Raw genomic sequence first — 56,539 nt, 5'->3', positions numbered from 1 at the left:
GCTTCCCGCCCGAGCGCATCACGATGCACGGTAACAACAAGTCCGTGGCCGAGCTCACCAAGGCCCTGGAGGTCGGCGTCGGGCACATCGTCGTCGACTCCTACGAGGAGATCGCCCGCCTGGGCTTCCTGGCCGAGCAGCACGGCAAGCGGCCCCGCGTGATGATCCGGGTCACCACCGGCGTCGAGGCGCACACCCACGAGTTCATCGCGACCGCGCACGACGACCAGAAGTTCGGCCTGTCGCTCAACACCGGCGCGGCGGCCGAGGCGGTCCGCCGCATCCTGGCCCTGCCGCAGCTCGAACTGGTCGGCCTGCACTCGCACATCGGGTCGCAGATCGTCGACACCGCCGGCTTCGAGGTGGCCGCGCGGCGGCTGGCGACGCTGCTGGTGCAGATCAAGGAGGAGCACGGCGTGCTCCTGCCCGAGCTCGACCTCGGCGGCGGGTACGGCATCGCCTACACCCCCGACGACCAGGCGCCCGACGTCAAGGAGATCGCCGACAGCCTGCGCGAGATCGTGGCGAAGGTCTGCACCGACGCCGGGCTGCCGGTGCCGCGGCTGACCGTCGAGCCCGGCCGGGCCATCGTCGGCCCGGGCGGGATCACGCTCTACGAGGTCGGCACGGTCAAGGACGTCGAGGGCCTGCGCACCTACGTGAGCATCGACGGCGGCATGAGCGACAACGTGCGCACCGCGCTCTACGGCGCGGAGTACACCACCGCGCTGGTCTCGCGCGAGTCGCAGGCCGAGCCGATGCTCAGCCGCGTGGTCGGCAAGCACTGCGAGAGCGGCGACATCGTGGTCCGCGACCACTACCTGCCCGCCGACCTCGCGCCCGGCGACCTGATCGCCGTGGCCGCCACCGGCGCCTACTGCCGGTCGCTGGCCAGCAACTACAACTACCTGCCCCGGCCCGCGGTGGTCGCCGTCGCGAACGGCGAGTCCCGCGTGATCGTCCAGGGCGAGACCGAGGACGACCTGCTCAGGGGGCAGTTGTGAGTGGCAAACCTCTCAAAGTGGCCCTGCTCGGGTGCGGGGTCGTCGGGTCGCAGGTCATCCGGCTCATGCACGAGCAGGCCGCCGACCTGGCCGCCCGCGTCGGCGCGCCGCTGGAACTGGCCGGCGTGGCCGTGCGGCGGTCCGGGCGCAAGCGCGACGTCGACTTCGACCCGGCCCTGCTCACCACCGACGCCGAGAGCCTGGTCGCCCGCGACGACGTGGACATCGTCGTCGAGGTGATCGGCGGCATCGAGCCGGCCCGCTCGCTGCTGGTCAGCGCGCTGTCCAAGGGCAAGGCCGTGGTCACGGCCAACAAGGCGCTGCTGGCCGAGGACGGCGCGGCGCTGTTCGAGGCGGCCCGCGCCGGCAACGGCGACCTCTACTACGAGGCCAGCGTCGCCGGGGCCATCCCGCTGCTGCGCCCGCTGCGCGAGTCGCTGGCCGGCGACCACGTCCGCCGGGTGCTCGGCATCGTCAACGGCACGACCAACTACATCCTCGACAAGATGGACAGCACGGGCGCCTCCTTCACCGAGGCGCTGGAGGAGGCGCAGTCGCTCGGCTACGCCGAGGCCGACCCGACCGCCGACGTCGAGGGCTTCGACGCCGCCGCCAAGGCGGCCATCCTCGCCGGGCTGGCCTTCCACAGCCGCGTCACCGCCGCCGAGGTGCACCGCGAGGGCATCACCGAGATCACCGCGACCGACGTCGCCTCCGCCAAGGCGATGGGCTACGTCATCAAGCTGCTGGCCATCTGCGCCAAGTCCGACGACGGCCGCTCGATCGGGGTGCGCGTGCACCCGGCGATGATCCCCAGGACGCACCCGCTGGCCGGGGTCGGCGAGGCCTACAACGCGGTCTTCGTCGAGGCCGAGTCGGCCGGGCAGCTCATGTTCTACGGCAAGGGCGCCGGCGGCGCGCCGACCGCCTCCGCGGTGCTCGGCGACATCGTGGCCGTGGCGCGCAACCGCATCGCGGGCACGCGCGGGCCGGACGAGTCCACCTACGCCTCGCTGGCGGTGCACCCGATGGGCGAGACGGTCACGCGCGTGCACGTGGCGCTCGACGTGGCCGACAAGCCCGGCGTGCTCGCCCGGGTGGCCGAGGAGTTCGCGCGGCACGACGTCTCGATCCAGACGGTGCGTCAGGAGGGGCACGGCGACGACGCCCAGCTCGTCATCGTCAGCCACCGCGCCACCGACGCGGCGCTCACCGCGACCATGGACGGGCTGCGTGAGCTCGACATCGTGCGGGCGGTGGCCAGTGTGATGCGGGTCGAGGGCGACGACTGACCCTTTTGACCGATGGAAACGGCCCGTCCCGCAGGTAGGTGGGGACGGGCCGTTTCCGGTTTCGGGGGTCAGCTCCTGACAGTGAGGACGGTGCGGGCCAGGCCGCCGTTCTTGCAGTGCACGGTCACCGGGAAGGTGCCCGTGCGCGCCGTCTTCAGCGCCGGGGCCCAGGCCACGGTCGGGACTTCGGGGTGGGTGCGGGCCGGGACGAAGGCGTTCGAGGCGATGTGGGAGACCTGCGAGCCGCTGCACACCGCGGTCACCTTCACCTGGCCGCCCAGTCTGGCCGTGGTGGGGCTGAGGCCCACGCCGGCGTTGACGGCCCCTAGTGCGCCCCCAGGCGGAGTGGTCGGCGGCGTTGTGGGGGGAGTGGTGGGCGGGGTCGTCGGCGGGGTCGTCGGCGGGGTGGTCGGGGACTCGCCGCCGAAGACGACGTCGCTGCAGGAGTAGAAGGCCTCGGGGCTGTCACTGCGCTGCCAGATCGCGTAGATCAGGTGGCGGCCCTTCTTGGCCGGCAGCCGCCCCTCCAGCACGTACGAGCCGTTGGCCAGCGTCGGGTCGGTCTGGCTGAGGAACGGCTTGGCCTCCAGGTCCGACCACTTCAGCGGCTGGGCCGGGTCGTAGCCGTCCTTCGTGACGTACAGCTCGAAGGCGCCCCGGTGCGGGGCCGTGGCACGGAAGCGGAAGGTGTACGGCGAGCCGGCCGACAGGGTCGTCGCGGGCCAGTCCGCCCGCGCCTGGTCGAGGCCGCGGTACTTGTCCCGCCCGGCGCCGCACAGCCGCCCGTCGGGGATGATCTCGCGGTGCCGCCCGGCGGCGTTGGCGATGTTGACCTCGTTCCAGTCGTAGAACGGCTGGGTGCCGCCGAGCTGGACCGCCTTCTTGCAGGCGTCGGACTTCGGGCTCTCGGGGTTCTCGCTGTAGCAGACCATGGCCCGGCTGGGCGGGTTGTTCATGGTGCCGTGCGCGTTCGCCGTGCCGGGAACGAGGGCGAGCATGAGCAGCGTGGGGGCGGCCAGGGAGGTGGCGAGGGTGGCCTTGCGGTTGATCTGCATGGCACCACCTTGGGGGAGCCCGGTGGGCAGAAAAGCCCGCTTAAGTGGCCGTTAAGGCGGCCTTAGGCACCTTTTCAGGGGGTTCCTAAGGGGGCTTCTCAATGCTTGGCGCGGCGGGTGGGGCCCTCGGTGCGGAACCAGAGCTGGACCTGGGCGCCGCCCAGCGCTGAGCGGTCGAGCCGCAACGAGCCGCCGGTCGACTCGGCCAGCCGCCGCGCGATGTCCAGCCCCAGCCCGGTGGACCCGGCTCCGCTGGCCCCGCGCTCCAGGGCGGTCTGCGGGTCGGCGATGCCCGGCCCGGCGTCGGCGATGAGCAGCCCGACGGTGCCCTTGCCCTCGTGCAGGGTGACCGAGAAGGCGGTCCCCTCGGCCGTGTGCCGGAACACGTTGCCCAGCAACGCGTCGATCGTCGCGCTGAGCTCCCCGGCCGGCACCGGCACCCGCACCGGCAGCGAGCCCCCGATGAGCTGCCAGGGCCGCTGCTGGTCCTCGGCGAGCGCCGACCAGAAGGTGAGCCGCTCCCGCACGACCTCCGCCGCGTCGCAGAAGGCCGCCGCCCGCGACGGCCGCCGGGCGGCGGCGATGATCGAGTCCACCTCGCCCTCCAGCCGGGTCAGCGCCTCGCGGCTGGGTTCGGCGGGCGGGCCCAGCCGCTCCAGGCTGAGCCGGAGGGCGGCCAGCGGGGTGCGCAGCCGGTGGGACAGGTCGGCGGCCAGTTCCCGCTCGGCGGCCAGCAGCCGGCTCACCTGGCTGGCCATCGAGTTGAACGCGTTGGCCGCCGCGACCAGTTCAGGCGGCCCGTCGGGGTGGATGCGCTCGCCCAGGTCGCCCCGGCCGAGCGCGGTCGCCGCCCCGCCCAGCCGCCGGGCCGCCCGCACCACCCGCGCGCCCAGCCGGTCGCCGACCAGCACCGAGCCGAGGACGAGCACCACGGCCACCCCGGTCAGCACCGCCCACGAGCCGAGCACGTCCCGGTTGAGCTCCGCCGCGGGCACGAAGACCTCGACCACCGCCCGCCGCTCGCCGTCCAGCGCGACCGGCCGCAGCAGCACGTACGCCCCGTCGGGCAGTTCGAAGGTGCCCGCGGCGGCCTGCGCGCCGGCTCTGGCCACCTCGGCGGCCGGGGCCCGCGAGGTCCCGGTCACCCCCGCGCTGGTGTGGATCGCCAGCCGTTCCTGCCGGCCCGCCGCCGTCCGGGCCATCGCCAGCTCCAGGTCCTGGGCCCTGGTGGTCAGCGCCAGCACCGGCACCAGCGAGGAGGCCTGCCGTTCCGCGTCGGCCAGGGCCCTGCCGTGCGCGGTCTCCTTCACGATCAGCGCCAGGGGCACCAGGAAGGCCAGGGCCACCATCGAGGTGACCGCCACCATGAGGGCCGCCAGCGTCCGCCTCACCGCGCGGCCGAGAGCATCACGCCGACGCCGCGCACGGTGTGCAGGTACCGCGGGCTGGCCGCGCTCTCTCCCAGCTTGCGGCGCAACCACGACAGGTGCACGTCGATGGTCTGGTCGTCGCCGTAGGACTGCTGCCAGACCTCGCTCAGCAGCTCCCGCCGGGTGACCACCCGGTCGGCCCGGGCGGCCAGGTAGGCCAGCAGGTCGAACTCCCGGCGGGTCAGCGACAGCCGCACCCCGTCCAGGACGGCCTCGCGGCGGCCCAGGTCGACGCTCAGCCCTCCGGCCCGCACCACCTGCGGCGCCGGCGCCGAGCGGGCACGACGCAGCACGGCCTCCAGCCGGGCCGCGAGATGGTCGCCGGAGAACGGCTTGACCAGGTAGTCGTCCGCCCCGGCGGCCAGCAGCCGGACGATCTCCGTCTCGTCGTCGCGGGCGGTGGCCACGATCACCGGTACGTCGGAGACGCCGCGGACCATGCGCAACGCCTCGGACCCGTCCAGGTCGGGCAGGCCGAGGTCCAGGACGACCAGGTCGGGCGGGCGGCGGGAGATCTCGCGCAGCGCGTCCAGCGCGCATCCGGCGCTGCGTACGGCATGCCCCCGCCGGTCGAGCTCGTGGATCATCGCGGCTCGGACGAGCTCGTCGTCCTCGACCACGAGTACCGTCGCCATCGCGCCTCCCGACCTGGCCTGGGCCGCCATACTCGGCTTATGCGGCGAACCGTGAGATATGTTGCCATCTGGTTGGGGGCGACCGTGGTGGCGATCTCGGTTTCGTGGTTCGCGGTGCGTGGGGTGTTGCGCAGCGAGTTCGTGGCCGACGTGGTGGTCCGGCCGATGGCCGCGCACACTGAGACGGCCCGGAACACCGCGGCCCTGCCGTCGCCGGCGGCGGTGACGACGCCCGCGCCCCGTCCGGTCTCCCAGCCGCCCACGCCCACGCCTCGCCGTACCAAGTCTGGAAAGGACCTGAAGGTCCTCACGGTGAAGGGCGGCGAGGTGGTGTTCCGGCTCGACCGGAACGGCTGCGCGCTGGTGTCGGCGACGCCGAAGAGCGGCTACACCACCCGGGTCAGCCGCAACGACGGCTGGATCCGGGTGGACCTCGCCCAGGGCGCCCACGGCTCGGCCGCGTTCTGCATCGGCTCGGAGCGGCGCACCGACACCTGGGAGTACTAGGGCTCGTGCCGCCGCAGGGCCAGCCGGACCAGCGCGCCGTACACCACGGCCATGCCGGCGAGCACGCCCATGCAGGCCAGCCACGTGCCGGCGTCGTGGTCCCAGAGGCCGTCGCGCATCCGGGAGATGTCGATGCGCTGCAGGTCCACGGTGGCCGCCGCGGCGGCGTAGCCCCAGCGGGTGGGCACGAGCCAGGCGAGCTGCTCCAGCCCGGTCCGGCCGACGACCTCGATCAGCTTCCCGATGAAGACGAACTGCGCCATGATCAGCACGACCATGGCCATCATCGCCTGCTCGTTGGTGGACACCAGCGCGCTGACCAGGAGCCCGAGCACGCTGCAGGTGAAGGCGACCAGCGCCACCACGACGGTGAGCTCCAGCGGGCCCAGCAGCAGCGGATCGGGCGGCGGTTCGCGGCCGAGCAGGCTGAGCGCGACGAAGAGCGCGGCCTGCACGAGGTTGACCGAGCCGAGCACGGCCAGCTTCGACAGCAGGTAGGCCAGCGGGGACAGCCCGACGGCCCGCTCGCGCCGGTAGATCGGCGCCTCCTTGACGATCTCCCGGATCGCCCCGATGAGGCCCATCAGCGCCGCGCCGAAGATCAGGATGATCAGCAGCGTCCCGGCCTCCTCGGTCGGCCGGGGCGGCACGCCGAGCCCGTCCGAGCCCTGGACGACCCGGCTCATCAGCGCGAGCGCGATCGGCAGGCCGATCATGGACAGCGCGGCGAGCCGGTCCGAGCGGATCACCGACGCCATGCGCCGGGCGAGGATGGCGAACTGCCGCACCCGGCTCTGCTTCGGCGGCGGTGGCGGGGCCGGGAGCGCCCGCCCGTCGCCGCCGCCCGGCCGCGGTGCCCCGCAGTACCGGGCGAAGTACGGCGAGCGCCGGAAGTGCTCGGCCCAGACGTCGGGCTGCTCGGAGACCAGCCGGAAGACCTCGGCGTATTCGGTCACGCCGAAGAAGCCCAGCAGTTCGTCCGGCGGGCCGAAATAGCCGACCTTGCCGCCCCGGCACAGCACGAGCACGCGGTCGCAGCCGCTCAGATGCAGCACGCTGTGCGTGACCACGACCACCGTCCGGCCGTCGTCGGCCAGCGCGCGCAACGTGGTCATGACCTCCTTGTCGAGCGAGGGGTCCAGGCCGGAGGTGGGCTCGTCGAGGAAGAGCAGCGAAGGCTTGGTGAGCAGTTCCAGGGCGACGCTGGTGCGCTTGCGCTGGCCGCCCGAGAGCCGGTCGATGCGCAGCCCGCGCCGCTCGCCGAGGCCGAGCTGGCCGATCACCTCGTCGATGCGCCGCTCGCGCTCGGCCCTGGTGACGTCCTGGGGGAAGCGCAGGGCGGCGGCGTAGCTCAGGGCCCGGTCGACGGTGAGCTCCTTGTGCAGGATGTCGTCCTGCGGGACCAGGCCGATGCGGTGGCGCAGGTCGTCGTAGTGCGCGTACAGGTCGCGTCCCTCGTAGACCACGCGGCCGGTGGTCGCCGGGCGGAAACCGGTCAGCGCGCCGAGCAGCGTCGACTTGCCCGCCCCCGAGGGGCCGACCACCGCCATCAGGCTGCGGGCCTCCAGGTGCAGGCTGACCCGGTCGAGCAGTACCGCCTGGCCGGCCCGCACGGTCAGCTCCTCGGCCTGCAGCGAGACCGCGCCGGTGTCGGCGTGCACGGCGATCCGGTCGCCGAGGAAGCGGATCTGGTGGTGGCCCACCGAGACCAGGTCGCCGGGGTTGAGCCGGTGCTCGCCGACCCGGACGCCGTTGACGTAGGTGCCGTTGCGGCTGCGCAGGTCGCGCAGCAGCGTGCCCGAGCCGTCGCGGCGCAGCTCGGCGTGGTGGCGCGAGACGAGCAGGTCGTCCTCGAAGGGCAGGTTGTTGTCCGGTGAGCGGCCGATGGTCAGTGACGGGCCGAGCGGCAGGACGAGTTGCGGGGCGCCGAGCGCCTGGGGGTTGCGCGGGGAGGACGGGCGGCCCACCGCGGTGACCGGCAGGTCGGGCAGGCGGGGCGCCGGTGGGCGGGGCGGTCCCTGCGGGGTGACGCTGAACTGCGGGCCGTCCTCCGCGCCGCCGAGCCGTACCGTCAGCGGGCGGGTCAGCTCCACGTCGAACACGCGGCGGCGGTCCACGTAGGTGCCGTTGCGGCTGCCCAGGTCGCGTAAGACCCAGACGCCCTGGTGGAAGAAGATCTCCGCGTGCCGCCGTGACACCCGGGCGTCCACGATGGCGATGTCGGCCTCGCGGCCGATCACCAGGCGTTGCCCCGGCACCAGCACGCGCTCCCCGGCCGGGCTCCGCACGATCAGCCCAGACATGAACCTTCCCCGTTGACGTGAGCCATCAGAATGGCCCCGCCGCCCCCACCCCGTCCACCCCACCCCCTCCTCCCACAGGTGGCGGGCTCCCACGGCCGCTGAGGTGACCCGTCCCTGTCCCGATATGCCGGGCAGGACCAGGGCGGCGTAAAGTAGCGGGGTTCCGTGCTAGATCGAGGAGTCAGCCCGCTGTGACTGCGACGCCGCCGATGGGTTTCGTCCGAACCCCCGAACCGGCGCTGGGCAGGCTGGGCTGGGACGGCGACGGCTGGACCGCCGACGCGGACCACCCGCGCGCCCTGCGTGCCGTGGAGGTCGACTGGCCTGCCGCGCCGGTGCCGCTGGACGGCCTGCTGGAGCTGGCCGCCGACGGCGTCCCGCTCACCGCCGCCACCGCACCGGCCTGGGTCCCGCCCGCCTTCGCCGAGGTGCTCACCGACCGGACCTGGCTGTCCTGCGTCCCCGACGGCAGCCCCCGCTGCGTCGCCGACCTGCGCCGGGAGGAGCACAGCGTACGGCTCCGCCGCGCCGCCCTGCCGCCCCCCGGCGAGCCCGAGGTCAGCGTGGTGCTGTCCACCATGCGCCCGCACCTGCTCGGCTTCGCCCTGGCGCAGATCGCCCGCCAGCGGCACGTCCGCGTCGAGATCATCCTCGGGCTGCACGGCGTGGCCTTCGAGTCGGTACGGCAGGCGGTCGAGGAGTGCCCGCTGCCGGTGACCTGGATCGAGGCCGGCACCGACACCGCCTTCGGGGAGGTGCTCAACCTCCTGGCGGCCAGGGCGTCGGGGGAGTACCTCGCCAAGTGGGACGACGACGACTGGTACGGCCCCGAGCACCTGGCCGACCTGGTGCGAGCCGAGCGCCACCGGGGCGCGGACGTCGTCGGCACGACGGGGGAGTTCTTCTACCTGGAGCCGTTGCGCGCCACCATCCGCCGCACCCGCTTCGCCAGCGGGGCGAACTACCCCAGCGAGGTGTGGACCGACCACGTCGCCGGGGGCACCATCTTCGTCTCCCGCACCACATTCCACGACATAGGCGGGTTCGCGGCGCTGCCCCGGGCGGTGGACAAGCGCTTCCTCGACGACGCCCGCGACGCCGGCGCCCGCATCTACCGCACCCACGGCCTCGGCTACATGCTGCGCCGTGCCGGTGGCGCCGAGCACACCTGGCAACTGCCCCTGGCCCACTTCCTGCGCGTCCAGGCCAACCAGTGGCGCGGCCTGCGCCCGAGCGCGCTCATGGAGCTCCCCCATGCCCACTGACCCCACCCCTTCCGAGCCCACGGGCCTCCCCGGCGAACCCGCCCCGACCTCCTCGGGCCTTTCAGCCGGTTCCGCCCCCGGTCCCCACGGCCACCTCACCGGCGCGCGCCTTCCCCGGGTCAAAGGGAACGACTACCGCGACCTGCGCCCGCTCACCGGCGACTGGACCCCGACCCTCACCGTCAGCGTGGTCATCCCGGCCTACAACGGCCAGGACAAGCTCGACCTGGTCCTGGCCGCCCTGGCCGGCCAGACCTACCCCGCCGAGCTCACCGAGATCATCGTCGTCGACAACGGCAGCTCACCCCCGCTCACCGCCCCACCCCCGGTCCGGCTCATCCACTGCCCGGCCCCCGGACGCCCCGCCGCCCGCAACGCCGGCCTGGCCGCGGCCACCGGAGACGTCATCCACTGGCTCGACTCCGACGTCCTGCTCACCCCGGGCGCGCTCGACGCGCACATGCGCTGGCACCACGCCGCCCCGTACCTGTCGGTGACCGGCTACATCCGCTTCACCACCGCTCCCGTGCCCGCCGTACTGCCCGCCGACCTGGAAGCCGCCTTCGAGCCCGCCGAACCGCACGGCTGGCTCGTGGAACTCGTCGAGCGCACGCACGGCCTCACCGACCCCGCCCAGCGCCACTTCAGCCTGCACATCGGCGGCGCCACCTCGGTCAGCGCCGCCCTCCTCGCCGCCGCCGGCCCCATGGACGAGGACGTCGCCCTCGGCCAGGACACCGAGCTCGGCTACCGGCTGGCCCAGGCCGGCGCGGTCTTCGTCCCCGAGCCGTCCGCCCGTGCCTACCACCTCGGCCCGACCATGCGGATGCGCGACAAGCAGCCCATCGACCGGGTCAGCCACGCCTTCGTCGCCGACCGCATCCCCGTCTACCGCTGGCTGCGCTCCCACCCGGCGCGGCAGTGGAAGGTGCCCCTCGTCACCGCCGTCGTCCCGGCCGGGGGGTACGACGAGACGCGGGCCACCGTGGACGCCCTCCTCGCCGGGACCGTCCCTGACGTCTCCGTCGTCCTGACCGGCGACTGGCCCGCGGCCATCGGCGACCGCCGTGCCCCTCTCCGTGACCCCAACCTCGACCTGACCCTCCTCCGCGGCCACTACACCCACGAGGCGCGCGTACGGCTGGCAGTGGACCCCTCGGCCCCGCCGTACGAGCAGGGGACCGCGGTGGACCCGGCTGTGCCGTACGCGCGGGGTGCTCTGGTGGATCCGGCGGTGCCGTACGTGTTGCGGGTGCCTGCCGGGTGGGTTCCGGGGGCGGACACGCTGGCTCGCCTCCTCGACCTCATGCGCGAGGAGGACCACGGCCTGGTCAACGTCCTGCTCGCCGAGGACCCCGCCGGCCTGACCGTCGCCCGCCTGGAGAAGCGGGCCGCCTTCGCCCGCGCCGCCCTCGTGGTCACCCCGGGCGAGGACCTCGACGACGCCGTGGACGACGTCTCAGGCGTGCGCTGGGTGGACGGCGAGACCTTCGGCTTCGGCTCCGAACCACGCACGATCACCGGCCGCCGGAGCGCCTTCAGGGCCCGTCAGGAGGCCGAACGGGAGCGTGCCCGCCTCCACGCCGAGACCGTACGGCAGGCCGCCGAGATCGAACGCCTGCGCGCCCAGGTCGCCCGCTGGCGTGACGAGGCGGGCCGCTGGCGCAAGTCCTCCGTCGAGCTCCGCCGCGAGATCGGCACCCTCCGCCGCCAGCTCGGCACCCTCCGCCGCCGCAGCTGGCAACAGGTCGCCGCCACCCTCAAACGCGCCGTCAAGAACCGCCTCCCGTAGGGGGCCGCCGGGGTACCGGGGACACGAGAACCCCGCCTCCCACCAATGCGGCGAGCAGCCGTGCGGCGGGTGGTGATCCTGTGCGGCGGGAGGGGCCGTCGGCGACCCACCCCGGAGGGAGGGAACCCGAGGGTCAGTCCTGCCGCAGAGCCGACCGGAGGCGGCCGAGGAGCCCCGAGGCGGACTGACCACGCCCGACGGAAGCCTGAGCCCGCGGTGAGGCCGCAGAGGCAGTGGGCGCCTCGCCGGTCGCGGACGCGGACCCGCCCGCCCCTGGCTCGGGCCGAGTCCCGCCAGCGCCAGGCTTGGCCTGAGATCCGCCGATCCCAGGCTCGGGCTCACGGGTGGCGGGAGAAGCAGCCGCCTTGGGCGGGGGCCAGAAGCGGGCCGGGGTGGCGTGGCGGACGCCGTGGGTGACCTCGACAGCGGCCTCGCCGAGGTACCGGGCCCGCCCAAGGGCGGAGGTGCGCTCCAACCGGGCGCTCCCACCGCCGGGAAGGTCGACGACAAGCACCCCCACCAAATCCTCCTGCACACTCTCGACCATCCGCTCCAACGTGACCCGATGCAGCGGCACCCCCACCGGCCCCCGATACCGGAACGGAATGGGCGCAGGCGACGCGGACGCCTCGTCGATGAGCCGGACGCGCTGGTCATGCCGGTAAAGGTCGCGAAGGTGGCGAAGGTCGAAGGACGGGTCCTCCAGCACCGACCGCCGCCCTTCCGCCAGCCCCGACCAGGGCGCGACCAGCGTGACGACGGCGTCGTGCAGCTTCCCGTCGAGCGCCGCCCCCACCGCCTGCCGTACCGTCTCGGTGTCCGCGCCGGTCACGTCGTAGACCACCTCGACGTACGGCACCAGCCAGCTCCGCCCGGGTTCCTTGCGCAGGTCGCGCCGGAGCGGGATGCGGTGCGCGAGGTACGGCTCGACGGCTCGTACGGCCCGCTCCCGGTCGAGGTGCTGGGCGGGCAGCCCGAGGTGGACCGCCTCGGCGAGCGGGTCGGGGATGAAGACGACGCCGTGCATGGCCAGCCGGTAGGCGAACTCGGTGTCCTCCCCGCGCAAGACGGTCGGGTCGAGTCCGCCGACGGCGTGGAAGGTCTCGCGGCGCAGGCAGAAGGTCGGCCCCGTGCACACGTGGTAGGGGTTGCGGCTCTTGCGCAGCCCGTCGGTCTTGGCGATGGTCGCCTCGGTCGAGCTGGGCACCGCCCGCTCCAGGTCGAACAGCTCGCCCAGGCGGCGCGCGGCCCGCACCCGCGCGGCGGTGAGCGGCGGGGGGTCGACGAAGCGCTTCATCCCGATCGTCACGAGGTAGTCCGCGCAGCCGTGCCAGCGGGCGAGCGCCTCGATGTGCTCGGGCGCGGCGACCATGTCGGCGTCGAGCCGCTGGATGAGGTCGCCGTCGGCCTGCAGGGCGCCCGCGTTGACCGCGTTCGAGATGCCCCACCCGGTGCCGGGGACGACGATCCGGGTGTTGAGCGGCCGGATCTCCGGCAGGGTCAGCGGCGGCTCGCTGCCGTCGTCGACGACGAGTACCTCCAGCAGGTGCGCGGGGTAGGTCTGCGCCGCCAGCGCGGCCAGGACCAGGTCGAGATGGCGGGCGTTCCGTGCCGGTACGACCACGCTCACGGATTCTTGCGGTGCCCAGGTGCCGAGCTCGGGCGGCGTCAGCGGTGAGTAGTCGTTCTGACGCAGCACGGGACGCGCGTTCATGATGATTGACCCCCTGGGGCTGACCTTATCGGGGATTGCTGGGGATTTGGTGCGGAGTGCGAGTGTCCCAGGGAGTGGGCAGATGTCCAGGGAATGGACCGGTCGCGTGCGCACGACGCCGGTGGCCCTAAACTCGGCGACAAACACCGCAGGTAGTTTCGCGGGTGGCCGGTCGCGGCGAAGTCCGGTGACCACCGGCGGGCCCGCGAGCGGAGCGAGCCAACAGGCTAGGGAGACGATCATGACCAGGGCGTGGCGTGGACTCATCGAGGAGTATCGAGACCGGCTGCCGGTCACCACGACGACTCCCGTGGTCACGCTCCTGGAGGGCGGCACCCCGCTGGTGCCCGCCCATCGCGTCTCCGCCCTGACCGGGTGCGAGGTCTACCTCAAGGTCGAGGGCGCCAACCCGACCGGCAGCTTCAAGGACCGTGGCATGACCATGGCCATCAGCAAGGCGGTCGAGGACGGGGCGAAGGCGGTCATCTGCGCCTCGACCGGCAACACCAGCGCCTCCGCCGCCGCCTACGCGGTGCGCGCCGGCCTCACCTGCGCGGTGCTCGTCCCGCGCGGCAAGATCGCGATGGGCAAGCTGGCCCAGGCGCTCGTGCACGGCGCCACCCTGCTGCAGGTCGAGGGCTCCTTCGACGACTGCCTGGAGATGACGCGCAAGCTATCGGAGAACTACCCGATCGCGCTGGTCAACTCGGTCAACCCGTTCCGGCTCCAGGGCCAGAAGACCGCCGCCTTCGAGATCGTCGACGCGCTCGGCGACGCACCCGACATCCACTGCATCCCGGTGGGCAACGCGGGCAACATCTCCGCCTACTGGATGGGCTACCAGGAGTACGCCGCCGACGACGTCGCCACCAAGACGCCGCGCATGTTCGGCTTCCAGGCCTCCGGCTCGGCGCCCATCGTCAACGGCGCGCCGGTCACCCACCCGCACACGATCGCGACCGCGATCCGCATCGGCAACCCGGCCTCGTGGCAGCTCGCCGAGGCCGCGCGTGACGAGTCCGGCGGGCTCATCGACTCGGTGACCGACCGGCAGATCGCCGCCGCCTACAAGCTGCTGGCCCAGGAGGAGGGCGTCTTCGTCGAGCTCGCCTCCGCCGCCAGTGTGGCCGGCCTGCTCCAGGCGCACGCGGCCGGTCTGGTCGAGCCCGGCCAGAAGATCGTGTGTACGGTCACCGGCAACGGCCTGAAGGACCCCGACTGGGCCATCTCCGGCGCTCCGGCCCCGGTGACCATCCCGATCGACGTCCACGCCGCCGCCTCGTCGCTCGGGCTCGTCTAACCCCGCTCTAGGAGAACGATGACCACCGCCAACCGGGTCGTGGTGCGCGTCCCCGCGACCTCCGCCAACCTCGGCCCGGGGTTCGACGCCCTCGGTCTCGCTCTGGCCCTGCACGACGAGGTGACGGCCGAGTTCGCGCCGCGCACCGAGGTCGTCGTCGAGGGGGAGGGCGCGGGGGAGGTGGACCTCGGCGAGGGCCACCTGATCGTCGCCACGATGCGCAGAACCTTCGGCCGGATGGGTTTCCCGCAGCCGGCCGGGATCCGGCTGACCTGCCGGAACGTCATCCCGCACGCGCGCGGGCTGGGCTCGTCGTCGGCGGCCATCGCGGCCGGCATCCTCGCCGCCCGCGCCCTGGCCCGCCTGCCGTACGGCACGGCGGCCGAGGACGGAACGGCACCCGCAGACGGCGCAGCCACCGCAGCCGGCGCGCCCGGCGCGGATGGCGGTGAGTTCGGCGTTGAGCGAACAGGCCACGATCTGTCCGACGACGAGGTGTTCGCGCTGGCCACCGAGATCGAGGGCCATCCCGACAACGTCGCCCCCTGCCTGGCCGGGGGCCTGACCGTCGCCTGGACCGACCAGGACGGATCGCCGCGTAAAGTGAAGCTGGCGCCGGATGCGGGGATCCGTCCGGTCGTCCTCATCCCGTCCTTCCGTCTGTCGACGGAGACGGCGCGGGGACTCCTGCCGAAGGAAGTGCCCCACAAGGACGCCGCCTTCAACTCCGGCAGGGCCGCGCTGCTGATCGCGGCGCTGACCCAGCGTCCGGAGAACGCGTTGCTGCTGGCCGCGACCGAGGACCGGCTGCACCAGGATTACCGCGCGCCTGCCATGCGGCAGACCGCGGACCTGGTACAACAGCTAAGGGCTCGGGGCGTGCCCGCGGTGGTTTCGGGCGCGGGTCCCACGATTCTTGCTTTCGCCACGGCGGAGACGCAGGATTTGATCGCGCCAGAAGTGGGTAATGACTGGCACATCCAGCATTTGGACGTCGACCCGTATGGTGCGAGCGTTCAGTTCCCCGAGACACGCTGATGCCTCTTAGACCTTCAGGGAATAGCCGTGCGCGCTGGTGATGTTAGGCTGATAGCCGCACCAGATGCCCCCATGGTGGGTGCGTGCTTGTCAGCCACACATCGTTGCATCATGCTTCACGTCGCGAGGCGTGAGCAGCGCGGCTGTCTCCCCGGAATCCGTCGCCTCCGGTTGGCCCACACCCGGTTGGCTCGACGCGAGGCGAAGACGACGGGGTCTGCGCGGTTCAATCCATCTGGCGACAGCAATCTGGGGGGTTTCCTCCACCCGTCACCGTCCTGTGACGGCCTGGACAAGCCTCTCCCCAAGCAGTGGCGGCCTCTGGCCGACGATCACAGATGTGCACCCCGACCCGGTCTGTCCTGCCGGATCGACAGCACCTCCGGGACGACCGGCGACACCAGCCGGCGCCCGACCCCTGGGAAGGACCTTTAGTTGAGCGACACCACCGAACTCCTCTCCGACGCAAGCGCGTCCGGCGACACCCCCACCCGCGCCGCGGCCAAGCCCCGTGCGCGTCGCTCCGGCACCGGCCTGTCCGCCAAGGTGCTGCCCGAGCTGCAGAAAATGGCTGCGGAGCTCGGCATCAGCGGCACTGGGCGGATGCGGAAGAGCCAGCTCATCGCCGCAATCCAGGAGAAGACGGGTGAAGGGGCCCCGGCCGCCGTTGAGGCCGCGCCGGTAGCCGAGGCGCCGGCGGTCTCCGCCGAGCGGCCCGCCCGTAGCCGCAGGGAACGTTCCCGCACCAAGACCGAGGTGGCCGAGGCGCCCGCGGCTGCCGCGGCCCCGGTGGCCGTCGCCGCCGAGCCCGTCGTGACCGCCGCGCCCGAGCCCGTGGTCGCCGCCGCCGAGCCCGTCGTGGAGCAGCAGCAGGCTGACTTCCAGGGCGACGCCCGCGGTGAGCGCGAGAGCCGTCGTGAGCGCCGCAACCGCCGCGAGCGCGGCGAGCGTGGCGACCGCGACCAGCAGCGTGGCGACGCGCCGCGTGGCGAGCAGCCGCGCGGTGACCAGCAGCGGGGCGAGCAGCGCAGCGACAGCCGCACCGACCGTGACCGTGGCGCCGACCGTGACCGCGTCAGCGACCGCGGTGACCGCACCGACCGTGCGGACCGCGGTGACCGCAACGACCGCGGTGACCGTGGCGAGCGCGGCGGCGACCGTGACCGCGACCGCCAGCAGTCGGCCGACCAGCGCGGCGGTGACCGCGACCGGCAGCCTCAGGGCGGTTTCGACGACGACGAGCGCGGCCGTGGCCGTCGCGGCCGTTTCCGCGAGCGCAACCGGGGCCGGGGCCGTGACCGCTTCGACAGCAACGAGCCGATCGTGGGCGAGGACGACGTCCTCATCCCGATCGCCGGCATCCTCGACATCCTCGACAACTACGCGTTCGTCCGGACCAGCGGCTATCTGCCCGGTTCCAACGACGTGTACGTCTCGCTCGCGCAGATCCGCCGCAACGGCCTGCGCAAGGGCGACGTCGTCACCGGTGCCGTGCGCCAGCCGCGCGACGGTGAGCGCCGCGAGAAGTTCAACGCCCTGGTCCGCCTCGACACCGTCAACGGCATGGACCCGGAGCAGGCGCGCAACCGCCCCGACTTCAACAAGCTCACGCCGCTCTACCCGCAGGAGCGCCTGCGGCTGGAGACCGAGCCGAACATCCTGACCACCAGGATCATCGACATGGTCTCGCCGATCGGCAAGGGCCAGCGTGGTCTGATCGTCTCGCCGCCCAAGGCCGGTAAGACGATGGTGCTGCAGTCGATCGCCAACGCGATCACCCGCAACAACCCCGAGTGCCACCTCATGGTCGTCCTGGTGGACGAGCGCCCTGAGGAAGTCACCGACATGCAGCGCTCGGTCAAGGGCGAGGTCATCCACTCGACCTTCGACCGTCCGGCCGAGGACCACACCACCGTCGCCGAGCTGGCCATCGAGCGCGCCAAGCGGCTCGTCGAGCTCGGTCACGACGTGGTCGTGCTGCTCGACTCGATCACCCGTCTGGGCCGCGCCTACAACCTGGCCGCGCCCGCCTCGGGCCGCATCCTGTCCGGTGGTGTCGACTCGACCGCGCTCTACCCGCCGAAGCGGTTCTTCGGCGCCGCGCGCAACATCGAGAACGGCGGCTCGCTGACCATCCTCGCCACCGCGCTGGTGGAGACCGGGTCCAAGATGGACGAGGTCATCTTCGAGGAGTTCAAGGGCACCGGCAACATGGAGCTCAAGCTCAACCGGTCGCTCGCCGACAAGCGCATCTTCCCGGCTGTCGACGTGGACGCGTCCGGCACCCGTAAGGAAGAGATCCTCATGGCGAAGGACGAGCTCCAGATCGTCTGGAAGCTCCGCCGCGTCCTGCACGCGCTGGACATGCAGCAGGCTCTTGAGCTTCTCCTGGAGAAGATGAAGGAGACCAAGTCCAACGCCGAGTTCCTGATGCAGGTGCAGAAGACCACGGTCAGCAACGACCGCGACTAGGTCTGATCGGCTGGAGAAGCGGCGAGGTGGTTCCCACCTCGCCGCTTTTTCGTGGTCCGGAACCGGTACGGCTAGCCGCCGCTCAGGTGGGTGAGGCGCAGGCGGCAGGCCAGGTGCAGGGCGAAGCGGGTCTCGTGGTCGTCGAGGTCCGCGCCCAGCGTCTCGGTGATCTTCCTGATCCGGTAGGAGACCGCGTTGAAGTGCAGGTTGAGACGCTTGCCGGCCAGCCGGGGGGAGCGCTGGACGTCGAGGTAGGCGGCGAGGGTGGTGACCGCCTGGAGGCTACGGTCCTTGCCGAGCGCGTCGAGCGGGCGCAGCAGCTCGTCGACGACGCGGCGGCTGAGCGTGGAGGCGGCGGCCTCGGCCAGGACGCGGCGGATGCCGGTGGCGTCGAACTGCTCGACCAGGGTGCCGCGCGCGGCGGCCGAGGCGGCGGCGGAGCGGGCTTCGAGGGCGGAGGTGCGCAGGCCGTCGAGGGCGGTCTGCGGGGTGCCGATGCCGCAGCGGAGCGCCCGGCCGGGGTGGCGGTCGGCGAGGGCGGTGACCAGGTCGTGGGCGGCCAGGCGCATCCGGTGGGTGGTGTCGGCGCCGCCCGCGGTGGAGCTGCACAGGATCAGCAGGGCTTCCTCGATGCGGGCGACGTTCCAGCGGCCTTCGGGGGTGCGGGGGCGTTGCAGGACGTCGAGGACGACCGAGTCGAGCAGGCGGCGGTGTTCGGCCAGGGAGCCGGCGATGCCGTCCTCGACGTCGACCCAGACGGCGACGTGCCGGCCGTCGACCGGCAGGCCCAGGACCCGGGCGCGGTCGGCCAGGCGGCTGGCCTGGGTGCGGTCGGCGACGACCAGTTCGGTGAGCAGGTCGGAGCGGAGCTGGCCGGGGGCGATCTCGTGGGCCAGCGCCGCGGCGCGCATCCGGGCCGCGGCGGCGGCGACCGCGGGCAGGGCCAGGCGGGCGGCCTCGTCGTCGGCGGCCAGGTCCTCGTAGGGCTCGGACAGGCGGGTGGCGGTGACCACGCCGATCAGCCGCCCGTCCAGCCACACCGGCTCCCCACCGAACCCCGCCCCGCCGAACCCCGCCCCGCCGGCCCCATCGGAGTCGCCGGTCCCGCCCGCGCCGTCCCGCCTTGCCGTACCAACGCCGCTCTCGTCGGCCCGCCTCCCCGTGGCAGGAGCCGAGTGCCTCGCCGTGGCAGGAGCCGAATCCGGATAGGCCGGGTCGTTCCGGGCCGCCGCGCCGGCGTCGGCGGGGTCGAGGAGGCGGAGGTGCAGGCCGAGGGCGGCGCCGGCGTCGTTGAGGAGCCGGGCGAGGTCGCCGGAGGGCTCGGCCTCCCGGACGGCGGCGAGGGCGGAACGGGCCCGCGACAGGGCCTCGGCGGCGCCGCTGCGGATGATGCGGTCGATGGCGAGCACGACCTCGGCGACGTCCCGCTCCTCCACGACGCCGAGGACCGGCAGGTCGGCGCGGTCGGCCAGGCGCTGGGTGGTGATGGGCAGCCCGGTGCAGCCGATCAGCACGAGCGCGGTGAGATCGCGCTGGGCCGCATGCCGTACCGCCACATCCAGCTCGTACGGCACAGCCCGCGCGGCCACCCGGGCGGGCACGACGACGAGGGTCCCGGCCGGCGCCTGCCGCATGGCGGCGAGGGAGTCCAGCGAGGTCACCGCCCCGAGGGCTCGCGCGGCCAGCGGCCCGGCGAGCAGCCGGAGCGGCGGATGGGCCCCGGCGAGCAGGTCAGCGATACGCGCCATGGACGGAGCTTATCCGCGCATCACATAAAGTACGCAAAATTCGTTTTCCGCGCCCTATAGCGACAAAGCCGCAGGCAGGAAGGCTGTCGTCATGCACGACGGGAAGACAATCACGCCGGCGGACATCCCGCCCCTCACCCGAGGCTGCGCGATCCTGGGCACCGGCGGCGGCGGAGTGGTGACGGTCGCCGCGCTGTCGGCCGAGCGGGCGCTGCGCCAGTACGGGGACGTGGACCTGGTGACCCTGGCCGACCTGCCCGCGGACGGCCTCGTGTTGCCGCTGGGGTCGATCGGCGCGCCGACGGTCTCGCACGAGATGTTGCCCAGCGGCGACGAGGGCCTGATCATCCGCGAGACGGTCGAGCAGACGCTCGGCAAGCCGGTGGTCGCGGTGATGGCCTCGGAGATCGGCGGCGGCAACGGCGTGGAGCCGGTGGCGCTGGCCGCGCGCCTGGGCCTGCCACTGCTGGACGCCGACGGCATGGGCCGCGCCTTCCCCGAGGTGCAGATGGTCTCGATGTACGTCGCCGGCCGCGACCCGGGCCTGGTGGTCCTGGCCGACGTGCAGGGCAACGTCGCGGCGCTGCGCCCGGCGAGCGGCACCTGGTCGGAGACCCTGGCCCGCGCGGTCTGCGTGGCGATGGGCAGCACGGCCCTGATGGCCGACTACATCCTGCCGGTCGGCGAGATGCGCGGCGCGGCCATCGAGGGCACGGTGAGCAGGGCGATCGCCATCGGCCGCGCGGTGATCGGCGCGGAGGACCCGGTCGGCTCGCTGACCGCCGAGCTCGGCGCCTCGAACCTGATCACCGGCAAGGTCGTCGACATCGAGCGGCGCACCGGCGGCGGCTTCGTCCGCGGCAGCGTCGTGATCGACGGGGTGGGCGACTGCAAGGGCCGCCTGCTGCGGGTGGAGATCCAGAACGAGAACCTGGTCGCGCTGGAGGACGGCGAGGTCCGCGCCAGCGTGCCCGACCTGATCACCATCGTGGACAGCCAGACCGCCGAGGCCATCTCGACCGAGTCCCTGCGCTACGGCCAGCGGGTGAGCGTCCTGGCCTGGCCGTGCGCGCCGCTGTGGCGCACCTCCGCGGGCCTGCGTACGGCCGGCCCCGCCGCCTTCGGTTACGACATCGACTACGTCCCGGTGGAGGAAGCCAATGCGTGACCTGCGAATCGGCGTGGACGTCGGCGGCACCAACACCGACGCGGTGGTGCTCGACGCGGCCAACCGGATCGTCGCCGCCACCAAGCAGGCGACCAGCGCCGACGTCACCGCCGGCATGCGCAACGCGATCACCGCGGTGCTGGAGCAACTCGGCGACGAGCGGCAGCGGGTCGGCCGCGTGATGCTCGGCACCACGCACGCCACCAACGCCATCCTGGAGCGGCGCCGGCTCGGCCGGGTGGCCGCGGTCCGGCTGGGCGCGCCCTCGTCGAAGTCGGTGCCGCCGATGGAGTCGTGGCCGGCCGACCTGCGCGAGTACGTGCTGGCCGGCGCGGCCGTGCTGGGCGGCGGCAACTACGTCGACGGCCGCGAGATCGCCCCGCTCGACGAGGAGGGCCTGCGCCGCTTCCTGGCGACGATCGCCGGGCACGCCGACGCGGTGGCCGTCACCTCGGTCTTCAGCCCGGCCTCCAACGAGCAGGAGCTGCGCGCGGCCGAGATCGTGGCCGAGGAACTCGGCGCGCAGGTGCCGGTCAGCGTCAGCCATGAGATCGGCGCGCTCGGCCTGCTGGAGCGGGAGAACGCCGCGGTGCTCAACGCCGCGCTCTACCAGGTCGCCGCGCACGTGCACGACGCCCTCCAGGAGGTGCTCGACCAGCACGGCCTTGACGTGACGCGCTACTTCGCGCAGAACGACGGCACGCTGATGACGGTCGACTACGCCGCCCGCTACCCGGTGCTGACCATCGGCTCCGGGCCGGCCAACTCCATCCGCGGCGCGGCCTACCTGTCGGGGCTGAGCGACGCGATCGTGGCCGACGTCGGCGGCACCTCCACCGACCTCGGCGTGCTGGTCAACGGCTTCCCCCGGGTCTCCTCGGCGGGCGTGGAGATCGGCGGGGTGCGCACCAACTTCCGCATGCCGGACATCCTCGCGCTGGCCCTGGGCGGCGGCACGGTCATCGGCGCGGACGGCGTGCCGGGCACGACCTCGGTCGGCTACCGCATCGGCACGGAGGCGCTGGTGTTCGGCGGCTCGACCGCCACGATGACCGACGCGTGCGTGGCCGCGGGCCGGGCCGCGATCGGCACCGTCCGGCCGCCGGCCGAGCTGGCCGGGGTGCTCCGCCGTACCGACGAGCAGGTGGCCGACGCGGTCGACCGGATGTCGCTCGGCAAGAGCGACCTGCCGCTGGTCGTCGTGGGCGGCGGCGCCTTCCTGGTGCCGGACGGGCTGCCCGGCGTCAGCGAGGTGGTCCGGCCCTCGCACGGCGGCGTCGCCAACGCGGTCGGCGCGGCTATCGCACTGGTCAGCGGCTCGATCGAGACCATCGTCCCGGCGGGCGCCGGGCGTCGTGAGGCCATCGACACGGCTGTCGAGACCGCGCGCGGGCGAGCCGTACAGGCGGGGGCCGACCCGGCGGCGGTCGAGGTCGTCGAGGTGACCGAGATCCCGCTCAGCTACCTACCGGAGCCCGCGCTCCGGGTCCAGATCAAGGCGGCCGGGCCGCTCGGAAAGATCTAAGGAGGATCCATGCGCAGGACAACCCGCATCGTCAGCGCCATGGCCGCGCTCGCGCTGGCCGTCACCGCCTGCGGAGGCGGCCAGGTGCGCGGCGCCGCGAAGCCGGACGGCTCGTCGCCGCCGGGGGCGGCCTCGCCGTCCGGGCCGTTCGTCTACAGCCACAACCTGGACATCGTGACCGACTGGAACCCGGCCACCTCGTCCTCCAACGAGATCATCGCGCTCCAGAACATCTACGAGACGCTGACCAAGTACAACCCGGCCACGCAGAAGGCCGAGCCGCGCCTGGCCACCTCGTGGACGGCCGCCGAGGACGGTAAGACCTGGACCTTCACCCTGCGTCCGGGCGTGAAGTTCCACAGCGGCAAGCCGCTCGACGCCGCCGCGGTCAAGGCCGCGATCGAGCACACCGTGCAGAAGAAGGGCTACGCGGCCTACATCTGGAGCGCGGTGGACAAGATCGAGACGCCGGACGCCTCGACGGTGAAGTTCACCCTGAAGTACCCGACCCCGCTCGACGTGGTCGCCTCGGCCGGGTACGGCGCCTACATCTACGACCCCACGGTCGACTTCGAGGCGGGCAAGGCCGACGGCGGCTCCGGCCCGTACACCATCGACACCTGGCAGAAGGGCCGCGAGACCGAGCTGACCCTGAAGGCCTTCGACGGCTACTGGGGCGGCTGGGACGGCCCGCACTACAAGCAGATGCAGTTCCGGGTCGTGCCCGAGGAGACCACCACCTGGCAGCTCCTGCAGCGCGGCGAGATCAACTTCGCCAACCGCCTCGGCCCGCAGTTGTTCGCGCAGGCCAAGGGCGCGGGCCTGCAGACGTCGGAGACCCCGTCCTTCCAGAACCTCCTGGTGCTGTTCAACACCGAGACGGTCGACGTGAAGGTGCGAAAGGCGCTGCAGAAGGCGATCGACTACGACGGCCTGGTCGCCGCCACCAAGGGCGCGGCGGTCGCCGCCAGCGGTCTGGTGCCGGAGGGGCTGCTCGGGCATGCTGCCGGGATGACCCCGAAGCAAGATCTCGCCGGCGCCGAGACGCTGCTCAAGGAGGCCGGTTTCGGCCCCGGCGGCAAGCCGCTGGAGCTGTCGATGACCTACGCCCAGGGCGACGAGGACCAGCAGCTCCTCGGCACCCTGCTGGCCACCGCGCTGAAGAAGCTCAACGTGGAGCTCACCCTGACCCCGCTCAACTGGAACACCCAGTGGGAGCAGGGCAAGAAGGGCAAGCAGGACGTCTTCGTCATGTACTGGTACCCCGACTACGCCGACGCCTACTCGTGGTTCGCCAACGTCTTCCGCAGCGCCGACCCGGTCAGCTTCAACCTGTCCTACCTGGCCGACAAGGAGCTCGACGCGCAGATCGACGCGCTGCCCGAGCTGGCCGCGACCGACCGGGCCAAGGCCGAGGCGGCCTACGCCGACCTGCAGAAGAAGATCATCGACGAGCAGGCCGCCGTGGCCGTGCCGTTCGTGCAGCGCTACCGCCGGGCCTTCAGCGGCGGCGTCGAGGGCTACGTGGACAACCCGGCCTACCCGAACGTCGTCTTCGCCTACGACCTGAAGCCGGGGAAGTAAACCGTGCTGAGGTACCTGATCCGCCGGCTCGGCCAGGCTCTCCTGGTCGTGGCCGGCGTGGTCGTGCTCACCTTCGCGATCATGCGGTTGCTGCCCGGCGACCCCGCGGTCGCCTACGCCGGGCCCAAGGCGACCGCGGCCGAGCTGGCGGAGGTGCGGGCCAGGTTCGGGCTCGACGCGCCGCTGCCGGTGCAGTTGTGGGAGTACGTGCGCGACCTGCTGAGCGGGGACCTCGGCACCAGCCTGCACACCCGGCAGCCGGTCCTGGACGACCTGATGCTCGCCTTCCCGGCCTCGCTGGAGCTGGTCGGGGCGGCCCTGCTGGTGGCGATCGTGCTGGGGATCCCGCTGGGGATCGTCGCCGCCCGGTACAAGATGAGATTCCTGGACTTCTCGGTGCGGATCGGCGGGATGCTCGCCGTCTCCGTCCCGGTCTTCTGGCTCGCGCTCACCGCGCAGACCGTCTTCGCCAGCAACCTCGGCTGGTTCCCGGTGGCCGGCGAGTACGACGCCTCGCTCGACACCACCAGCCCGCTGACCGTCTACACCAACATCACGATCGTCGACTCGCTGATCACCGGCAACTGGCCGATGTTCACCGACACCCTGCACCACCTCGTGCTGCCCGCGCTGGTCGTGGCCGCCTACCCGATGGGCGTGATCGCGCAGCTCACCCGGGCCGCGCTGATCGAGGAGTCCGGGCTCGACCACGCCCGGATGGCCCGCGCGCTCGGCTTCGGCGAGAGCGCGGTGCTCACCCGCTTCTCGCTGCGCCCGGTGCTCAACCCGGTGCTGGCGCTGGTCGCGCTGGTCTTCGCCTACGCGATCGTCAACGGCTTCCTGGTCGAGGCGGTCTTCAACTGGCCCGGCCTGGGCCGCTACGCCGCCGACTCCATCCGCGCCCTGGACACCCCGGCCATCGCCGGGGTCACGCTCCTGGTGGCCCTGCTCTACGTGCTGGCCAACCTGGTCGTGGACCTGGTGCAGGGCGTCGTCGACCCGAGGGCGAGGGTGCGATGAGACGGCTCGACCCCCTGGCGCGCGTGGGCGCGGTCGTCCTGGCCCTGATCGTGCTGGCCGCGATCTTCGCCCCGCTGCTCTCGCCGTACCCCGAGGACGCCCTGGACCCGCTCAACAGCCTGCTGCCGCCCAGCGGCGAGCACTGGTTCGGCACCGACCAGGTCGGCCGGGACATCTTCACCCGCATCCTGTACGGCGCGCGGACCTCCCTCGGCATCGTCGCCGCGGTGCTGGGCCTGTCGGCGCTGGTCGGCGTGACGCTCGGCGTCATCGCCGGGTACGCGGGCGGCTGGACCCGGGACGTGATCATGCGCGTCACCGACGTCTTCCTCGCCTTCCCCGCGCTGCTGCTGGCCCTGGCCACCGCGGTGGTGCTGCGGCCGAGCGTGACCACGGTGATCGTCGCCATCGCGGCCACCTGGTGGCCGTGGTACGCCCGGCTCACCGCCTCGGTGGCGGCCTCGGTCGCCAAGCGCGGCTACGTGGACGCCGCGCAGTGCCTGGGCGTGAGCCCGCCGGCGATCGTGGTGCGGCACGTCCTGCCCAACTCGCTCACCCCGGTGCTGGTGCAGCTCTCCAACGACGGCGGCGGCATCATCCTCACCGCCGCGGCGCTGTCCTACCTCGGGCTGGGCGCGCAGGAGCCGACCGCCGAGTGGGGCCTGATGATCGAGCAGGGCCAGTCGCTGCTCACCACCGACTGGTGGGTCGTCACCTTCCCCGGCCTGGCCATCATGCTCACCGCCTTCGCCTTCAACGTGCTCGGCGAGGGACTGCGGGCCGCGCTCGACCCCAGGAGGCTGCCGCGATGATCAAGATCACCGACCTGGAGGTCCGCATCGGCGACCGCGTCATCGCGCAGGTGCCGTCGCTGGAGGTACGGCCCGGCGAGTGCGTGGCCATCGTGGGGGAGAGCGGCTCGGGCAAGACCACCACGCTCATGGCCGTGCTCGACCTGCTGGAGGGCGCCACCGTCACCGGCTCGATCGACGCCTTCGGCACCGACGTGGTGAGGCACGGCGCCAAGGACCTGCGCGGGTCGCGGATCGCGCTGGTCATGCAGAGCCCGCAGGGCGCGTTCAACCCGACGATGCGCCTGGGCGTCCTGCTGCGCAAGGCCCTGGCCAAGCACGGCGTCAAGGGCGGCGAGGCCGACCGCCGGGCCCGCGAGGCCGTGCGCGACGTGCTGCTCGACGAGTCGATCCTGCGCCGCTACCCGCACGAGGTCTCCGGTGGTCAGGCCCAGCGCTTCGCCATCGCCGTCGCGCTCGCTCTCGGCGCGGAGGTCATCCTCGCCGACGAGCCGACCAGCGCGCTCGACGTCACCGTCCAGGCCGAGGTGGTCGCGGTGCTGCGCCGCCTGCACGACGAGCGCGGCCTGGCCGTCCTGCTCGTCTCGCACGACCTGGCGCTGGTCTCGGCCATCGCCGACCACGTCACCGTCATGAAGGACGGCCGCGTCGTGGAGAGCGGGCCCGCCGCCGAGCTCTTCGCCAACCCCACGTCCGCCTACACGCGCGAGCTCATCGCCGCCGTGCCGACGCTCCCGGAGGCAGACCATGCTGAAGGCTGACAACGTGACCCTCGGGTACGGCGGGCGTCCCGTCGTGCACGACGTCAGCGTCGAGGTGACCGAGGGCGGCGTCGGGCTGATCGGGGAGAGCGGGTCCGGCAAGACGACCGTCGCCCGCGCTCTGCTCGGGCTGATCAAGCCGATGTCCGGGGCCATAACGTACGGCACGCGCGACCTCAACGCCCTGGGCCGGGCCGACCGGGCCGCCTTCCGCGGCCAGGTCCAGCCGGTCTTCCAAGACGGCAGCGAGGCCCTCGACCCGCGCATGCGGATCGGCTCCTCGATCGCCGAGGCGCTCGACGCCCACCACCGGCTCGACCGGGCCGCCCGCGACGCCCGCATCACCGAGCTCCTGGAGTCGGTCGGCCTCGACCCGGCCCTCGCCGAGCGCCGCCCGCACCAGCTCTCCGGCGGGCAGCGGCAGCGGGCCGTCATCGCCCGCGCGCTGGCCGTCGAGCCGGACATCCTCGTGCTCGACGAGCCGACCAGCGCGCTCGACGTCACCGTCCAGGCGCGGGTGCTGGACCTGCTGGCCTCGCTGGCGAGCTCGCGGGGGCTGACCTACTTCCTCATCACGCACAACCTGGCCGTGGTGGATCGGCTCTGCCGTACCTCCCAGGTGCTCTTCGCCGGGCGGGTCGTGGAGGCCGGGCCGACGCGCACGCTGCTCACCCGGCCCGCGCACCCGTACACCGCGGCCCTGCGCGACGCGGTGCCGAAGATCGGCGGCGCGCCGCCCAAGGCGGTCGGCAAGGTCGAGGCCGCGCCCGCCACCGAGGGCTGCGCCTTCCAGCGCCGCTGCCCGCTGGCCACCGACGTCTGCCGGACCGTGCGGCCGGTCGCCCGCGAGGTCGCCGGACGCAACGTGGCCTGCCACCGGGCCGAAGAGGTCGTCGGCGGCCAGATCTCCGGCGCACAGGGGGGATAACCCGAAGCCGGACAATACGGATGGCTCCATTCACCGGGCGCGCTCCGGCGGGCAGGCTGGTGGGGTGGCGACTTCAGTGATCCGGTTCGTGGGCGGCCCGTGGGGCCCGGTGGGGCTGGCGCGTGACCCGATGACCTGGCGGGCGGCGCCGTACCTGCTGCTCAGCCCCCTGCTCGGGCTCGGCTGGTTCGTGGTGCTGGCGTTCCTGCTGCCGACCTCGCTGATCCTGATGATCTTCTGGGTGGGCGTGCTGCTGCTCGTCGCGACCATGTTCCTGTGGCGCGGCGGGGCGATGCTGGAGCGGCGGCTGCTGCGGCTGACCCTCGGGGTGCGCATCGCCGACCCCTACCGGCCGCAGCCCGAGCGCGGCCTGATCCGCTGGCTGGTCACCGACCCGGCCACCTGGAAGGACCTCGGCTACCTGCTCCTGCTCATCCCGCTGAGCTTCGTGGAGTTCGTGGCCTCGCTCCTGCTCTGGCTGACCACCTTCGCGCTGCTCGGCGCGCCGCTCTTCCTCCTGCTGGGCACGCCGGTGCAACTGGCCGGGTTCGAGCTCGACTCGCTGCCGCTCAGCCTCGTGGCCGTCCTGCTCGGGCTGGTCATGTTCGCCCTCACCCTGTACGGCGTGCGCGGCATGGCCTGGCTGCACGGCCTGCTCGCGGTCGCCCTGCTCGGCGGCAACGAGGCCGAACGCCTGCGCGCCAGCCGCGCCCGCGGGGTCGACGCCGCCGAGGCCGAACGCCGCCGCATCGAGCGCGACCTGCACGACGGCGCCCAGCAGCGGCTCCTGGCCGTCGCGGTCGACCTCGGCCGGGCCCGCGCCAAGCTCGACACCGACCCCGACGCCGCGCGCGAGCTCATCGTCCAGGCCCACGACGGCACCAAGGCGGCCATCGCCGAACTGCGCAACCTGGCCCGTGGCATCCACCCGGCGATCCTCACCGAACGCGGCCTCGACGCCGCCCTGTCCGCCCTCGCCGCCCGCGCCCCCGTCCCGGTCGACGTCGGCGTCGAGCTGCGCGCCCGGCCGCCGGCCGCGGTCGAGAGCATCGCCTACTTCACCGTCGCCGAGGCCCTGGCCAACCTCGCCAAGCACGCCGCCGCGACCGAGGCCTCGGTCCGGGTGCACGGGGACGGTTCCGCGGTGTTCGTGGAGGTCTGGGACAACGGGCTCGGCGGGGCGACCGTGCACCCCGGCGGCGGCCTGGCCGGGCTGGCCGACCGCGCGGCGACCATCGACGGCCTGCTCGTCCTGCACAGCCCCGTCGGGGGACCCACCCTGGTCAGAGCCGAGCTGCCCTGCGAGTATTGATCACCATGCGAGTGGTGATCGCCGAGGACTCCGTGCTGCTGCGCGAGGGCGTCTCCCGGCTGCTGGCCGACGGCGGCATCGAGACCGTGGCCCTGGTCGGCGACGCCGACGCCCTGCTGGAGGCGGTCTCGGCGCTCGCGCCCGACCTGGCGATCGTGGACGTCCGCATGCCGCCAGGCCACACCGACGAGGGCATCCGCGCGGCCCTGCGCATCCGCGCCTCCCGGCCGGGCTTCCCCATCGTGGTGCTGTCGCAGTACGTCGAGGAGCAGTACGCAGGCGAGCTGATCGGGCCGGGGGTGGGGTACCTGCTCAAGGAGCGCGTCTCCGACGTCGCCGAGTTCCTCGACGCGGTCCGCCAGGTCGCGGGCGGGGGGACGGTCATCGACCCCGAGGTGGTGCTGCAGTTGCTCAGCCGGCAGCGGCGAGGAGCTCCGCTCGACTCGCTCTCGCCCCGGGAGCGGGAGGTGCTGGCTCTGATGGCCGAGGGGCGGTCCAACACGGCGATCGCCGCGCGGCTGGTGATTTCGGAGGGGGCGGTGGAGAAGCACATTTCCGGAATTTTCGGGAAGTTGAACCTCGGCCCCGCCCCCGACGACCACCGCCGGGTCCTCGCCGTCCTCGCCTACCTCGGCGGAACGGCGAGCGCCCGCTAACCGGTTACTTCACGTCCACGAGACTCGAGTTCGCGTAGGACTTCTTCGTCTTGCTGGTGCCCGGCACCACGACGCGCCAGTAGCCGTCGTACTTCTGCTTCACGTTCTTCGCCCACACACCGGTCGAGGTCGCCTTGGCGAAGCCGTAGAAGGTGAAGGACTTCTTGCCCTTCTTCTTGAAGTACAGCTCCAGGACCTTGCCGGAGTACCCCTTGGAACCGCGGTAGGCCTTGCCGTAGATCTTGAACGCCTTGCCGAGCTTGGCCTTCTTCGGCGCCTTGATGGTCACCTTGGAAGAGGCCTTGGGCGCGACGCCGTCCTCGGGGGCGAGGATGGTGAACGACATCCCGGTGGCCTCGATGGCCTCCTTGCCGCGGGTCCCCTTGATGACCAGGTACCAGCTGCCGGGCGAGGTGTCGTCCGCGAGGTAGGCGGTGTAACGGTAGTTCCCGTCACCCTCCTTGGTGAGGGGGACGTTGATCCACATCGACCCGTCGTGCGGCCGCAGCTCCGCACTCACCCCGGTGGCGTTCTTCACGCTGGCGGTGATGCGAACCGGGACGTCCTGACCGCGCTTGAGCTGGATGGTGGAGGGAGAGACACTGCCGGAAGCGACTTCCTGCTTGCCGGAGACGTCGAACTCCTGGCAGTTGCCCGCCGTGTTGCCGCCCGAGGTCCGGGTGACGGTGACCTTGACGGTCCACTTCCCGGCCTTGTCCTTGTCCGTCTCCTTGATGACGAACTGACCCTTGAGGTCGACGCTCTCCGGCACAGCCGCGACCGCGAGCTTCTCGGTGGTCTCCGGGATGCCGTCGGCGGTCTGCGGCACGGGCAGGTCGCCAGGGGCCCCGGTGAGGGCGATGGACTGGGACGCGGTCGTCTCACCGGTGCGGAAGATCTCGGCGGTGGCGGAGGTGACCACCGGCTTGACAACCCACTTGCGGTCCTTGAGCGCCGGCGCGGGGCTGGCGTCCTTGGTGGTGTCGACGACGGGGTACTCGGTGGCCTTCGGTCCGTAGGGGTCCTTCACCGCGACCGAGAGGTCTACCTTGAGGTCGTCCTTCAGTGGGATGTAGGAGTCGCCAAGCGTGATCTTGGTGACATCCGTGGCCGTGAGGGTACAGGCCGCGAGGGACTGTGCCGATGCTGCCGAGGAAGCCACGAAGGTGCTGGAGAGCACCGCCGCGCCGGTTACGGTCGCGAAGAGCAACCGCATCCTTCTCTTCATTTGATGGGGTTCCTTTTGCTCGGTCAACATGAGGGGAAAAGTTACGGTTTGGGCACCGGAGCCTAGTGTGACGGAAGTGACTCGTCCACATCCCAAGCTCAACGCCTCCTGGGAATGCCACGTGGCCTGGGAAGGTTGAACGATCTGGCACACTGGTAGCTGAACCGAAGCGGTACCGGTTCCCGCCCGCGCGCACCCCCGTGTGCGACAGCGCGCAAGCCGTACGGAATCTCCAAGGCGACCCGGCGACCGCAACTCGAAAGGACAGCAATGAAGCGCGACATCCACCCGGATTACCACGTCACGCAGGTGAGCTGCGCCTGCGGCAGCACCTTCACGACGCGCAGCACCGCCAAGAACGGCGTGATCCACGCTGACGTGTGCTCCGCCTGCCACCCGTTCTACACGGGCAAGCAGAAGATCCTCGACACCGGTGGCCGCGTGGCCAAGTTCGAGAAGCGGTTCGGCAGCAAGAAGGCTTAGCTTCCGCGACGCCGGCCCGGTGGCACGTTGGTGCCGTCGGGTCGGCGTTGTTGGTGATTGGGGCTCAAGCCGCCCAACCGCACCGAACGAGGAGGATGCACGGTGAATCTGGACGAGTTGCTCAAGGAGTATTCCGAGCTGGAGACGCAGCTCGCCGATCCCGCCGTGCACGCTGACCAGAACAAGGCGCGCACGCTGGGCAAGCGGTACGCGCAGCTCACCCCGGTGGTGGGCACCTACCGCGAGCTGGAGTCGGTACGCGACGACCTGTCCGCGGCCAAGGAGCTGGCCGGCGAGGACGCCACGTTCGCCGAGGAGGCCGCCGAGCTGGAAGGCCGCATCCCCAAGCTGGAGGAGCGCCTCAAGCACCTGCTGATCCCGCGCGATCCCAATGATGACAAGGACATCATCATGGAGATCAAGGCGGGCGAAGGCGGTGAGGAGTCGGCGCTGTTCGCCGGCGACCTGCTGCGGATGTACCTCCGCTACGCCGAGCGGCTCGGCTGGAAGGTCGAGATCATCGACGCGCAGCACTCCGACCTGGGCGGCTACAAGGACGTCACGGTCGGCATCAAGGCCAAGGGCGACGAGGGCGTGTGGTCGCGCCTGAAGTTCGAGGGCGGCGTCCACCGCGTGCAGCGCGTGCCCGCGACCGAGTCGCAGGGCCGCATCCACACCAGCGCCGCGGGCGTGCTCGTCTATCCGGAGGCCGAGGAGGTCGACATCCAGATCGACGCCAACGACCTGCGGATCGACGTCTACCGCAGCTCCGGCCCCGGCGGCCAGTCGGTCAACACCACCGACTCGGCGGTCCGCATCACCCACCTGCCCACGGGCGTGGTGGTCTCGTGCCAGAACGAGAAGAGCCAGCTCCAGAACAAGGAGTCCGCGCTGCGCATCCTGCGCGCCCGGCTCCAGGCGCTCGCCGAGGAGGAGGCCAACGCCGCCGCCCAGGCCGAGCGCAAGTCGCAGGTGCGCACCGTCGACCGCAGCGAGCGCATCCGCACCTACAACTTCCCGGAAAACCGCATCTCCGACCACCGCGTCGGCTTCAAGGCGTATAACCTCGACCAGGTGCTCGACGGCGAACTCAACGCCGTCACCCAAGCCCTCATCGACGCCGAGATGGCGGAGAAGCTCGCTGCCCACACATGACATTCCTCCTGGACGAGATCGCACACGCCACGGCCCGGCTGGCCGAGGCGGGGGTCCCTTCGCCGCGCACCGACGCCGAGGAGATCGCCGCGTTCGTCCATGGCGTGCGCAGAAGCGAACTGCACACGGTCCGCGACTCCGAGTTCGACGCCCTCTTCTGGGAGGGCATCGCCCGGCGTGAGGCGCGCGAGCCGCTGCAGCACATCACGGGCAAGGCCTACTTCCGCTACCTCGAGCTGAACGTCGGCCCGGGCGTCTTCGTGCCCCGGCCCGAGACCGAGGTGATGGCCGGCTGGGCGATCGAGCGGCTGCGCGAGATGGACGTCGCCGCGCCCCTCGTCGTCGACCTCGGCACCGGCTCGGGCGCCATCGCGCTGTCCATCGCGCAGGAGGTCGCCCTCGCCGAGGTCCACGCGGTCGAGGTCGACCCCGAGGCGTACGGCTGGGCCAAGCGCAACATCACCGAGCACGGCCAGGGCCGCGTGCACCTGCACCCCGAGGACCTCGCCGGCGCCCTGCCCGAGCTCAACGGCAAGGTCGACCTGGTGATCTCCAACCCGCCCTACATCCCGCCCGGCGCCATCCCGCGCGACCCCGAGGTGCGCGACTACGACCCGAGGCGGGCGCTGTTCGGCAGCGGCGAGGACGGCCTGGGCGAGGTCCGGGCGGTCGAACGTACGGCACGCCGCCTGCTCCGCCCAGGCGGCTGGGTGGCGGTGGAGCACGCCGACGAGCAAGGGCAGGCGGTCTACCTGCTCTTCCCCGAGGAACACGGCTGGCGCGACGCCCGGCTGCGCCAGGATCTGACGCGTAGAGACCGGTTCGTCACGGCCAGACTCGGCCAGGATTAGGGTGAAGCGACATGGCGGTTTTTGACTGTTCCGATCCCGACCAGCGCGCTGCGGGCCTCATCGAGGCGGCGGCAGCCGTACGCCTGGGTGATCTGGTCGTGATGCCGACCGACACCGTGTACGGCATCGGCTGCGACGCCTTCATCCACGCCTCGGTGCAGAAGCTCCTCGACGCCAAGGGCCGGGGCCGCGACATGCCGCCGCCCGTCCTGGTGGGCACCGTACGCGCCGCCACCGCGCTCGTGGAGGACATGGGCCCCTACGGCCAGGACCTCATCGACGCCTTCTGGCCCGGGCCGCTCACCATCGTCTGCAAGGCCAACCGGGCCCTGTCCTGGGACCTCGGCGACACCAAGGGCACCGTCGCCATCCGCATGCCGCTGCACGCGGTCGCGCTCGACCTGCTCAAGGAGACCGGCCCGATGGCCGTCTCCAGCGCCAACCGCTCCGGCGCCCCCGCCGCCACCACCGCGGCCAACGCCGTGGAGCAACTGGGCGAGTCCGTCTCCGTCTACCTCGACGGCGGGCCCTGCTCCGACGACGTGCCCTCGACCATCGTCGACCTCACCTCGGCCATCCCCCGGCTGCTGCGCAAGGGCGCCATCCCGGTGGAGAAGCTGCGCGGCATCGTGGGCTACGTCGCCACCGACGCGTAGGCATACCGGCTGAGCATCGCTCGGGCGTCCGGGCCACGGGACACCTACCGTGAGATCGTGGCCAAGTTCGACGGTATGGATCCCAAGCTGGTCCGTGAGTTGCTGGCAGAGGTACGGCAGGCGGCCGTGCAGATGCGTCAGATCGAGGGCCGGGTCGCGCAGGTGATGGGCGCGGCCGGGCTCGCGACCCAGACGACGCACCGGCCCGCGCAGGTGGCCGAGGCGTGTGACGGGATGGTCCGTGACGTCACGGCGCGGCTGACCTTGCTGGAGAAGCGCGAGGACGCCGGTACCACCACGCCCCCCACCGGCACCCAACAGGACACCAGCGGCAAACCGGACTCCGGTGCCAAGCCTGAGACCGAGGACAAGCCGGACGCCGAGGACAAGCCTGAGGTCGGGGACAAGCCGGAGGCTGGGGACAAGCCTGCGCCGTCCGAGTCCGCCACCACGACACCGGCCACCCCGGAGACCAAGCCCGCTCAGGACGGGAACTCGACCACCCCGCCGCCCAAGGCGATGACCGGGTCCGAGTCCGTCAGCGGTGCCGGCGAGGAGCTCAAGAAGGCCGCCCCGGTCAGCGGGACCACCACGCCTTCCGATGCGGGCAAGCCGCAGATCGTCGAGGTGGACGGCGTCAAGGTCGTGCAGATCCCGCTCGACTCCACCCCCACGGCCAAGGAGATCGCCGACCTGCTCGACAAGGCCGGTCAGGTCGAGCCCGCCGACCAGCCCGGCAAGACCGACGACGGGGACGTCGTCTCGGTGGAGGCCACGCGGCCGTCCGACGCGAAGTTGGCTGAGCTTGGGCAGAACATCTCGGAGATTCCGCCGATGGAGATGCCTGGTGTGGAGGTGCCGAAGGGGGAGTGGGGCAAGGGTGAGTGGGTTCCGGAGAGCGTGAAGCCGGATGGCTCGGCGGGGGCGGTGAATCCCGGTGGACCTGCCACGCAGGCGGCCACCTCGGGCGGACCGGTGGGGACGCAGGCTGCTTCGGCTGGGGATGTGCAGCAGTGGGCCAGTGATGGCAGTGATGTGGTGTCGGTGGAGGCCACGCGGCCTTCCGATGCGAAGTTGGCTGAGCTTGGGCAGAACATCTCGGAGATTCCGCCGATGGAGATGCCTGGTGTGGAGGTGCCGAAGGGGGAGTGGGGCAAGGGTGAGTGGGTTCCGGAGAGCGTGAAGCCGGATGGGCCGGCGGGGTCGGTGGACCCGGGTGGACCTGCCACGCAGGCGGCGACCTCGGGTGGCCCGGCGGAGACGACGGGCGGGCCGTCGGCGACCTCGGGTGGGCCGGTGGAGACGACGGGTGAGCCGTCGGCCACTTCGGGTGGGCCGGTGGGGACGCAGGCTGCTTCGGCTGGGGATGTGCAGCAGTGGGTCAGTGATGGCAGTGACGTGGTGTCGGTGGAGGCCACACGGCCGTCGGACGCGAAGCTGGCTGAGCTTGCGGAGAACATCTCGGAGATCCCGCCGATGGAGATGCCCAGCGTGGAGGTGCCCAAGGGGGAGTGGGGGAAGGGCGAGTGGGCCCCGGAGGAGATCGGGCCCGATGGGCCAGCCGGATCCGTCAAGCCAGGAGGACCTGCGTAAATGTACGCCGACCCGCCCGCACCGCAGCCCCGCCAGCCGGGTGAGCGCCCGCCGAGCACGGGGAGCGCAGGGCCGCTGGACGGTCAGCCGACGGCCTGGGAGTTCAACCCCGACTACCAGCGGCTGGTGACGGTCTGGCAGACCGTGCTGCCGGTGCTGGAGACGCTGACCGGTTCGCTGGACAAGGCCTATCAGATGGCCAAGAGCCCGCAGACGTGGGACGCCCCCGTGGGGACCAGGTATGTGGAGGACCTGGGGGAGTGGCGGACGCGGCTGCGGCTGTATCGGCAGGCGGTGCTGACGGCGATCAGTGACCAGGCGGCGGACACCCCGCGGTGGATCCCGGCCGCGTCGAGCGCCCCGCACGCTTTCTCCTGACCTTTTGGCGTGGCACGTCCTCCGCTAGGTCCCCTCACGTGGCGAAGGGGTACGGCGACGCCGTACTCCGCCCCGAGCCGGTGGAAGGGCGTGGCGGAGCGGGGGAAGCGGGCATAGTGTGGTCAAGTGGGAGAGACGCCCTATTACGGCCCAGACTTCCGCGCCCTGCAGCAGCAGGACCCCGAGGTCGCCCAAGTGCTGCTCGACGAGCTGGCCCGGGTGCGGGGCGGGCTCCAGCTGGTGGCCAGCGAGAACTTCGCCAGCCCCGCCGTCCTGGCCGCGCTGGGCTCGACGCTGACCAACAAGTACGCCGAGGGCTACCCGGGCCGCCGCTACTACGGCGGCTGCGAGGTGGTGGACCGCGCCGAGTACCTGGCCATCGAACGCGCCAGGACGCTGTTCGGCGCCGAGCACGCCAACGTCCAGCCGCATTCGGGCGCGGGCGCCAACCTGGCCGCCTACGCCGCGTTGCTCAGGCCGGGCGACACGATGCTCGCGATGGATCCGGCGCACGGCGGCCACCTCACCCACGGGTCCAAGGTCAACTTCTCCGGCCGCTGGTTCGACGTGGTCTCCTACGGTGTCCGCCGCGACAACGAGCTGATCGACTACGACGAGGTGCGCGACCTGGCCCTGCGCCACGAGCCCAAGGTGATCGTGTGCGGCGCGACCGCCTACCCGCGGCTGATCGACTTCGCCGCCTTCCGCGGCATCGCCGACGAGGTGGGCGCGTGGTTGCTGGCCGACGTCGCGCACACGGTGGGGCTGATGGCCGGAGGCGCGATCCCGTCCGCCGTGCCGTACGCGGATGTGGTCACCTTCACCACGCACAAGGCGCTGCGCGGGCCGCGCGGCGGCGGCATCCTCTGTACGGCGGAGCTGGCCCGCAGGATCGACCGGGCGGTCTTCCCTTTCGTCCAGGACGGCCCGCAGATGCACACGATCGCCGCGAAGGCCGTGGCGTTCGGCGAGGCGGCCCGCCCGGAGTTCGCCGATTACGCCGCGCGGGTGGTGGCGAACGCGCGGGCGCTGTGCGACTCGATGGCCGAGGCGGGCATGCGGCCGGTCGCCGGGGGTACGGACACCCATCTGGCACTGGCCGACCTGCGAGGAGTGGGGGTGACGGGGGCGGAAGCCGAGCGCCGATGCGCCGAGGCCGGAATCACCCTGAACAGAAATGCCATTCCATACGATCCCGAACCGCCGGCGATCACGTCGGGTGTGCGGGTGGGAACGCCCTGTGTGACGACGCAGGGTATGGGCACTGAGGAGATGAGGGAGGTGGGAACTCTGGTGGCGGAGGCGGTCCGGAATCGGGAAAGCACGTATGTCACACGGCTCCGGGTTTCCAGTATCGTAGCCATCCACCGGCCATATCCCAGCGATTTGTAAGCTGAGTCTGTGTCTTTTTCCGGTCATGAGTGGCCGGAGGATCGTGGAAACTGGGTCCGTGCGCGAATACCTCTTCATGGCACTGGTTGCGGCTGTGGTGACCTACTTGCTGGTCCCACTGGTCCGCCGGTTCGCCATTCGCATCGGCGCCATGCCAGAGGTGCGTGACCGCGACGTCCACACCACTCCGACGCCCCGGCTGGGCGGTCTGGCGATGTACGGCGGTCTGGTCGCCGGCCTGCTGGTAACCGGACAACTTGAACATACTGGGGCAAAACTCGCAGAATCTCAAACCGTGCTCGCGCTGGTCGTGGCCGGAGGGATCATCACCCTCACCGGCTTCCTGGACGACTGGTGGGGCATGGACCCGTTCATCAAGCTGGGCGGGCAGATCGCCGCGGCGGGCACGCTGGTCTACTTCGGGGTCCGGCTCAACTTCGTGCCGCTGCCGAAGGACTGGGGCGGCTCGCTCGGCCTCGACTACACGCTGAGCGCGACCCTCACCATCCTGGTCGTGGTCGTCGTGATCAACGCGGTCAACTTCGTCGACGGGCTCGACGGCCTGGCGGCCGGCATCGTCTGCATCGCGGCCGTCGCCACCTGGGCCTACTCGGTCCAGCTCGACCAGGCGATCGAGGACAACCGGATCAACGTGACGGCGGCCATCATGGCCATCCTCATCGGCGTCTGCCTCGGCTTCCTGCCGCACAACTTCCACCCGGCCAAGATCTTCATGGGCGACACCGGGGCCATGCTGCTCGGCCTGGTGCTCGCCTCCTCGCTCATCACCGTCACCTCCGCGGCCGACCCCGAGCTGATCAAGGGCGTCAACAAGTTCGGCGCCCTGGTCCCGCTGCTGGTGCCGCTGGCCGTCCTGGTGCTGCCGCTGATCGACCTGATCACCGCGGTGGTCCGGCGTACCTCGCGCGGCCTGTCGCCGTTCGCCCCCGACCGGGGGCACCTGCACCACCTGCTGATGGACATCGGTCACTCGCACCGCCGCACGGTGCTGATCATGTACGCCTGGACCTTCCTGTTCGCCTTCGGGTTGATGGGCATGTCGACCGTGGGCGTGCCGGTCCTGCTCTTCCCCGTGGTGATCCTGCTCGCCCTGGGCGTCCTGGTGCTGATGGCCGCGCCGCGCTGGCGGGGCCGCGGCGCCCATCACGCGCCCCGGCGCAGACGTCGCGTTTCCGACGACGACGACGATGGACCACCGACCGGACCCATGCCTCCCATCACCGCGGAGGCGTCGAGCTTCAGCCGCTGAGGTCGGCGGACGGTCCGCCTACCGGTAAAAGGGTCGTCCGCAATCACCGGTTTCGGCAGGGCCGTTCGGGGCCCGCCGTCCACACGAAAGGACAGGTAAAGGCGGGCATCGGGGAGCTTGTGATATCTTTCACGAGCAGGAGGAAGCACCGCCTGAAACCTGGGCGAGTATTGACAACTCAGCTACGGAGCACCGATGCAGACCAACGACGTCCGGCTTCTCAAAGCCGCCGCGATCCCCGCAGTCGCGGTGGGCGCGCTCGTCGTCGCCGTCTGCGCGGTGGTCAGCGGAGTGCCCGGCCTGCTCGGCGCGCTCATCGGCACCGCGCTCGTGCTGGTCTTCTTCTCCATCAGCGTCTTCGCCCTCGGCTACGCCTCCCGCATCTCGCCCACCTTCATGATGGCCGCCGCGATGGGGACCTATCTCGTCAAGGCGCTCGCCCTGATCCTGGCGCTGTCCTCGCTCGAAGGCGTGACCGCGTGGAGCCCCAAGGCCTTCACCTGGGCGGTCATCGTCTGCACCGTGATGTGGACGCTCGCGGAGGCCCGGGCGGTCGTGAAGCTGAAGATGCTCTACGTCGACCCTGAGGGCAAAGTCCCCGGACACTACGGGGACAAAAAGTGACCAGGCCCCGGGTGGAGAGCCGAAGCGGCTGGCCCGATATGACTAGTCAGAAGCAACCCTGCTATTGTCGCGTGCGCGATGTGCTTGCCGGCGGACGGCCTGTGGAGTTTCCGTGAAGCGGTTCCCGCCCCATCGCAGCACACATCTGCCTGCTCCTCCCGGTGACTCGCCAACCAGCGGCGAAGCCGAAGACAAGATCTTGATTCATCTCGACGAAGGGAACGCCGAGTGACCGCCGCGCTGACGCCTCTCGCCTCAGAGGAGTTCCAAGCCCCGGGGCTCGGCCTGTTCGACTGGCCGCCGCTCGTCGAGGGGGTGGCCTGGTTCAACAAGCCGGCCCTTCTGGCGCTGATCACCATGCTGCTCGCCATCGTCCTGGCCTACGCCGCTTTCTCCCGGCCCAAGCTGGTGCCCAAGGGCGTCCAGAACCTGGGCGAGATGGCCTACGAGTTCGCCCGGGAGCAGATCGCCCGGCCGTTCCTCGGCAAGGACAGCGACCGGTGGATGCCGCTGATCTTCAGCCTGTTCATCTTCGTGCTGATCGCCAACCTGTTCGGCTCTGTGATCTTCATCCAGTTCCCGTTCATGTCGATCATCGGCTACCCGGCGATCCTGGCCATCGGCGTCTTCCTGCTGGTCACCTACCTGGGCATCAAGCACCAGGGCCCGGTCGGCTACTTCAAGAACATGATGTTCCCGCCCGGCCTGCCCAAGTGGATCTACGTCCTGGTCGCGCCGATCGAGTTCATCTCGACCTTCATCCTCCGGCACGTCACCCACGCGTTGCGACTCTTCGCCACGATGATGGCCGGCCACCTCATCCTCGCGCTCTTCTCCGAGGTCGGCTGGCACTTCCTGTTCGTCAACCTGACCCCGGCCGGCGCCATCGTCGGCGTGCTCGGCGTGGCGATGACCATCGTCATGACCGCGTTCGAGCTCTTCATCCAGGCGCTGCAGGCTTACGTGTTCGCGCTGCTGACGGCGATGTTCATCAGCACGTCGCTGCACGCCGAGCACTGATCCGACCAACGCCACACAAGCTCCGGTGAATGAGTCTCACCGGTCGACAGAAAAGGAACCAAGGGAAATGACTGGAAGCCTTGCCGCCATCGGTTACGGTCTCGCCGCGATCGGCCCCGGCATCGGCGTGGGCATCATCTTCGGTAACGGTGTGCAGGCCATCGCCCGCAACCCCGAGGCCTACCCGATCATCCGCACCAACATGATGCTCGGCTTCGTCTTCACCGAGGCGCTGGCCCTCATCGGCATCGCCCTCGGCTTCGTCTGGGCGGGCTGACCTAGCATTCTGACGAAAGGGCAGCACCAATGAGTCTGTATCTCGCGGCGGACGGGGCCAACAACCCCCTCATTCCGCACACCTCCGAGATGGTCGTCGGTGGCTTCGCGTTCCTGTTCGTCCTGTTCTTCGTTGGCAAGCTGCTCGTTCCGAAGATCCAGAAGGCCATGGACGAGCGCACTGAGGCCATCGTCGGTGGCCTGAGGAAGGCAGAAGAGGCCCAGGCCCACGCTGCCGAGCTGCAGCGGCAGTACAACGAGCAGCTCAAGGAGGCGCGTGCGGAAGCTGCTCGCCTCCGTGAGGACGCCCGGGAACAGGCGGCGCAGCTCAAGGTCGAACTCCGCGAGGAGGCGCAGACCGAGGCCCGCCGCATCATCGAGGCCGCGCACGCGCAGATCGAGGCCGACCGCCAGCAGGCGTTCGCCCAGCTCCGCACGGAGATCGGTCGCCTGTCGACCGACCTGGCCGGCCGCATCGTGGGCGAGTCCCTCGACGACGAGGCCCGGCAGCGCCGTACCATCGACCGCTTCCTGGACGAGCTCGAGGGCTCTGCGCAGGCGGTGCGCTGATGCGTGGTCTGAGCAGAGCCTCTCTGGCCGAGGTCGAGGAGCGCTTCAACGCGATCGCCGGATCGGCCGATCTGGGCCGCCTGGCCGAGGAACTCGACTCGGTCGCGGACCTGCTCGACCGTGAGCACGGCCTGCGGCGCGCGGTCTCGGACCCGGCCCGTCCGGCCGACCAGAAGACGCAGGTCGTCCGCGGCCTGCTGCAGGGCAAGATCAGCGACGCCGGTCTGGAGACCGTGGCCGCCGCCGTGGCGGCCAAGTGGTCGCGCCCCGGCGACCTGGCCGACGCCCTGGAGCGGCTGAGCATCTCGGCTTCGGCCGCGGAGGCGGAGTCGCTGCGGCGTATCGACGAGGTGGAGGACGAGCTCTTCCGCTTCGGCCGCATCGTCGCCGCCAACCCCGCGCTCCGGCGCGCGCTGAGCGACCCGTCCGTGCCCGAAGAGGGCAAGCAGGAGCTGCTGCGCGGCCTCCTGGACGGGAAGGTCGCACCGACCACCCTCCGGCTCGTGACCCAGGCGGTCGTGCATCCGAGAGGACGTAGCCTGGAAGGTGCGCTGGAGGAGATCGGCCAGCTCGTGGCCGAGCAACGCCAGCGTCTGGTGGCGGTCGTGCGCAGCGCCGTCGAGCTCACCGAGGAGCAGAAGCGGCGCCTCAGCGCGTGGCTGCGCGACTCCTACGGTCGTGACGTGCACCTGAACACTGAGGTGGACCCACGGGTGCTGGGTGGATTCTCGGTCCGCATTGGTGACGAGGTCATCGACAGCACCATCCTGGGACGAATCGAAGATGTCCGCCGCCGGTTGGCCGGCTAGGCGAATTTAGGAGACTGAAGAGAGATGGCGGAGCTTACGATCCGGCCGGATGAGATCCGGGACGCGCTTGAGCGCTTCGTCCAGGCGTACGAACCGGAAGGCGCCGCGCGCGAGGAGATCGGGACCGTCGTCGACGCTGGCGACGGTATCGCCCACGTCTCCGGACTGCCCTCGGCGATGGCCAACGAGCTGCTCGAGTTCGAGGACGGCACGCGCGGTCTGGCCCTGAACCTCGACCCCCGCGAGATCGGCGTCGTCGTCCTCGGCGACTTCAGCCGGATCGAGGAGGGCCAGACGGTGCGCCGCACGGGCGAGGTCCTGTCCGTGCCGGTCGGCGACAACTTCCTCGGCCGCGTGGTCGACCCCCTGGGCAACCCCCTCGACGGCAAGGGCGCCATCGAGTCCGAGGGCCTTCGCGCCCTCGAACTGCAGGCCCCCTCCGTCGTTCAGCGCCAGCCGGTGAAGGAGTCCCTCGCCACCGGCATCAAGGCGATCGACGCCATGACCGCCATCGGCCGTGGTCAGCGTCAGCTGATCATCGGTGACCGTGGCACCGGCAAGACCGCGATCGCCGTGGACACGATCCTCAACCAGCGCGAGAACTGGCTCTCGGGCGACCCGAGCAAGCAGGTCCGCTGCGTCTACGTCGCGGTCGGCCAGAAGGGCTCGACGATCGCGCAGGTCCGTGGCCGCCTGGAGGAGGCGGGCGCGATGGAGTACACCACCATCGTCGCCGCTCCGGCCTCCGACGCCGCGGGCTTCAAGTACCTCGCCCCCTACACCGGTTCTGCCATCGGCCAGCACTGGATGTACCAGGGCAAGCACGTCCTGATCGTCTTCGACGACCTGACCAAGCAGGCCGACGCCTACCGCGCGGTCTCGCTGCTGCTGCGCCGCCCGCCGGGCCGTGAGGCCTTCCCCGGCGACGTCTTCTACTTGCACTCCCGCCTGCTGGAGCGCTGCGCCAAGCTCTCCGACGACATGGGCGCGGGCTCGATGACCGGTCTGCCGATCATCGAGACCAAGGGCAACGACGTCTCGGCGTTCATCCCGACCAACGTCATCTCCATCACCGACGGCCAGGTCTTCCTCGAGACCGACCTGTTCAACGCCGGTGTCCGCCCCGCCATCAACGTCGGTATCTCGGTCTCCCGAGTCGGTGGTTCCGCGCAGAGCAAGGCGATGCGCAAGGTCGCCGGCACGCTCCGTCTGGCCCTGTCCCAGTACCGTGACCTGGAGGCCTTCGCGGCCTTCGCCTCCGACCTCGACGCCGCCTCGCGCGCTCAGCTCGACCGCGGTCAGCGTCTGGTGGAGCTGCTCAAGCAGCCGCAGTACTCCCCGTTCTCCCTGGAGCGCGAGGTCGTCTCGGTCTGGGCCGGCACCACCGGTGAGCTGGACGAGGTCCCGCTCGAGGACGTGCGCCGCTTCGAGGCCGAGTTCCTCGACTACATCGGCAGCGCCCAGAAGGGCATCTTCGACACCATCCGCGAGACGCGTGAGCTCTCCGACGACACGGTGACCGCCCTCAAGGGCGCCATCACCGAGTTCAAGAAGGGCTTCACCACCTCCGCGGGCGAGCTCCTGATCCAGGACGAGCCGGTCGCGCCGCTGGGCGCGGACGAGGTCGGCCAGGAGAAGATCCAGAAGGTCGTCCGCCCGGGCGAGAAGAAGTAGGCCATGGGCGCTCAGCTAAGGCTGCTGCGGCGGCGGATCTCCTCGGTCAAGTCGACCGCGAAGATCACGCGCGCCCAGGAGCTCATCGCCTCCTCGCGGATCGTGAAGGCGCAGCAGCGGATGCAGGCGGCGCTGCCGTACGAGCGCGAGATCACCCGCGCCGTCACCGGCGTCGTCAGCAACACCGTTGCCGTCACCCATCCGCTGACCGTGGCGAAGGAGAACCCGGTCAAGGCCGGCGTCCTCATCGTCACCAGTGACCGCGGCTTCTGTGGCGGTTTCAACGCGAACGTGCTGCGTGAGGCCGAGGCGCTGAAGGGGCTGCTTAAGTCCCGCGGCGTCGAGGCCGTGCCGTTCGTGGTGGGCCGCAAGGGCATCACGTGGCACAGCTTCCGCGGTCGGACCACGGCCGGCGAGTGGGACGGGTTCTCCGACAACCCGTCCTACCTCAACGCCAAGGACATCGCCTCGACGCTGATCGACTCCTTCAAGGACGACAACGGCATCGACGAGATCCACATCGTCTCGACCGAGTTCGTCTCGATGCTGACGCAGGACGTGGTGGTCAAGCGCGTGCTGCCGCTCGAGGTCGAGGAGGCCGAGGCCACCGAGGCCACGGCCATCCCTCCCTACTTCGAGTTCGAGCCGAGCGCCGACGAGGTGCTGGAGACGCTGCTCCCGCGTTACGTGGAGTCGCGCATCTTCAGCGCGCTGCTCCAGTCGGCCGCCTCGGAGCACGCGGCGCGTCGCCGGGCCATGAAGTCGGCGACCGACAACGCCAACGAGCTCGTCCGGGTCTTCACCCAGGAGATGAACAAGGCTCGTCAGGCCGAGATCACCCAGGAAATCAGCGAGATCGTCGGTGGCGCCAACGCGCTGGCTGACGCCGCAGCGGGGAAAGAGTGAAATGACTGCAGAGACTGTTGAGACCACGACTGGCACGGGCCGAGTCGCTCGCGTCACGGGTCCCGTCGTCGACGTGGAGTTCTCCGCCGAGACGATGCCCGAGATCTACAACGCCCTGAAGGTGGACGTCGTCCTCGGCGGGGAGTCCAAGACGCTGACCATGGAGGTCGCGCAGCACCTGGGTGACAACCTGGTCCGCGCCATCTCGATGCAGCCGACCGACGGCCTGGTCCGCGGCGCGGCCGTGACCGACACCGGCAGCCCGATCTCGGTGCCCGTCGGCGACGTCGTCAAGGGCCACGTGTGGAACGCGCTGGGCGAGTCGCTCGACGTGCCCACCGCCACCCTGAAGGTCGAGGAGCGCTGGGGCATCCACCGCCCGAGCCCGGCCTTCGACCAGCTCGAGTCCCGCACCGAGATGCTGCCCACCGGCATCAAGGTCATCGACCTGCTCACCCCGTACGTCAAGGGTGGCAAGATCGGTCTGTTCGGTGGCGCCGGCGTCGGCAAGACCGTTCTGATCCAGGAGATGATCCGCCGAGTCGCGCTGAAGTTCTCCGGCACCTCGTGCTTCGCGGGCGTCGGCGAGCGGACCCGTGAGGGCAACGACCTCTGGCTGGAGATGGAGGAGGCCGGCGTTCTCAAGGACACCGCCCTCGTCTTCGGCCAGATGGACGAGCCGCCGGGCACCCGGCTGCGCGTCGCGCTCTCCGCGCTGACCATGGCGGAGTACTTCCGTGACGTGCAGAAGCAGGACGTGCTTCTGTTCATCGACAACATCTTCCGCTTCACCCAGGCCGGTTCCGAGGTCTCCACCCTCCTCGGTCGTATGCCGTCCGCCGTGGGTTACCAGCCCACGCTGGCCGACGAGATGGGTGTGCTCCAGGAGCGCATCACCTCGACGCGTGGTCACTCGATCACCTCCATGCAGGCGATCTACGTGCCCGCGGACGACATCACCGACCCGGCGCCGCACAACGCCTTCGCCCACCTCGACGCTCAGACGGTTCTGTCCCGTCCGATCTCCGAGAAGGGCATCTACCCGGCGGTGGACCCGCTCGACTCCTCCTCCCGCATCCTCGACCCCACCGTGGTGGGCGAGGAGCACTACCGGGTGGCCCAGGAGACCAAGCGGATCCTGCAGAAGTACCGCGAGCTCCAGGACATCATCGCGATCCTCGGTATCGACGAGCTGTCCGAGGAGGACAAGGTCACCGTCAACCGGGCCCGCCGGATCGAGCGCTTCCTGTCGCACCCGATGTACGCCGCCGAGGCGTTCACCGGCCAGCCGGGTGAGTTCGTGCCGCTGGACGAGACCATCGCCTCGTTCAAGGGTCTGTGCGAGGGCAACTACGACCACCTGCCCGAGCAGGCGTTCTTCATGGTCGGTGGCATCGAGCAGGCCGAGGCCAAGGCCAAGGAACTTCAGCGCTAGGTCGGCTTCTGGGATGCCGGCGAGCCCGGCATCCCACTCTGATCGGAAAGGAACCTGCAAGTGGCCAAGCTGCAAGTAGGTGTCGTCTCACCTGAGCGTGAGATCTGGTCGGGCGAGGCCGACATGGTGATTGCCAAGACCGTGGACGGCGAGATCGGTATCCTTCCGCAGCATGCACCTGTTCTCGGCGTTCTCGTCGAGGGCGGGGTGCTGCGCGTGAAGCGCGACGGCGAGGACGACCTCGTCGCCGCGGTTCACGGGGGCTTCCTCTCCGTGGCCAACAACGAGGTGTCCGTGCTCGCCGAGGTGGCCGAGCTCGGTTCCGAGGTGGACGTGGCAGCAGCTCGCGACGCGCTCGCGCGTGCGCAGGCCGCGGTCGAGGCCAGCCAGGACGACGCGGACGCGGCGGTAGAGGCCAAGCGTGCCCGGGCCCGGCTGCGTGCCGCGGGCGAAGAGGTCTGATTCCGAAAGGGCGGCGATGACGGCAGCACTGATTCTCCTGAGTTGTGTGCTGCTGGTCGCCGCCCTCGTCGTTTTCCGTGGGTTCACGCTCTCGCGTTCGCGCGGCAGCGTGCCCTGTCGCCTTCGGGTCGGCACGCACGGCTGGCGCAGCGGGGTAGCCCGGTACGCTGACGGCGAGCTCCACTGGATCCCGCTCATGGGCCTGCGGTTGAGACCGCGCCACGCTATCGCGAGGCGCGGTCTCGTCGTTTCCGGGCGCCGCCAGCTCGAGGACGGGCTGTGGGCGGTGGACTGCGGCGGGGTCTCGCTGGCGATGAGCCACGACGCGCTCACCGGGTTCCTCGCCTGGCTGGAGTCGGCCCCGCCCGGGGCTTACCTAGACGTCTCCTGAGTTTTCCAGCCCCCGGTACGGCTAGCGCGTGCCGCCCGGCTTCCAGAGGATCTCCGAGCCGTCGTGGGCCACGCGGCACAGGATGAACAGCAGGTCCGACAGCCGGTTGAGGTACTTCGCGGTGAGCGGGTTCGTGTCGTCGTGCGCCTCGAGTGCCGCCCACGCGCTGCGTTCGGCCCGCCGTACCGTCACCCGGGCCAGGTGCAGGTGCGCGGTGGCCGGGTCGCCGCCGGGCAGGATGAAGCTGCGCAGCGGCTTGAGCGAGGCGTTGAAGTGGTCACACTGCGCCTCCAGCCATTCGACATAGGACGGCTCCACCCGCAGCGGCGGGAACTCGGGCTCGGCCACCACGGGGGTCGCCAGGTCGGCGCCGAGGTCGAAGAGCTCGTTCTGGATCCGCACCAGCACCGCGCTGAGCTCCGCCGGCAGCGTTCCATAGGCCAGGGCGATGCCTATGTGCGCGTTGGCCTCCTCGACGTCGGCGTAGGCGGCCAGCCGGGTGTCGAGCTTGGACACGCGGCTCATGTCGCTCAGCGCCGTGGTGCCGTCGTCGCCGGTGCGGGTGTAGATGCGGGAGAGGACGACGGGCTTGTCCTTGTCTGCTCGGGTCATGGCGACAAGGATCTCACACGCCGATATTAAAGAAGTTAGTCTTAATATCGGCCAACGGGGTGTCGATGTCGTAGAGCTGCGCGTCGACGTGGTTGAGCGCGTGCCGTACCGCGCCCAGGACCACGGCCTGGTCGCCGAGCGCCGAGACGGTCAGCGCGGGCGGCTGGAGGCAGAGCGGGTCGAGGTGGCGGCGCAGCGGTTCGAGCAGCACGTCGCCGGAGCGGGAGACGCCGCCGCCGAGCACGACCAGGTCCGGGTCCAGGGTCAGCACCAGCGCGGCGATGCCCTCGGCTAGGTCGTGGGCGTACTGCTCGACCGCCCAGCGCGCGGCCGGCTCCCCGGCGCGGGCGTCGGCGAAGACGAGCCCGGCGGTGTCCTCGGGTGCGGTGCCGGGCGGCAGGCCGGGGTAGGCGTTCAGGTGCGAGGGGGCGCGGTGCCAGCCGACCAGGGGGAGCGCGCCGATCTCGCCCGCGCCGCCGTGGCCGCCGCGGTGCAGCTTGCCGCCGATGAGGATCCCGGCGCCGGTGCGGACCCCCGACAGCACGAAGGCGACGTCGGAGACGCCGCGGGCCTCGCCGTGCCAGCCTTCGGCCAGGGCGGCGAGGTTGCAGTCGTTCTCCACCAGGACCGGGCAGGAGTAGTGCCGGCGGAGCTCGCCGGCCAGGTCGAGGCCGGTCCACTCGGGCAGGCCGTACGACAGCCGGACCACGCCGCCGGCGGTGACGACGCCCGTGGTGCCCGCGCAGACGGCGGCCAGGTCGCGCGCGTCGAGACCGCTCGCGGCCAGGGCGCCCTCAGCGGTCGCGTGCAGGACGGCCAGCCGCTCGGCCCGGCCGGCGGCGGCCGAGACGCGCTCGGTGTGCCGGGCGACCTCCGCCCCGTCCAGGTCGGCGACGGTGGCCCGGATGCTGTAGGAGCCGACGTCGATGCCCAGCACGTGCCCGGCCTCGCCGCGGAAGGCGACCAGCCGGGCCGGGCGGCCCATCTGCCCGGTCTCGGGCGGCAGTTCCTTGACCCAGCCCGCGGCGAGCAGCTCCTCCACCAGGCTCTCCACCGTCGGCCGGGAGAGCGCGGCCCGCCTGGCCAGGTCGGTCAGGCCGATCGGGCCCTGCCCGCGCAGCGCGCGCAGGGTCGTGCTCAGGTTGATCCGGCGCAGGCGCGAGGTGTCGCCGCCGCGAATCGTCATCCATCCCCCTTGACCGGCCTGGTGTGAGAGAAATACAAACACTCTTCATTAGTAACCCGCAACTCGGGACACCCGGATGACAAATGTCATCGCGGAAGGACGCACGATCCATGCCCGGGCGGTGATTCGCGTGTCTACCTGGCCGGTCCGGAAAACCGGACGATGGATCCATGACGACAGCGATCGAGGTGACCGGCCTCCGCCAGTCGTACGGCGCGTTCGAAGCCGTGCGGGGGGTCAGTTTCGAGGTGGGCCGGGGCGAGTTGTTCGCGCTGCTGGGCACGAACGGCGCGGGCAAGACCACGACGATGGAGGTGCTCGCCGGGTACGCCAAGGCGAGCGCCGGCCAGGTGCGGGTGCTGGGCCTCGACCCGATCGCCGAACGGCGCAGGCTGCGGCCGAAGGTGTCGATCATGGTGCAGGAGGCCGGCTTCCTGGGCGATCTGACCGTGGCCGAGACGGTCGCGCTGTGGCGGGGGATGTGCCTCGACGCCGGGCGGGAGCCGATCAAGGCCGACCCGCTGGAGCTGGTGCAGCTCAAGCCGAAGGCCAAGACCCGCGTGAAGCAGCTCTCCGGCGGCCAGCGCAGGCGGCTGGACCTGGCGCTCGCGGTGCTGAGCCGGCCGGAGGTGCTCTTCCTGGACGAGCCGACCACGGGCATGGACCCGGAGGCCCGGCAGGTGACGTGGGAGATCATCCGGGACGTGCGCGAGCAGGGCGCGACGGTGTTGCTCACCACGCACTACCTGGAGGAGGCCGAGCGGCTGGCCGACCGGCTGGCGATCATGCACGAGGGCGTGATCCACGTGCACGGCACGGTGGACGAGGTGGTGGCCACGACCGGCGACCGGATCCGGTTCCGCCTGCCGTACGACGGGGTGGACCTGCCGGTGCTGGAGGGCGAGCGGCCGGAGCTGCGCGAGCGGACGGCCACCTACAAGGTCGAGAAGGGCACGCACGCGGCGATGCGGCGGCTGCTCGACTGGGCCGACGGGCACGGCCTGACCCTGGAGAGGCTCGAGGTGCGGCCCGGCACGCTCGACGACGTGTTCCTGCGAGTGGCCAAGGAGAGCGCTCGATGAAGACCGATGTGCTGCACGCGGTACGGCTGGCCCGCACCGACCTGAAGCTCCTGGGCCGCAACTTCACCGCCCTGTTCAACGCGGTGATCCTGCCGCTGCTGTTCGGCGCCATGTTCTCGCTGACCGCCCCCGACGCCACCTTCGTGCTGACCGGCCTGCCGGGCGTGATGCTGGCCTTCGCGGTCTTCCTGAACCTGGTGAACACCTTCACCGCCCGCCGCGAGGAACTGGTGCTGAAGCGGCTGCGCGGCGGCCAGGGCTCGGCGCTGGCGATCTTCGGCGGGGCCGGCCTGGCCGCGTTCGCGGTCTTCGCCTTCCAGGTGGTGCTCCTGGCGATCTGGATCGACCGCACCGGCGGCGGGCTGCCGGCGAACATCCCGGTGATGCTGGGCGGCGCGGTGCTCGGCGTGGCGGTCTTCTCGCTGCTGGCCGCGGCCTTCTCCGGGATCACGCCGACCGCCGAGTCGGTGCAGGTGGCGGTGCTGCCGCCGCTAATGGTGATGATCTTCGCGTCGCCTCTGGTCGTCCCGCTGAGCGCGATGCCGGACGCGCTGGCGGTGTTCGCCCGGATGGTGCCGGCCACGCCGGTCATCGAGATCATGCGCGCCGGGTACACCGGAGAGCTGACGAGCGGTTTGTGGCTCTATGTCGGTATTCTGGGCGTCTGGTTGATCATCGGCGCTGCACTGGCCAAATGGCTCTTCCGCTGGGACCCCCGGCACAGCTGACCCCCGACAGACGACTGAGGATGAGGACGGATGCTGGAGATAACCGGACTGCGCAAGCAGTTCCCGGGTGGGAAGGTCGCGCTCGACGGCGTGGGCTTCGAAGTGCGCCCGGGTGAGATGTACGGCTTCGTGGGCGCCAACGGAGCGGGCAAGACCACCACCATGCGGATCGTGATGGGCGTGCTGCAGGCCGACGCGGGCCAGGTCGCCTGGCACGGGCGGGTGCTGGACGCCGAGGTACGCAAGCGCATCGGCTACATGCCGGAGGAGCGCGGCCTCTACCAGAAGATGAAGGTCGCCGAGCAGATCGAGTACTTCGGCCGGCTGCACGGCCTCAGCGTCGCCGAGGCGCGCAAGGCCTCCGACGACCTGATCGAGCGCCTGGGCCTGACCGAGCGGCGCGGCGACGAGGTGGAGAAGCTCTCGCTCGGCAACCAGCAGCGGGTGCAGCTCGCGGTCGCGCTGGTGCACGACCCCGAGGTGCTGATCCTGGACGAGCCCTTCTCCGGGCTCGACCCGATCGCGGTGGACGCCCTGGTGACGGTGCTGCAGGCCCGCGCCAGGGGCGGCGTCCCGGTGATCTTCTCCAGCCACCAGCTCGAACTGGTCGAGCGGCTGTGCGACTCGGTCGGCATCGTCTCGGCCGGGCGCATGGTGGCCACCGGCCCGGTCGAGGAGCTGCGCAACGCGGCCGGTTCGGCGCTGCGGGTCGTGGTGCGCGGCGCCGCCCCCGGCTGGGCCGACGGCCTGGAGGGCCGGCTCAGCGCCGACGGCGACCGCGAGACGTTGCTCGTCGCGGCGGGCGGCGACGACCAGGAAGTCCTGCGCCGCGCCATGAAGGCGGGCCGGGTCGAGCACTTCGGCGTCGAGCGCCGCTCGCTCACCGAGATCTTCAAGGAGGCCGTGGCATGAGCCTGACCACCGTGTGGCTGGTCGCCAAGCGCGAGGTGACCCTCACCCTGCGGGCCCGCGCCTTCAAGATCGGCCTGTTCATCACCGCCCTGCTGGTCGGCGCGGCGGCCTTCGCCCCGACGCTGCTCGGCGGGCCCGACGAGTACAAGATCGGCCTGGTCAACTCCAAGCAGCTCCCGATGGCCCAGGCCGTGCCGGACGCCAAGTGGGACTGGGTGACCTTCCCCGACCGCGCCGCCGCCACCAAGGCCGTGCTGGACGGCGACGTGGACGTGGCGCTGGTCGACGACAACAAGATCCTCAGCGACGGCGAGGTCGACAGCAAGCTCGGCGTGATGCTGCAGAGCGTCAACCGCGAGACCAAGCTGGGTGCCGCCGGGGTGAACGTCCCGCCGCTGGCGGTGGAGTCGGTCGGCGCCGACACGCGCTACCAGGGCGCCCGCATGGGCATCGCCTTCCTCTTCGTGATCGTGCTGTTCGGCCTGGTCATCCAGTCCGCCACCGCGGTGGCGATGGGCGTGGTCGAGGAGAAGGGCAGCCGGATCGTGGAGATCCTGCTCGCCTCGCTGCGCCCCTGGCAACTGCTGACCGGCAAGGTGCTGGGCATGGGACTGGTCGGCCTGATCAACATGGCGGTCGTGCTGGTGGTCGGCCTCGGCGCGGCGGTCGCCTCGGGCTTCGCCGCCGACTTCCCGCCGGGCATGCCGGGGGTCATCGCCGGCGTGCTGGTCTGGTTCGTGCTGGGCTACGCCTTCTTCGCCACCTTCGCCGCCTCGCTGGGCTCGCTGGTCTCCCGGCAGGAGGAGGTCCAGAACGTGCTCGGCCCGATGATGATGACCATCATGATCACCTACGGCTTCTCCTTCTACGCCGCCGGCGACCCGACCTCGACGCTGGCGACCATCGTCTCGATGATCCCGCCGCTGTCGTCGATGGTGATGCCGGTCCGGATGGCCGCCACGACCGTGCCGTTCTGGGAGGTCGGCCTGTCGATGGCCTTCATGGTCCTCGCCGTGGCCGCCATGGCCGCGCTCGGCTCCCGCGTCTACGAGCGGGCCGTGACCCGCACCGGCGCGCGGGTCAACCTGCTCAGCGTGCTGCGCGAGCGGTAGATGGACCCGATCGCGCGGGCGCAGCGCACCACCGGCCGGATGCTCAACGCGGGAGTCTGGCTGATCTGGTTGATCGTGGCCGTCAGCATGCTGGCCCGCGAGCGGATCGACTGGTGGCGCGTGGTGCCCGCGTTGATCGCCGTCGCGGCGTTCACCTGGCTCGGGTTGCGGATCACCCGGGCCATGGTCGAGCGCCGCTACCCGGTGCGCGAGGTGGTCGCCTCGGGGGCGGTGGCGGTGGCGGGCACGGTGCTGGGCGGCGGCGAGCCGTTCGGGTTCGGCTTCCTGCTCCTGGCCTGGGTCTCGCTGGCCGCCGTCGGCGTCACCAAGCGCACCGCCATCGCCCTGGTCGCCGGCGCCTTCGCCGTCTCGGCGGTGCTGGCGTGGTTCCTGCCGAGCCCGGGGGCCGGCGGGTTCGGGTACGTGGGGATGATGGTGTGGTCCCTGATCATGTGCGTCTCGCTGCCGATCGGCAACCGGGTCTGGATCTGGATCTGGACCCTCGCCGTCCAGGCGCACGAGGGCCAGGAGGCCAAGGCCCAGCTCGCCGTGGCCGAGGAGCGCCTGCGCTTCGCCCGCGACCTGCACGACCTGGTGGGCCACCAGCTCTCGGCCATCGCGGTCAAGACCGAGCTCGCGGTACGGCTGTCGCGAGCCGGCCGGCCCGAGGCGGGCGACGAGCTGTCGGAGGTGCACCAGCTCACCCGGCAGGCGCTGAAGGAACTGCGCGAGGCGGTCCGGGGCTATCGCGAGCTCGACCTCACCTCCGAGCTGCACGGCGTGCGCGGGGTGCTGGAGGCGGCGGGGGTGGCCTGCGAGTTGCGCCTGCCGTACCGGGAACTGCCGGAGCGGGTGGCGCCCGTCTTCGCCTACGCGGTGCGGGAGGCGGCGACCAACGTGCTCAAGCACAGCGAGGCCACCCGGTGCTCGATCACGCTGCGCTTCAGCGTGGACGAGGCGGTGCTGGAGGTGCGCAACAACGGCGTCTCCCGCAAGCCCGCCGAGGACCTGGGCAGCGGCCTGCGGGGGATGGCCGAGCGGCTCGAACCGCTGGGCGGGACGGTGAAGGCCGAACCGGACGGGGGCTGGTTCGTGCTCACCGCGCGGGTGCCGCTCCGGGAGGGGCCATGAATAGCCCTCGCCGACCGGGGTAGGTCTCCGAAGCGGGCCATGCACGACTCCCTGCAGTGATGAGCGGCCTGGTCAAGGAGGTGGCATGCGCGTCAGGAGGATTCCGGAGGCCCAGGTGGTCCTGGTTGGGTCACGGCTCGACGCGGGGACCGTCGCGGGGGTGCGGCCGCGGTTGCACGAGGCGGTCGACTCCGGGGACGGTGATCTCGTCGTCGATCTGTCCGAGCTGGAGATGATCGACGCCACCGGGCTGGGAGTGCTCGTCGGCACGCATCGGCGCGCCCAGGGCGCGCATCGTCACCTCGTGCTCCGCAACGTGCCGCCGAGGATCATGCGGGTGCTGGCGGTGACCCGGCTGAACCGGGTGCTCCGCGTCGAGGCGCCGCGCGCCAAGGTGGCCTGAGAGCGGCTCAGCGGTCCTCGGGCCGGCCGTTCAGCCTGGCCAGGGTCTGCGGGCTCTGCGCCTCCAGCCAGTCGGTGAGCTGCTCGAAGGAGACGCACTTCACCCCCTCCCGCACGCAGGCTCGTTCCATGAGCGTGATGAGCGCCCGCATGTAGATGCCGCCGTTCCAGCTCTCGAAGTGGTTGCCGATGAAGACCGGCGCCCGGTCGGTGCGCCGCGCGTGCTCGACGGCGTGCAGGTAGGCCTGGGTGGTCTGCCGCTCCCAGCGGTTCCACAGGTGCGGTTGCCCGGTGCGGGCGCCGCTGTGGACGGCGAAGAAGTTGTAGTCCATGCCCAGCACGCTCTTGCCGGTGCTCGGCACGGTGATGCTCGGCAGCGGGTACTGCCACAGCCCGGCCCGCCGCCGCGGCCAGTTCACCCGGCCGGTGCCGGAGGCGTCGTAGCGCCAGCCGTAGGCGCGGAAGGCCTTGAACATCGCCTCCCGGTCGCCCTCCAGGCAGGGCGTGCGCCCGCCCTTGACCACGTCGCGGATGCGGAAGGGCAGGTCGGGCCGGCCGGTGTGGCCGGAGTTGGCCCGCCAGTTCTCGACCATCGAGTAGAACTGCTCGATCTCGCTGCGCCAGTCGGCGGCCGACCAGCTCTTGACGCCGGTGGCGCCGCAGAAGTGGCCGTTGAAGTGGGTGCCGACCTCGTGGCCGGCCCGGTAGGCGGCGGTGAGCTCGGCGGCCTGCTCCTCGATGCGGCCGGGCCGCTGGAAGCCGATGTCGGAGCTGCCGCGCGGCCGTCCCGGCGGCCGGTAGAGCTCGCGGCGGCCGGCGGGCAGCAGGTACACCCCGGACAGGAAGAAGGTCAGGTGCGCGCCGGTCCGGCGGGCCGTTTCCCGGAAGACGGGGAACCAGCCCTGGTCGTCGACGCCGGCGCCGTCGAAGGAGATGACCACGAACTGCGGCGGGCGCTCGCCGGGCCGCAGCCGGCACCGGTCGAAGACCGCGGTGGAGCCCCCGGTCTCCGGACACCAGGAGCGCCCGGCCCGGGAGACGGGTCCCGGCGTCGCGGACGGCGGCGCCGGAGTTCGGGTCGCGGGCGCATTCTCGGTAATCACCGAACGGCTCGTGATTCCGAGCCGGTCGGTGAGGGGATCCGCGGTGACTTGACCGCAGGACACCGCGGGTAGAAGAAGTGAGATGCCGATTAGCGGTGTGATTGTCCCCCGAGTCACTCCGTCATGTAATCACACTCCGTAATCAGGAGCCTGGAATGACCTGCAGAAGATGTGGATGGCGACCTCGACGAGTTCCTCCACCGCGGGCGCCGGCTCTGCCAGCACCCATTCGATGAGTAGCTCCTGGAGTGCCCCGACCATCGCCAGCGCGAGCAGATGCCGGTGCGGGACCGAATACTGGCTCGTCTCGTCCTCTATCAACCTGGCGAACGCCTCGACCGCCCGTTGCCGGGCGCCGCTCAGGATGTCCCCTGACCTGCGAACTTCCAGGTGCATGATGCGGGCGCGGCGCGGATCCGCCGTTGTGAACTCGATATAGGCCCGTATTCCGGCCTTTATTCGGGCGTCCATTGTCGGGGCCGCATCCTGTAACGCTTTGGACACGGCCTCCAGGCTTTCCTCCATACACCGCTCGTGTATGGCGCGGAGCAGTTCCTCGCGGCCCCCGAAACACTCGTAGAAGGCGCGGTTGGAGATCCGCGCCTCCGAGCACAGCCGCTCGATGGTCGTGGCCGCGAAACCAGGCCTGGCATAGAGCGTGTATGCGGCTGTCATCAGCCGCTCCCGTCTGTCGGCCAGCCTTTGCTCAGCCGACATTCCCCGGTAAGACCGGTTCATTGCACCTCGTCCGAATGATCGTGAGCCCCCAGAACCCACAATTATGGACGGATGATCTTATTTGGGAAAGACCGGACAGATCACCTTTTGCGGCGGCCGTGGAGGAACGTGACAAGGCGGATCAACCGCTCCACTTCCGCCTCGCCCCGCGCGAAGGAGGTCAGGTTCATCCCCGGCATCCGGAAGCGCTGCCGTGAGATGGCCTTCGGCCGGGCGAACTCCCGCAGGCCGTCCGCGCCGTGGATGCGGCCGAAGCCCGACTCGCCGACCCCGCCGAAGGGCAGCGTGGGGATCGCGGCGAAGGAGATCACCGAGTTGATCGAGGTCATCCCGCTGCGCATCCGCCGGGCCAGCGCCATCGCGCGCCGCCGGTCGCCGGAGAAGATCGTCCCGGCCAGGCCGTACGCCGAGGCGTTGGCCAGCTCCAGCGCCTCGTCGGCGTCGCGGGTGCGGCGCACGGTGATCGTCGGGCCGAAGGTCTCCTCGCGCACGGCGGGGGAGTCCTCGGGCACCTCCTCGACGACGACCGGCTCCACGTAGGGGGCGTGCACCGACTCGGGGCCGCCGACGACCGCCCGGCCGCTCTTGGCCGCGTCGTCGATGTGCCGCTTGATGATGTCGAGCTGGCCGGGCATCGTGATCGGCCCGTACTCGCGGCCCGCCTTGAGCCCGGCGGCCTTGGCGGTCAGCAGCTTCATGAACGGCTCGTAGACGGCGTCGACCACGTAGGCCCGCTCGACGCCGACGCAGGTCTGCCCGGCGTTGGACATCGCGCCCCACACGCAGGCGTCGGCCGCCGCCTCCAGGTCGGCGTCGGCGTCGACGATGAAGGCGTCCTTGCCGCCGCACTCGGCCACGATCGGGGTCAGGTTCTCCGCGCAGGCGGCCATCACGCGCTTGGCCGTGGCGTAGGAGCCGGTGAAGGCGATCTTGCCCACCCGGGGGTCGCCGGCCAGGGCCGCGCCGGTCTCGCCCAGGCCGGTGACGGTCTGCAGGACCGGGTGCTCGGGCACCGACTCGCGGAAGAGCTCGGCCAGCC

53 protein-coding genes (2 of these 53 cut by a window edge) are annotated in these 56,539 nt (G+C 71.2%); 41 read left to right on the top strand and 12 right to left on the bottom strand.

All coding sequences use genetic code 11. From position 1 onward, the window contains the following. On the top strand, positions 1-1,004 hold the 3' portion of the coding sequence (lysA, locus tag ACIBG7_RS01550) for a diaminopimelate decarboxylase (RefSeq protein ID WP_357917475.1). It extends 379 nt beyond the left edge of the window; the window shows 1,004 of its 1,383 coding nt (coding positions 380-1,383); the start codon falls outside the window, past its left edge; the stop codon is at positions 1,002-1,004. A 17-nt stretch (positions 1,005-1,021) separates the two neighbouring features. Further along, a complete protein-coding gene (locus ACIBG7_RS01545; RefSeq protein ID WP_397335336.1) occupies positions 1,022-2,296 on the top strand; it encodes a homoserine dehydrogenase in 1,275 nt (424 codons plus the stop codon). Positions 2,297-2,364: 68 nt separating this feature from the next. Here the strand turns inward: ACIBG7_RS01545 and ACIBG7_RS01540 are convergent, their stop codons facing one another. From ACIBG7_RS01540 to ACIBG7_RS01530, 3 genes are all read right to left on the bottom strand, one after another. After that, positions 2,365-3,351 carry a lytic polysaccharide monooxygenase gene (locus tag ACIBG7_RS01540; protein ID WP_397334821.1) on the bottom strand — a complete coding sequence of 329 codons (987 nt, stop codon included), beginning with the start codon at positions 3,349-3,351 and terminating at the stop codon, positions 2,365-2,367. A 98-nt stretch (positions 3,352-3,449) separates the two neighbouring features. Beyond that, positions 3,450-4,742: a sensor histidine kinase gene (locus tag ACIBG7_RS01535; protein ID WP_397334820.1), complete on the bottom strand. Its 1,293-nt coding sequence runs from the start codon at positions 4,740-4,742 to the stop codon at positions 3,450-3,452. Continuing rightward, the gene (locus ACIBG7_RS01530) at positions 4,739-5,416 is read right to left on the bottom strand and encodes a response regulator transcription factor (RefSeq protein WP_357917484.1); all 678 of its coding nucleotides are present in this window, start codon (positions 5,414-5,416) and stop codon (positions 4,739-4,741) included. Before ACIBG7_RS01530 ends, ACIBG7_RS01535 begins: the two co-directional genes overlap by 4 nt. 51 nt (positions 5,417-5,467) lie before the next feature. Here ACIBG7_RS01530 and ACIBG7_RS01525 point away from each other — a divergent pair, with 51 nt between their 5' ends. After that, positions 5,468-5,923 carry a hypothetical protein gene (locus tag ACIBG7_RS01525; protein ID WP_397334819.1) on the top strand — a complete coding sequence of 152 codons (456 nt, stop codon included), beginning with the start codon at positions 5,468-5,470 and terminating at the stop codon, positions 5,921-5,923. Here the strand turns inward: ACIBG7_RS01525 and ACIBG7_RS01520 are convergent. Further along, positions 5,920-8,226, bottom strand: a complete 2,307-nt coding sequence (locus ACIBG7_RS01520; RefSeq protein ID WP_397334818.1) for an FHA domain-containing protein — start codon at positions 8,224-8,226, stop codon at positions 5,920-5,922. The two genes, ACIBG7_RS01525 and ACIBG7_RS01520, sit on opposite strands and share 4 nt — an antisense overlap. A gap of 191 nt (positions 8,227-8,417) precedes the next feature. Here ACIBG7_RS01520 and ACIBG7_RS01515 point away from each other — a divergent pair, with 191 nt between their 5' ends. Both ACIBG7_RS01515 and ACIBG7_RS01510 read left to right on the top strand, forming a co-directional pair. Beyond that, positions 8,418-9,491, top strand: a complete 1,074-nt coding sequence (locus ACIBG7_RS01515; RefSeq protein WP_397334817.1) for a glycosyltransferase family 2 protein — start codon at positions 8,418-8,420, stop codon at positions 9,489-9,491. Next, on the top strand, positions 9,481-11,283 hold the full coding sequence (locus ACIBG7_RS01510) for a glycosyltransferase (protein ID WP_397334816.1): 1,803 nt from the start codon (positions 9,481-9,483) through the stop codon (positions 11,281-11,283). The genes ACIBG7_RS01515 and ACIBG7_RS01510 overlap by 11 nt, the downstream gene beginning before the upstream one ends. Positions 11,284-11,416: 133 nt before the next feature. Here the strand turns inward: ACIBG7_RS01510 and ACIBG7_RS01505 are convergent, their stop codons facing one another. Further along, positions 11,417-12,997 carry a glycosyltransferase gene (locus ACIBG7_RS01505; RefSeq protein ID WP_397334815.1) on the bottom strand — a complete coding sequence of 527 codons (1,581 nt, stop codon included), beginning with the start codon at positions 12,995-12,997 and terminating at the stop codon, positions 11,417-11,419. A gap of 241 nt (positions 12,998-13,238) precedes the next feature. On the opposite strand from ACIBG7_RS01505, the gene thrC reads away from it, so the two are divergent. The 3 genes from thrC (at position 13,239) to rho (ending at position 17,807) form a co-directional block, all read left to right on the top strand. After that, positions 13,239-14,297: a threonine synthase gene (thrC, locus tag ACIBG7_RS01500; protein ID WP_357917501.1), complete on the top strand. Its 1,059-nt coding sequence runs from the start codon at positions 13,239-13,241 to the stop codon at positions 14,295-14,297. 18 nt (positions 14,298-14,315) lie between these two features. Then, positions 14,316-15,335, top strand: a complete 1,020-nt coding sequence (locus tag ACIBG7_RS01495) for a homoserine kinase (protein WP_357917504.1) — start codon at positions 14,316-14,318, stop codon at positions 15,333-15,335. A gap of 435 nt (positions 15,336-15,770) precedes the next feature. Next, complete coding sequence (gene rho, locus ACIBG7_RS01490) at positions 15,771-17,807, top strand: transcription termination factor Rho (RefSeq protein WP_397334814.1); 2,037 nt, start codon at positions 15,771-15,773, stop codon at positions 17,805-17,807. A 71-nt stretch (positions 17,808-17,878) separates the two neighbouring features. On the opposite strand, the gene ACIBG7_RS01485 is transcribed toward rho, so the two are convergent. Continuing rightward, entirely contained in the window at positions 17,879-19,555 is a 1,677-nt protein-coding gene (locus ACIBG7_RS01485; RefSeq protein ID WP_397334813.1) for a helix-turn-helix domain-containing protein, read from the bottom strand. Positions 19,556-19,646: 91 nt separating this feature from the next. On the opposite strand from ACIBG7_RS01485, the gene ACIBG7_RS01480 reads away from it, so the two are divergent. From ACIBG7_RS01480 to ACIBG7_RS01440, 9 genes are all read left to right on the top strand, one after another. Continuing rightward, on the top strand, positions 19,647-20,723 hold the full coding sequence (locus ACIBG7_RS01480) for a DUF917 domain-containing protein (RefSeq protein WP_397334812.1): 1,077 nt from the start codon (positions 19,647-19,649) through the stop codon (positions 20,721-20,723). Beyond that, positions 20,716-22,248 (top strand): hydantoinase/oxoprolinase N-terminal domain-containing protein, encoded by a 1,533-nt coding sequence (locus tag ACIBG7_RS01475; RefSeq protein WP_397334811.1) that lies wholly within the window; start codon positions 20,716-20,718, stop codon positions 22,246-22,248. The genes ACIBG7_RS01480 and ACIBG7_RS01475 overlap by 8 nt, the downstream gene beginning before the upstream one ends. Positions 22,249-22,257: 9 nt before the next feature. After that, positions 22,258-23,832, top strand: a complete 1,575-nt coding sequence (locus ACIBG7_RS01470) for an ABC transporter substrate-binding protein (protein WP_397334810.1) — start codon at positions 22,258-22,260, stop codon at positions 23,830-23,832. Between the two features lie 3 nt (positions 23,833-23,835). Then, positions 23,836-24,852, top strand: a complete 1,017-nt coding sequence (locus ACIBG7_RS01465; protein WP_397334809.1) for an ABC transporter permease — start codon at positions 23,836-23,838, stop codon at positions 24,850-24,852. Beyond that, entirely contained in the window at positions 24,849-25,664 is an 816-nt protein-coding gene (locus ACIBG7_RS01460) for an ABC transporter permease (RefSeq protein WP_397334808.1), read from the top strand. The genes ACIBG7_RS01465 and ACIBG7_RS01460 overlap by 4 nt, the downstream gene beginning before the upstream one ends. Further along, positions 25,661-26,425 carry an ATP-binding cassette domain-containing protein gene (locus tag ACIBG7_RS01455; RefSeq protein ID WP_397334807.1) on the top strand — a complete coding sequence of 255 codons (765 nt, stop codon included), beginning with the start codon at positions 25,661-25,663 and terminating at the stop codon, positions 26,423-26,425. Before ACIBG7_RS01460 ends, ACIBG7_RS01455 begins: the two co-directional genes overlap by 4 nt. After that, positions 26,412-27,353, top strand: coding sequence for an ABC transporter ATP-binding protein (locus tag ACIBG7_RS01450; RefSeq protein ID WP_397334805.1), 942 nt, complete (start codon positions 26,412-26,414; stop codon positions 27,351-27,353). The genes ACIBG7_RS01455 and ACIBG7_RS01450 overlap by 14 nt, the downstream gene beginning before the upstream one ends. A gap of 64 nt (positions 27,354-27,417) precedes the next feature. Then, a complete protein-coding gene (locus ACIBG7_RS01445; RefSeq protein ID WP_357917533.1) occupies positions 27,418-28,665 on the top strand; it encodes a sensor domain-containing protein in 1,248 nt (415 codons plus the stop codon). A 5-nt stretch (positions 28,666-28,670) separates the two neighbouring features. Further along, entirely contained in the window at positions 28,671-29,321 is a 651-nt protein-coding gene (locus ACIBG7_RS01440) for a response regulator transcription factor (RefSeq protein WP_357917536.1), read from the top strand. Positions 29,322-29,325: 4 nt separating this feature from the next. Here ACIBG7_RS01440 and ACIBG7_RS01435 read toward each other — a convergent pair whose 3' ends face one another. Continuing rightward, positions 29,326-30,549, bottom strand: coding sequence for a hypothetical protein (locus ACIBG7_RS01435; protein ID WP_397334804.1), 1,224 nt, complete (start codon positions 30,547-30,549; stop codon positions 29,326-29,328). A 270-nt stretch (positions 30,550-30,819) separates the two neighbouring features. On the opposite strand from ACIBG7_RS01435, the gene rpmE reads away from it, so the two are divergent. From rpmE to ACIBG7_RS01345, 18 genes are all read left to right on the top strand, one after another. Beyond that, positions 30,820-31,032: a 50S ribosomal protein L31 gene (gene rpmE / locus ACIBG7_RS01430; RefSeq protein ID WP_357917542.1), complete on the top strand. Its 213-nt coding sequence runs from the start codon at positions 30,820-30,822 to the stop codon at positions 31,030-31,032. Positions 31,033-31,134: 102 nt separating this feature from the next. Continuing rightward, entirely contained in the window at positions 31,135-32,187 is a 1,053-nt protein-coding gene (gene prfA / locus ACIBG7_RS01425; protein WP_397334803.1) for a peptide chain release factor 1, read from the top strand. Next, positions 32,184-33,038, top strand: a complete 855-nt coding sequence (prmC, locus tag ACIBG7_RS01420) for a peptide chain release factor N(5)-glutamine methyltransferase (RefSeq protein WP_357917548.1) — start codon at positions 32,184-32,186, stop codon at positions 33,036-33,038. The genes prfA and prmC overlap by 4 nt, the downstream gene beginning before the upstream one ends. 11 nt (positions 33,039-33,049) lie before the next feature. Next, positions 33,050-33,694, top strand: coding sequence for an L-threonylcarbamoyladenylate synthase (locus ACIBG7_RS01415; protein WP_397334802.1), 645 nt, complete (start codon positions 33,050-33,052; stop codon positions 33,692-33,694). A 57-nt stretch (positions 33,695-33,751) separates the two neighbouring features. After that, the gene (locus ACIBG7_RS01410) at positions 33,752-35,287 is read left to right on the top strand and encodes a hypothetical protein (protein WP_397334801.1); all 1,536 of its coding nucleotides are present in this window, start codon (positions 33,752-33,754) and stop codon (positions 35,285-35,287) included. Then, complete coding sequence (locus ACIBG7_RS01405; RefSeq protein WP_357917556.1) at positions 35,288-35,665, top strand: hypothetical protein; 378 nt, start codon at positions 35,288-35,290, stop codon at positions 35,663-35,665. 126 nt (positions 35,666-35,791) lie between these two features. Then, on the top strand, positions 35,792-37,057 hold the full coding sequence (gene glyA / locus ACIBG7_RS01400) for a serine hydroxymethyltransferase (protein ID WP_357917558.1): 1,266 nt from the start codon (positions 35,792-35,794) through the stop codon (positions 37,055-37,057). Positions 37,058-37,115: 58 nt separating this feature from the next. After that, a complete protein-coding gene (locus ACIBG7_RS01395; RefSeq protein ID WP_357917561.1) occupies positions 37,116-38,327 on the top strand; it encodes an MraY family glycosyltransferase in 1,212 nt (403 codons plus the stop codon). 195 nt (positions 38,328-38,522) lie between these two features. Then, entirely contained in the window at positions 38,523-38,951 is a 429-nt protein-coding gene (locus tag ACIBG7_RS01390) for a hypothetical protein (RefSeq protein ID WP_357917564.1), read from the top strand. A gap of 228 nt (positions 38,952-39,179) precedes the next feature. Next, the gene (gene atpB / locus ACIBG7_RS01385) at positions 39,180-39,971 is read left to right on the top strand and encodes a F0F1 ATP synthase subunit A (protein ID WP_357917567.1); all 792 of its coding nucleotides are present in this window, start codon (positions 39,180-39,182) and stop codon (positions 39,969-39,971) included. 67 nt (positions 39,972-40,038) lie between these two features. Beyond that, positions 40,039-40,248 (top strand): ATP synthase F0 subunit C, encoded by a 210-nt coding sequence (atpE, locus tag ACIBG7_RS01380; protein ID WP_357917570.1) that lies wholly within the window; start codon positions 40,039-40,041, stop codon positions 40,246-40,248. A gap of 29 nt (positions 40,249-40,277) precedes the next feature. Beyond that, positions 40,278-40,817, top strand: coding sequence for a F0F1 ATP synthase subunit B (locus ACIBG7_RS01375; RefSeq protein ID WP_357917573.1), 540 nt, complete (start codon positions 40,278-40,280; stop codon positions 40,815-40,817). Then, positions 40,817-41,626, top strand: a complete 810-nt coding sequence (locus ACIBG7_RS01370; RefSeq protein ID WP_357917576.1) for a F0F1 ATP synthase subunit delta — start codon at positions 40,817-40,819, stop codon at positions 41,624-41,626. The genes ACIBG7_RS01375 and ACIBG7_RS01370 overlap by 1 nt, the downstream gene beginning before the upstream one ends. A gap of 24 nt (positions 41,627-41,650) precedes the next feature. After that, entirely contained in the window at positions 41,651-43,300 is a 1,650-nt protein-coding gene (gene atpA / locus ACIBG7_RS01365) for a F0F1 ATP synthase subunit alpha (RefSeq protein ID WP_357917579.1), read from the top strand. A 3-nt stretch (positions 43,301-43,303) separates the two neighbouring features. After that, positions 43,304-44,206, top strand: coding sequence for a F0F1 ATP synthase subunit gamma (locus ACIBG7_RS01360; RefSeq protein WP_397334800.1), 903 nt, complete (start codon positions 43,304-43,306; stop codon positions 44,204-44,206). Position 44,207: 1 nt separating this feature from the next. Beyond that, entirely contained in the window at positions 44,208-45,641 is a 1,434-nt protein-coding gene (atpD, locus tag ACIBG7_RS01355; protein ID WP_357917583.1) for a F0F1 ATP synthase subunit beta, read from the top strand. Between the two features lie 60 nt (positions 45,642-45,701). Beyond that, positions 45,702-46,103: a F0F1 ATP synthase subunit epsilon gene (locus ACIBG7_RS01350; protein ID WP_357917586.1), complete on the top strand. Its 402-nt coding sequence runs from the start codon at positions 45,702-45,704 to the stop codon at positions 46,101-46,103. A gap of 16 nt (positions 46,104-46,119) precedes the next feature. After that, positions 46,120-46,494, top strand: a complete 375-nt coding sequence (locus tag ACIBG7_RS01345; protein WP_357917589.1) for a DUF2550 domain-containing protein — start codon at positions 46,120-46,122, stop codon at positions 46,492-46,494. Positions 46,495-46,515: 21 nt separating this feature from the next. On the opposite strand, the gene ACIBG7_RS01340 is transcribed toward ACIBG7_RS01345, so the two are convergent. After that, positions 46,516-47,106 (bottom strand): cob(I)yrinic acid a,c-diamide adenosyltransferase, encoded by a 591-nt coding sequence (locus ACIBG7_RS01340; RefSeq protein ID WP_357917591.1) that lies wholly within the window; start codon positions 47,104-47,106, stop codon positions 46,516-46,518. Positions 47,107-47,119: 13 nt separating this feature from the next. Next, complete coding sequence (locus tag ACIBG7_RS01335) at positions 47,120-48,292, bottom strand: ROK family protein (RefSeq protein WP_397334799.1); 1,173 nt, start codon at positions 48,290-48,292, stop codon at positions 47,120-47,122. 170 nt (positions 48,293-48,462) lie between these two features. Here ACIBG7_RS01335 and ACIBG7_RS01330 point away from each other — a divergent pair, with 170 nt between their 5' ends. The 6 genes from ACIBG7_RS01330 (at position 48,463) to ACIBG7_RS01305 (ending at position 53,660) form a co-directional block, all read left to right on the top strand. Beyond that, the gene (locus tag ACIBG7_RS01330; protein WP_397334798.1) at positions 48,463-49,374 is read left to right on the top strand and encodes an ATP-binding cassette domain-containing protein; all 912 of its coding nucleotides are present in this window, start codon (positions 48,463-48,465) and stop codon (positions 49,372-49,374) included. Next, the gene (locus ACIBG7_RS01325; RefSeq protein WP_357917597.1) at positions 49,371-50,102 is read left to right on the top strand and encodes an ABC transporter permease; all 732 of its coding nucleotides are present in this window, start codon (positions 49,371-49,373) and stop codon (positions 50,100-50,102) included. Before ACIBG7_RS01330 ends, ACIBG7_RS01325 begins: the two co-directional genes overlap by 4 nt. Positions 50,103-50,132: 30 nt before the next feature. Beyond that, positions 50,133-51,014, top strand: a complete 882-nt coding sequence (locus ACIBG7_RS01320) for an ABC transporter ATP-binding protein (protein ID WP_397334795.1) — start codon at positions 50,133-50,135, stop codon at positions 51,012-51,014. Further along, entirely contained in the window at positions 51,011-52,126 is a 1,116-nt protein-coding gene (locus ACIBG7_RS01315; protein WP_397334794.1) for an ABC transporter permease, read from the top strand. Before ACIBG7_RS01320 ends, ACIBG7_RS01315 begins: the two co-directional genes overlap by 4 nt. Beyond that, positions 52,127-53,257 carry a sensor histidine kinase gene (locus tag ACIBG7_RS01310; protein WP_397334792.1) on the top strand — a complete coding sequence of 377 codons (1,131 nt, stop codon included), beginning with the start codon at positions 52,127-52,129 and terminating at the stop codon, positions 53,255-53,257. Between the two features lie 85 nt (positions 53,258-53,342). After that, the gene (locus ACIBG7_RS01305; RefSeq protein ID WP_357917609.1) at positions 53,343-53,660 is read left to right on the top strand and encodes an STAS domain-containing protein; all 318 of its coding nucleotides are present in this window, start codon (positions 53,343-53,345) and stop codon (positions 53,658-53,660) included. A gap of 7 nt (positions 53,661-53,667) precedes the next feature. On the opposite strand, the gene ACIBG7_RS01300 is transcribed toward ACIBG7_RS01305, so the two are convergent. From ACIBG7_RS01300 to ACIBG7_RS01290, 3 genes are all read right to left on the bottom strand, one after another. Beyond that, entirely contained in the window at positions 53,668-54,762 is a 1,095-nt protein-coding gene (locus tag ACIBG7_RS01300; RefSeq protein WP_397334790.1) for a hypothetical protein, read from the bottom strand. A gap of 129 nt (positions 54,763-54,891) precedes the next feature. Beyond that, entirely contained in the window at positions 54,892-55,437 is a 546-nt protein-coding gene (locus tag ACIBG7_RS01295; protein WP_357917615.1) for a TetR/AcrR family transcriptional regulator, read from the bottom strand. Between the two features lie 143 nt (positions 55,438-55,580). Next, positions 55,581-56,539: the 3' portion of an aldehyde dehydrogenase family protein gene (locus tag ACIBG7_RS01290; RefSeq protein WP_397334789.1), read on the bottom strand. The gene runs 514 nt beyond the window's last position; the window shows 959 of its 1,473 coding nt (coding positions 515-1,473); the start codon falls outside the window, past its right edge; the stop codon is at positions 55,581-55,583.

This window comes from Nonomuraea sp. NPDC050328 (assembly GCF_044459405.1).
Lineage (GTDB): Bacteria > Actinomycetota > Actinomycetes > Streptosporangiales > Streptosporangiaceae > Nonomuraea.
The sequence above is the reverse complement of the archived record's forward strand: the minus strand, read 5'-3'. Positions and strand labels throughout refer to the sequence as shown.

Bases quoted from the DNA above. Each gene is read 5' to 3' on its own strand.
- atpD (WP_357917583.1), top strand. From the start codon at position 44,208: ATGACTGCAGAGACTGTTGAGACCACGACTGGCACGGGCCGAGTCGCT.
- ACIBG7_RS01520 (WP_397334818.1), bottom strand. From the start codon at position 8,226: ATGTCTGGGCTGATCGTGCGGAGCCCGGCCGGGGAGCGCGTGCTGGTG.
- ACIBG7_RS01415 (WP_397334802.1), top strand. From the start codon at position 33,050: ATGGCGGTTTTTGACTGTTCCGATCCCGACCAGCGCGCTGCGGGCCTC.
- ACIBG7_RS01330 (WP_397334798.1), top strand. From the start codon at position 48,463: ATGACGACAGCGATCGAGGTGACCGGCCTCCGCCAGTCGTACGGCGCG.
- atpE (WP_357917570.1), top strand. From the start codon at position 40,039: ATGACTGGAAGCCTTGCCGCCATCGGTTACGGTCTCGCCGCGATCGGC.
- prmC (WP_357917548.1), top strand. From the start codon at position 32,184: ATGACATTCCTCCTGGACGAGATCGCACACGCCACGGCCCGGCTGGCC.
- ACIBG7_RS01340 (WP_357917591.1), bottom strand. From the start codon at position 47,106: ATGACCCGAGCAGACAAGGACAAGCCCGTCGTCCTCTCCCGCATCTAC.
- ACIBG7_RS01435 (WP_397334804.1), bottom strand. From the start codon at position 30,549: ATGAAGAGAAGGATGCGGTTGCTCTTCGCGACCGTAACCGGCGCGGCG.
- atpA (WP_357917579.1), top strand. From the start codon at position 41,651: ATGGCGGAGCTTACGATCCGGCCGGATGAGATCCGGGACGCGCTTGAG.
- ACIBG7_RS01530 (WP_357917484.1), bottom strand. From the start codon at position 5,416: ATGGCGACGGTACTCGTGGTCGAGGACGACGAGCTCGTCCGAGCCGCG.
- ACIBG7_RS01360 (WP_397334800.1), top strand. From the start codon at position 43,304: ATGGGCGCTCAGCTAAGGCTGCTGCGGCGGCGGATCTCCTCGGTCAAG.
- ACIBG7_RS01325 (WP_357917597.1), top strand. From the start codon at position 49,371: ATGAAGACCGATGTGCTGCACGCGGTACGGCTGGCCCGCACCGACCTG.
- ACIBG7_RS01505 (WP_397334815.1), bottom strand. From the start codon at position 12,997: ATGAACGCGCGTCCCGTGCTGCGTCAGAACGACTACTCACCGCTGACG.
- ACIBG7_RS01345 (WP_357917589.1), top strand. From the start codon at position 46,120: ATGACGGCAGCACTGATTCTCCTGAGTTGTGTGCTGCTGGTCGCCGCC.
- ACIBG7_RS01320 (WP_397334795.1), top strand. From the start codon at position 50,133: ATGCTGGAGATAACCGGACTGCGCAAGCAGTTCCCGGGTGGGAAGGTC.
- ACIBG7_RS01495 (WP_357917504.1), top strand. From the start codon at position 14,316: ATGACCACCGCCAACCGGGTCGTGGTGCGCGTCCCCGCGACCTCCGCC.
- ACIBG7_RS01305 (WP_357917609.1), top strand. From the start codon at position 53,343: ATGCGCGTCAGGAGGATTCCGGAGGCCCAGGTGGTCCTGGTTGGGTCA.
- ACIBG7_RS01460 (WP_397334808.1), top strand. From the start codon at position 24,849: ATGAGACGGCTCGACCCCCTGGCGCGCGTGGGCGCGGTCGTCCTGGCC.
- ACIBG7_RS01310 (WP_397334792.1), top strand. From the start codon at position 52,127: ATGGACCCGATCGCGCGGGCGCAGCGCACCACCGGCCGGATGCTCAAC.
- ACIBG7_RS01295 (WP_357917615.1), bottom strand. From the start codon at position 55,437: ATGACAGCCGCATACACGCTCTATGCCAGGCCTGGTTTCGCGGCCACG.
- ACIBG7_RS01315 (WP_397334794.1), top strand. From the start codon at position 51,011: ATGAGCCTGACCACCGTGTGGCTGGTCGCCAAGCGCGAGGTGACCCTC.
- ACIBG7_RS01470 (WP_397334810.1), top strand. From the start codon at position 22,258: ATGCGCAGGACAACCCGCATCGTCAGCGCCATGGCCGCGCTCGCGCTG.
- ACIBG7_RS01450 (WP_397334805.1), top strand. From the start codon at position 26,412: ATGCTGAAGGCTGACAACGTGACCCTCGGGTACGGCGGGCGTCCCGTC.
- ACIBG7_RS01455 (WP_397334807.1), top strand. From the start codon at position 25,661: ATGATCAAGATCACCGACCTGGAGGTCCGCATCGGCGACCGCGTCATC.
- ACIBG7_RS01370 (WP_357917576.1), top strand. From the start codon at position 40,817: ATGCGTGGTCTGAGCAGAGCCTCTCTGGCCGAGGTCGAGGAGCGCTTC.
- ACIBG7_RS01485 (WP_397334813.1), bottom strand. From the start codon at position 19,555: ATGGCGCGTATCGCTGACCTGCTCGCCGGGGCCCATCCGCCGCTCCGG.
- ACIBG7_RS01405 (WP_357917556.1), top strand. From the start codon at position 35,288: ATGTACGCCGACCCGCCCGCACCGCAGCCCCGCCAGCCGGGTGAGCGC.
- ACIBG7_RS01510 (WP_397334816.1), top strand. From the start codon at position 9,481: ATGCCCACTGACCCCACCCCTTCCGAGCCCACGGGCCTCCCCGGCGAA.
- ACIBG7_RS01540 (WP_397334821.1), bottom strand. From the start codon at position 3,351: ATGCAGATCAACCGCAAGGCCACCCTCGCCACCTCCCTGGCCGCCCCC.
- thrC (WP_357917501.1), top strand. From the start codon at position 13,239: ATGACCAGGGCGTGGCGTGGACTCATCGAGGAGTATCGAGACCGGCTG.
- ACIBG7_RS01440 (WP_357917536.1), top strand. From the start codon at position 28,671: ATGCGAGTGGTGATCGCCGAGGACTCCGTGCTGCTGCGCGAGGGCGTC.
- rpmE (WP_357917542.1), top strand. From the start codon at position 30,820: ATGAAGCGCGACATCCACCCGGATTACCACGTCACGCAGGTGAGCTGC.
- ACIBG7_RS01475 (WP_397334811.1), top strand. From the start codon at position 20,716: ATGCGTGACCTGCGAATCGGCGTGGACGTCGGCGGCACCAACACCGAC.
- ACIBG7_RS01375 (WP_357917573.1), top strand. From the start codon at position 40,278: ATGAGTCTGTATCTCGCGGCGGACGGGGCCAACAACCCCCTCATTCCG.
- ACIBG7_RS01480 (WP_397334812.1), top strand. From the start codon at position 19,647: ATGCACGACGGGAAGACAATCACGCCGGCGGACATCCCGCCCCTCACC.
- ACIBG7_RS01335 (WP_397334799.1), bottom strand. From the start codon at position 48,292: ATGACGATTCGCGGCGGCGACACCTCGCGCCTGCGCCGGATCAACCTG.
- ACIBG7_RS01390 (WP_357917564.1), top strand. From the start codon at position 38,523: ATGCAGACCAACGACGTCCGGCTTCTCAAAGCCGCCGCGATCCCCGCA.